This window comes from Bradyrhizobium sp. USDA 3650 (assembly GCF_054057395.1).
This window is the reverse complement of record NZ_JBSRZG010000001.1, coordinates 2433292-2490781: the sequence shown is the minus strand read 5'-3', so window position 1 is coordinate 2490781 and position 57490 is coordinate 2433292. Positions and strand designations below refer to the sequence as shown.

Genomic DNA, 57490 nt, shown 5'->3' with positions numbered 1-57490 from the left:
GATCCGTGATGACCAACGAAGACCGAAGCCGAGCATACGCTCCGAAAACCGCTCGCACGGGCGCGTAGGCAGAAGTCGACGTCTTCGAGATAACCCCTTTCATAGCTTTCAGAAAGTCCAATCACTGCGTCCAGGCAGGCTCTGGTGACGTAGAGGCAAAAGCCGATCCCGCTCGGTACATCGACGACTATGCTCTTGTTGGTTGCCGCGGCTATCCGATCCAGAGCAATGAGTTCGTCATAGCCTGGCATCGGATTTTCTTGGTTCGGTATGGGAAAAGAGAAGATGTCGCCGTTATTCGAAAAGGGAGTAGCAGTTCCGATGTCCGGTGCCGAGTGTGCGGCGGCAGCCAAACGTTCGACGAACCCCGGGGGGACGACCGTATCCGCGTTGAGGAGGACGACGTCGCCATTTTTCACTTCGGATAGCGCACGGTTGATCGCGCCGACGAAGCCAAGGTTAATCGGATTGATCAGCAGGTCGATTTCGTTCGTGGCCGCAAGCTCGAGCAGGTGATCTCGAAGCTCTGGATCCGGGGTCGCGTCGTTTACAACCAGGATCCGATAGGCACTGTCGCGCGATTTTGTCTTCGTGCCGGGGCTGGCAGTCCGCGCTTGAATGAGACTTTGTAGGCAGCTCCTGGTTGCCTGGAGATCGCCATACACCGGCACGATGATCGTGGGCAGAGCATCGGACACATCGGCAACCGACTTGCTTGTCTCGCCCCGCGAGAGCCGTTGTGTGCAGCCGAGGTTCGGCGGAAGCCGCTGAATCTTGAACGCCTCTCCCTCGGAGGTCATGATCAGCTGCTGAGGTCGCTCTGAAGGCGGCCGACGGAGCCGGAAGCCGGTTGCCTTTATCTGACGGCTGGCCAGTGGATGAAACGGGTCTGCGACCAAAACGCTGGTGAGAGTGCCGTCTTCGAAGGATATCGTTGCCTCGATTTCGGCTTCGTCGCCCCAGGCAACCCAGCCGGCCACGTGACTATCAAAGACAGAAACGGCAGCCCATCGACGTTGGCCGGACGCTTGAAGTACCGCAATGGCGCTTCGGACCGTGTTGGGCGCTTCGTCATGAGCGATCAGGTTGGACGCTGCGGCCCGGCGACGCTCATCTTCGCTCCAGAGCAGCATCCGGCGATTTGCGTTGATATCTGTCGGGGCAATGCTGAGAGCTTGTGCGAGATCGCTGAGGGCGGCCTTTTGCCGGCCAAGATGCCAGTTCGCCTCGGCCCGCAGCACAAAACAATGCGCTGCCGGAGGAGGATCTATCCGACACCGCCGGTCCGCATAAGCCAGCGCGAGGTTGAAGTCTTGAGCCGAAAGGGCACGAGCAGCCCGCCGCTCGAGCAAAAAGTGATGTTGCAGACCTAAATATGCGGTCGCGCCATCATCTTGCTCCGATGCCATTCCAGCCGTCCTGCCCTCGCGATGGCGACTATCGGTAGCCGCTGTTGCCGGTTATCTTAGTCGACCGACGTGGTCTGACGGGGCCTGCTGCGAAACACCCGGACTCGACCAGAACCAGAAGGTTTTGAGGTGGTCTTGGCGGGGGTGGCGGCCTTGTTGGAAGCTGCGAGCGCCCTGTCCGCTCTCTCGATGGCGATCCGCAGGCCGATCAACGGCTCACGGCCGGTCGGACCCGATAGCACCACGCGTTGGCCGATCGCCCGAAGGGTTGGCGCGTTCAGGAAGAGAGCTTCAGCAACAAACTCGTATTCGTTGTTTCCTGCCATCTCGAGAACCACGCCCGTAAGCGGCATGGCGCGACCGCGCGTCCCTGCGAACGCACCAAGAGAGACCATCTTTCCGCTGCCCGATTGTCCCTTCAAAAACTGAACCGCGTAGCGGATCTCGACGCCGTCGGGCCGGTCGGCCCAGTCCAACGCAATGCCTTCGATCCGCGATGGGGAGGCTGGACCTGCGATCCAAGTGTTCGGACCCGCCGTCGTATCGCCAACACCTGCGACATGAGCGAGCACCTTCAGTCCGTCCCCCTTCACGGCAGAGCCGGTCCTGCCACTTTCGACCCGGCCGTGTGAAACGGCCGGTATGCGGCCGGGTTGGATCGGCTCGATGCGCACGACTGCCGCGCGGGAACCGCCTGGCCGCATCGGCAACACCTCGATTTGGAGGCGGCCGGGCGATCGAGCCCTAATGACGAAGCCCGAATTTGGCCCCCACAGTGTCGGTTCCGAGGCGTCGGGATGCAGGATGAACTCGAAATGGCCTTCATCGCCTCGTGCGGGCGCAACGATCACCTTCGGCGGAACAGCAGGGTCCTCGGCGCTCCGGTAATTTACAAAAAATAGCCCACGGTCGAGATCAACCGTCTTTCGCTGATCAGCTTCGCTCATAAACCGCCCCTGTTGGGCCATTGCGCTTGGCAAGGTCCGAACGCTTTAACTGTATCCAACTTATCACAGGCCTCAGACCTCGCGGCCGGAAATCTTTGTTATAGTGAAAGTCACAAGGTTTGAGCCGAAGGGCGGCTGGAGATTTTGTTAGGCGATGGCACTGCGGGTGAGCTTCCCATTTGGACGCAAAGTCAATGAAAATATTGTTTGTCCACAATAATTTCCCCGCCCAGTTTCGGAATCTCGCAGTCACCCTTTCACGCGAGCCCGGTCATCAGTTGGTGGCAATTGGAGCGTCGACTTCTCGGGCGATACCTTCAGTTAAGCTTACCAAATACGCGCTTGCCGATGCAGACGTTTCGATGACGCACCCATTCGCGAGGCGCTTCGATCTCGAGTGCCGACGCGCGGAACAAGTACTTTATAGCTTGTCCAGCGTCGCGGCTTCGGGGTTTTCTCCAGATGTAATTCTTGCGCACCCTGGTTGGGGCGAAACGTTGCCGCTGCGAACCGTGTTTCCGCGCTCCAAATTGGCAGTTTATTGCGAGTTCTACTATGGCGCCAAGGATCGCGACCTCGGGTTTGATTCGGAGTTTCCTGAGCCGGGTCTGGACGGCTATGTCGGGCTGCACCTGAAGAATGCCGCGACCCTTTTGGCTTTATCCGAAGCCGATCTCGGTATCTCACCTACCTCATGGCAGCATTCGACGTTTCCCGAGCACTATCAAAGCATGATCGATATCGCTCATGAGGGGGTCGACACCGACGTAATAAAGCCCAATCCCGCGGCGCGCCTTACGCTGCCCGGCGGGCGCGAACTCACTCGCGGGGACGAAGTCATTACATTCGTGGCGCGGAACCTCGAACCGCTCCGTGGCTATCACGTGTTCATGCGGGCGCTTCCGGAGATCCTGGCGCGGCGACCAAATGCGCAAGTCCTGATCGTGGGAAGTGACGGGCTGTCATATGGGCAGTCGCCGCCTGCAGGCACGACCTGGAAATCGATCTTCCTGAACGAAGTCAAAGATCAAATCGATGCTAATCGCGTCCACTTCCTTGGTCGGGTCTCGTATCCTGTCTTTCTGAGCGCTCTGCAGGTCTCATCCGCTCACGTCTATCTAACCTACCCATTTGTGTTGTCTTGGTCGGTGCTTGAGGCGATGAGCAGCGGCTGTGTCGTAATTGGGTCCGACACCGCGCCCGTGCGAGAGGTTATCCGCCCGGGGGAGACTGGCATTCTGGTGCCGTTCTTCGCGGTTGACGAATTGGTGGCAAAGACGGTTGAGGTGCTGGCGAGCCCATCGAAATTTACTGCTATGCGCGAGGCGGCCCGTCGATACGTCGTCGATCATTTCGATGCGAACCGGATCTGCATTCCGCGCGTTCGGCAACTGCTCAGTGAAAATGCGGCGCCGACCGCGGCAGCCAGAAGCGTCTGGCCGGGCAAGGAAGTGCCAACCGAAAAGAGAAGACGCCAGAACGAGGCTGTCAACCATTCGACGAAGGCAGATGTCGCCGACAGGACCAGTCACGTCCCAAAGTCAAGCCGGACAGACCAGCGGCGCAAATCTCGTTGATCGCTTGACGGTCTAGCGCCAGCGCTGGATTGCATCACCCCCAAACCGCCGCGTGAGGTGCTGTCTTGTTGGTGGTCACCCGGTTGCGCTGAAGCATTCGGCTCGAACTCGACCGGATCGAGGAGGTCGATGGTCGCGAATCTGTGGGGCGAGCATAAAGGCTTCGATGTCGCGCACATGCCACCTGGAGCCTCATCCCTCTGCCTGCGACAAGGCGCCCCGCTTGCCGGCCCGTCCGCCAGAAGCCATCCGCGCCGCTTTGACCGCGAGCCCGCCGTCTCCTGCATTGATCGACGGCCCGCGCCGCGCCCCCGGCCTGGCGGAGAACGGCCAGGTTGGCAATCGGCGTCTGGTTCGGCGCTCGAGAAGGGCTTGCTCAGCGGCTGTGCGGGTGGCCATCTTGATCTATTGATCGCCTTCAGCAGGCACGGTGTCGCGGCCCGGTTGGCGATCTTTTCAAGGCCATCGGACCAGACGATCTTGCATAGTCCGCCTCGCCGGCGCCCCTGACACTGTTGCCATGGGTAAGGCTTGTTCGGTAAGCTCCAAAAAGTGCCCGCTCGGTTCGGATAATTGACCGGGGGCGCGTCCGGCGAGCGCGAGCAGCGCGCCAGGGTGGACAACTTCCGCTACCTGGCGCCACGGGCATGTTGAGAGGGATGAATGATGTCGAGTTCGGTCCAGTTGCTGACACGCCTTGTCTTGGTCGCGGCCTGCCTATCCAGTTTGTCTACGTCAGCGGAGGCCGCCAAAGGCCATCGCCACCCGTACGCTCCAAGTGGTTTTGTTGCTGGTGTAAGGGGCGGAAACCCGCTGTCGGTTCCTTTTTTTGGGCGCGGCTGGTATCCCGGGACAGTTCATTATTACGGCCCCCCCGACGGCTGGTGCTGCCGCGCCGCGGTGATCTCCGTCAAATACTAATGTGCGTGCTATCCCACCGATTGGCGTGCGTGGTCGCGCGCCGAAGTGTCCTTGTTTGATTTGCGCAGTCCTGGAGCGAGTTGACGCTCCCGGGGCGTGTTAACTGTGTCACGCAAAAACAAGAGATAGGCTCGACGAAGAGCCTTCCTTTTGACCTGATGGAGACCGAGCCGCTGGCTCGCACCGGGGGTTGACCCAGGAGGCCTTTATGTCCAAGAAGGGCTCAACGTTGCGCGGTATTGTCGACCTCGGAGCCTAGCGCTGGCTCGCTCATGGCCCTCCGTTCTTTGGAGAGCAGTTTTTCGGAAATGGCTAAACCTGTTGCTCTAATTACCGGCGTCACGGGTCAGGATGGCGCTTATCTCGCCGAGCATCTGTTGTCGCTCGGCTATATTGTGCATGGCATCAAACGGCGGGCGTCGTCCTTCAACACCGCGCGCGTTGATCATCTCTATCAGGATCCGCATGTCGGCGACGTGCCGTTTGTGATGCACTACGGCGACATGACTGACTCGACCAACCTGATCCGGCTGGTGCAACAGATCAGGCCGGCCGAAATTTATAATCTTGCCGCACAGAGCCATGTTGGCGTTTCCTTTGAAAGCCCCGAGTACACGGCGAATGCCGACGGCGTGGGCGTATTGCGGCTCCTGGAAGCGATCCGCATTCTTGGTATGGAGAAGGAGACCCGTTTCTACCAGGCGTCGACATCTGAGCTGTATGGTCTCGTTCAGGAGATTCCGCAGAGGGAGACGACCCCATTCTATCCGCGCTCGCCCTATGGCGTTGCCAAGCTCTACGGCTACTGGATCACGGTCAACTACCGCGAGGCCTATGGCATGTTTGCGAGCAATGGGATCCTGTTCAATCACGAGAGTCCACTGCGTGGTGAGACGTTCGTTACTCGAAAGATTACCCGAGGTGTGGCGCGTATCGAAGTGGGAATCGAGGACGTCCTGTATCTCGGCAATCTCGAGGCAAGGCGAGACTGGGGCCATGCCAAGGATTACGTCGAGGGCATGCATCTGATTCTCCAGGCGGATAAGCCCGACGACTTCGTCCTTGCCACAGGCGAGATGCATTCGGTCCGGCACATGGTCGAGCTCGCTTTTTCAGAAGTCGGCCTAAATATCGAATGGCGCGGCAAGGGGATTGACGAGGTTGGCGTCGAAACCAAGAGCGGCAAGACTGTCGTCCGCATCGATCCGACCTATTTTCGGCCCACCGAAGTCGATTTACTCGTCGGCGATGCCAGCAAGGCGCGCGAGCGGCTCGGCTGGAAGCCGAAATACACGTTCCCGCGGCTCGTGCAGGAGATGATGGCAAGCGACCTCAAGGAGGCGATGCGGGAGGCCTCAGGTGGCAAAGCCAGCGTTTGAGCTGAGAGGCAAAAGCGTTTACGTTGCCGGCCATCGCGGTATGGTTGGTAGCGCGCTCGTGCGCCGGCTCGCGCGGGAGGACGTCAGGCTCGTGACGGTCGATCGAAGCGTGGTCGACCTGTGCAATCAGTCTGCGGTGTTCCAGTGGTTCGCCGTGAACCGGCCCCAGGTCGTGTTCTTGGCCGCGGCCAAGGTGGGTGGCATTGTAGCCAACAATACCTTGCGGGCCGAGTTCATCTACGAAAATATCGCGATTGCTACCAACGTGATTCAGGCGGCCCACTTGAACGACGCCGAGAAGCTGATGTTCCTCGGCTCCTCTTGCATATATCCAAAACTTGCGGCTCAGCCCTTGCGCGAGGACGCGGTTCTGACCGGACCGCTCGAACCGACCAACGAGCCTTATGCCATCGCCAAAATCGCCGGCATCAAGATGGCGGAAGCCTATCGTAGCCAGTACGGTCGCGATTTCATCAGCGTCATGCCGACCAATCTGTATGGCCCCGGTGACAACTACGACGCGAAATACAGCCATGTCGTTGCGGCACTGATCCGCCGGTTTCACGAGGCCAAGCTGTCAGGCGCGGCAACGGTCGATGTTTGGGGAACCGGGACGCCCCGGCGCGAGTTCCTCTTCGTTGACGATATGGCAGACGCCTGCGTGCATCTTATGAAAACCTATTCGTCCGGCGAGCTTATCAATGTTGGCAGCGGAGAGGACATTACTATTGCCGAGTTTGCCCGTACTGTCGCAGCGATAGTCGGCTATCGGGGCGAGATCACGTTCGATCCGACCCGGCCGGACGGCACGCCTCGCAAGCTGCTGGATGTCAGCCGTCTTGCCGCGCTCGGTTGGTGCGCCCAGACCTCACTCGAGGACGGTATTCGGCTGGCTTATTTTGCTTATCTGGCGACTACCGCTCCGTCGTAGCCCGAACAGTGGGTCTCGGGCGTGATCTCCCTCTCCATCACGGAGCAGAATCTAAGAAAAACTCGATGCCCAATTTAAGCCATTATTAGAATATCGCCGCTAGAAAAGATGTGATTTGGCGGAGCAATGAACGTGACGACCTTTTATCTGAGCGCGATGCTCGTCGGTATGGTTCTTGGAATCCGTTTCCGGTTCGTTGTGTTATTTCCAGCCATTGCCGCTGGGTGCGTCATCGTAGCTCTGATCGCGATGGGCGCTGGTGAAAGTGTGTCAGATGCGGCACTCTCGATGATCGCGACTGCCTGTCTGCTCCAGCTTGGCTATGTCTGTACGTCACTCGTTGCGGCGCCATTTTTCAGGGGCGAGGAGCCGAGCGAGGGGCGTGAAACCAAGCCTTCCCGATTGAATGGAAGCGCCGATCCGCATCGCTCGACGTCCAGGTTCGCGGGCTGATACGCCAGTCCAGAAGGACGTGGCGGGCAACGGGTCCAGTTCCGCCCTGGGCCCCAAGCGGGCGCGGCGACACAATGAAGTCGCCGCTGCCGAGCGTCGTCGCCGCGACATTCTTGAGCAGGATCGCATCGAGCGAAATTCAGAAGATTCGATGCCGCGAAACGCGCCATCGATTGATCAGTTGCATCGCCTGCCTGCTCAAGCCCGCTTTCCGCGCCATGTTCGGCTAAGGTCGGAGAGCGGTCGAACGCGGGTGGCGTGCCGCGCGGATCTGAACTTTCGCTAGTTGACCAGTCTTGCCGAATGCCGACAAAGATAACTGAAGATCAGAGCTTTCTGCTTTTGCTCCCATTGGATCGCGCCCGGCAGCGAATGGAGGGACCGACGATTGTCGTGATCGCGATGCTCCGTAGAGACATCGGAATAGCTTTGTGAGAAGCTGCGCGTCGCTTCTTGGGGGATGGCACTCCGGATTGAATTGAAATCCAGAGAACAACGCCATGCGTCTCGGCTCAGGTACGAACAATCTTTCAGCACTGGTCAAGATCGAGAACCATGATGTCGACACACTGGTTGCTCTTCATGGGCGTCGCACTCTCCAGGGATGGTCTCAAGGGTTCTGCAATGGCGTCTGCCTCAATCTCCGTGTCGATTTTCTGCGCCGGCGCCTTTTTAGGCTATGCTCTTCGCGCCTGGCGAAACCAGCGGGACATCGAGATTTCATCCGCTCGCTCTTCGCATCGGTCCGTTCGCTCGCTACGGATCTCGACCTTCGGACATGCCCGACGGGCGTTCTAGCCTCGTTCGTTTGCGCGAAACCTTCGCAAGACTGAGCATCGGAAGGGGGTACAAAGGCATGACCGAGGCGAGGAAGGACGCTCCGCGGCGATACATCGTCAACGGAGCTGGGCAGCGCGTGCTCGTGGGCCTCACGACCTCGGAAACCATCGAATTCGAGCGGTTGGACAACCCGCAAGTCGAATTCGAGGCCGGTGCCGTGCCTGACCAGGGGCGGTTGGAGGAGCATTGCCCCGGGCGCACCGCGAGCGCGCAACGCTGGCTGGAGCTTTACGGCAAACATGAACGCGCCTGGAGCGTTTGGATTGCTGAGAGCCGGGCGCACTTGCATCCACACGTGCTCAATTAGCTGGCAAAGGCGGGATCAGCAAGGCTCCCGTCCAATCGTTTATACCGCGAGCATGCTGCTTCCCTGAATGCTCATCAAAGTGAGATTGCCAGTTGCATAGGCTCCCGTATCTATATTGACGCGATTAGCGAGGAACTCGGCGCTGCGGACCGGCGTATGACCGTGTACAATGTATTTGTCGAACTGCTCGTCGCTTCTCAGGAATTCTTCACGAATCCAGAGTAAGTCACGCTCGGTTTGCTCGGCCAACGGAACCCCTGGTCGAACTCCGGCATGAACGAAGAAAAAGTCTCCACAACTGAAGCTCAGCCGCAGATTGTCGAGGAATTCCAGATGCTCAGGCGGCATTGCGCGAATCAGGTCGCGCAGGATCGAGGCCGGTTTGTCGCGGGTCAGGTCCGGCGGCGCGAGCCCGTAGGACACCAATGTCTGGGTGCCGCCGACGGCGATCCAATCCTCGAACAATGAAGGGTCATCGAAGACCCTCACCAGAAATGCCTCGTGATTCCCTTTGAGGAAAACCGCGTTGCCCCGGCGGCTTCGTTCGATCAGGACGTCGAGGGTGGCGCGCGTATCCGGGCCGCGATCGATGTAATCGCCCATGAAGACCTCGATCGCGTAGCGCGGCCGGCTGCACGCAACGTCGGCGTCGATCACGCGCAACATGGGCTGGAGCAGATGCGCGCATCCGTGAATGTCCGAGATCGCGTAGATGCGGACTCCCTCCGGCAATTGCGGTTTGGGAACAGGCGGGCGTGGTCGGGAGAGAGATATCATGGCGCTCAATCGATCGGGTGGTCGAAAAATTTCCCCAAGTCGCCGGCACCGGAGAGCTCCCATCTAACACGAACAACGTGAAGTCGGTGGAGAGCGCCCTTGTTGTCCGGCTCGATCACGCCAAAAGAAGGGCGGCAGCTTTTGCCCACCTTGTCATACGATCGCGGTGCGAACGGTCGGCCCGTAAGAATTGCATCGCTGAAGGCGAGAGCGCGGCAAAATGCATGCCGGAACGCAAATCCGCATCGCACGCCCAGATAGAAAATCATCGAAATTCTCGCAAATGACTCATCGTGCTCCGCCGAAGGATTGCATCGCCTGAAAGATGAGCGAAGAGGTGCTCGCGCGACGGCAAAAGCATCGCGACGGACGCGGGACTTGATTCAAAATGGGGCAGCGCGTTCGCTCATATGTCGGCACTGTGACGACATTTTCAGCGCGTCAAGTTTCGCTTCGCATTTCAACACGGCAACATCATTCGTGCGCCGCAAAAGTTTTGCGTGCAGCGCCACAATGTCGCTGCGATCACGCAACACGTTCTGCGCGGGGAAGTGACGAGTCTTCAGCATCACGATGAGCGTCAGACACTCTCTCGATAGGTAGAGGTTCGAATGGCTGTTGCAACTTACGGTTCTGAAAACGCTCACGCGCTGTCGTCGACGCGAGGTGGCGCTCTTCAGAGGCCATTTCAGATTGTCGTCATGGCTGCTGACTTTCTGCTGATCCTGTTGAGCTATGCCGCCGGGGCTTCGCTGTACGGCGCGGCCGTCGCTTCGCCCACCGACGGCGCTCCGGTGGGAGCGGGATTATTCGTCGGCGTGGTGTTCGTTGCGGTCGCCTATTTCAGGGACGTTTATGCCACGCACCGGCTGCTCAATATCGTCTGGCAGCTTCGAAAGGCGGTGTTTATCTGGCTTACGTCACTAACGATCCTTGCCGTTGCTGCCTTCTTGCTGAAATCGACCGACAATCTGTCCCGCGGCACCGTCATCGTGTTCGCCGTGATCGGCGGACTTGGCTTGGTCAGCCTTCGCTTCGTCTGGCAGGCGGTGTTCGGTACGAGCTTTGCGAGAAGCCGGCTGGTCGATCGCAAGGTGATCCTGCTCAGCCTCAAGCCGCTCGATTTCACCTCCAGCCGCTTCAAGGACCTGCGGAGAAACGGCTTCGACGTCATGCGCCATTTCGTGCTTGGCGACGAGCGGGATGACGGCCATTGGGAGCGGCAGATTCGCGATGTGATCCGTCAGTCGCGCTCGGCCGACGTCGATGAATACCTGCTTGCGATCGACTGGGACGAATTGCCGATGCTCCGCAAGCTCGGGCCCTATCTGCGCGCAGTCCCGCAGCCGATACGCCTGCTGCCGGACGATCCGATCGCCGACCTGGTGGCTCGTCCCTTCCTGCCGGTTAGTGGAACCGTAGCGGTCGAAATCCAGCGGCCGCCGCTCACCATTCTCGAGCGGTTGCAGAAGCGCTGTCTCGATGTCGGCGTGGCTCTGTTCGCGCTCGTGATCCTGACGCCGCTGCTGCTCACCGTTGCCGTGCTGATCAAGCTTGATTCCCCGGGGGCGGTCATATTTCGCCAGTCGCGCCGCGGCTTCAATGGCAGGCCGTTCGAGATCTGGAAGTTCCGCAGCATGACCGTTTGCGAGAACGGCGAGGCGATTGCCCAGGCGACCAAGCAGGATGCCCGCGTCACCAAGATCGGGCGCTTCCTCCGTATGACGAGCATCGACGAATTGCCGCAGCTCTGGAACGTGATGCGCGGGGACATGTCGCTGGTCGGGCCGCGTCCGCACGCACTTGCTCATGACAATTACTACGACGAGCTCATCAGCAAGTACGTTTACCGCCACCACATGAAGCCGGGCCTGACGGGCTGGGCCCAGGTGAACGGCTTCAGGGGGGAAACGCCGACGATCGATCTGATGGAGAAACGGGTCGAGTATGATGTCTGGTACGTCAGCAACTGGAGCATCTGGCTCGACCTGAAGATCATGGTCCGGACAGCGTCCGCCGTGATGTTCCAGGAAGCCTACTAGCCGCTCAGCCCTTCACTGCCGGAACCGGATCGAAGAATCAGGTTCCGTCTCTCGACGACCTGCTGAAGAGCCGCATGATCGCATCGCGCAAGGCGAGCAATGGCGGCACCAGCACGAAGAAAGCCCCCATCGCAACGGAAACGATGACATAGCGGGCCGAGAAGGGTTCGTCCTGCTCGATTTCCCGCTGGCTCCGGTCGATGGGCTCGGGCGAGAGCGTCGTCGCCATCGCCTGCGGGCGCGGTTTGCGCGGGGGAACAACGATCAACACAAACAGGATGTTGAGCATAACCCAAATCATCAGAATTGTCAGGACAATCAGCATTCCGAGCCCACCGGCAAAGAACTAAAAATATAGGCTAAGACTAGCCTCACGGAACCCAGAAAGAAAGATGCTAAAAAGTTTCGGCATTTTGACGCATCGAGGACCCGGATTGCCTCGTCTTGCCGATGAAGGGTTGCCAATTGGCGCATTGTCCTAACCATCGTTGTCTCGCCAATCCTTGCTTTTGGCTATGCCAACAACCGTAGTTTGTGGATTCCGGACGAATACGGGGGCCTCAGCTGTCGCGGTGGGCTCGGCGCAATCGTCGGTCTCGTGCGCCCTAGAGCGTTTCACATTTTGACTGAACCATAACCAGCGTTAGCGAAAAAGTTTGCGCATTCGCGCGGCTGGATGTCTTGGACGAGGTGACCGATGTGGCGCCAAGTCTCCTCGATGGTGCGCTTCTGAGCCTGCCGCATCCAGTGTGTGATCTTGGCGAAAGCCTGTTCGATCGGATTGAGGTCGGGTGAGTATGGCGGCAGGTACCAGAGCCTGGCGCCAGCAGCCTTGATGATCTGCCTGACAGCTTTCGACTTGTGGCTACCGAGATTGTCGAGAATGACGATGTCGCCATCGCGCAGGGTTGGCAGGAGAAGGTGCTCGACATAGGCGCGGAAACATTCGCCGTTGATCGGCCCGTCAAAGACGCAAGGGGCCGTGAGTTGGTCATGGCGGAGCGCGCCGAGGAACGTGAGGGTGCGCCAGTGACCGTGCGGCGCGAAGCCGCGCAGGCGGGCGCCTTTGGGCCCCCAGCCCCGCAAAGGGGCCATGTTGGTCTTGATCCAGGTCTCATCGATGAAGACGAGCCGGCCCGGGTCGAGCCCGGCCTGCCAGGATCGCCAGCGCCTACGAGAGACGTCGGCGCGAGCCTGTTCGAGGGCGAACAGTGTTTTTTTTGAACCGAAGCCCTTCCCGGCGCAGGAACAGCCAGACCGCATTGTGGGAGACCTTGACCCCGCAGGCTGCCAGTTCCGCTTTCAAAGCATGTAGCGTCAGGTGCGGCGTCTGAGTAATCCGCTCGACAATGAAGGCGCGGTGCGGATCAAGCACAGGCTTGCGGTGACCGCCCATCTTGCCGGGCGCAACCGAGCCGGTCGCCCGCTGCCGCTGTGACCACTTCACAACCGACGAGACCGCAACACCAAACCTTTCCGCCACAGACCGGCAGCTCTCGCCCGCCAAAACAGACGCCACCACACGCTCGCGAAGATCCAGGGAAAGAGGTCGGGTCATCCGATGCTGGCCTCCAATCCAGTCAGCATCTTGAATCACAAACCGCCAAAAACCGGAATCCCCTCCGATTCAATTAAGCAATGGAACGCTCTAGGAGCCCTCGATCGCCTTCAAGCGACAGTTCCACGAAACGCAAAAAGGCCCGCTGCCAAATGGCCGCGGGCCCGAGGTCGTTCCAGTTCGGCGCGACGTCGCGCCTCCTAAAAAGGCGATGCGATCAGGATGAATCGTCATCGCGCTTTGGGTCGTGGTCTAAGCAAGATCTTTTCGGATAGCCGCCGTGCACTTTTCCGAACCATGCTTTAGGCATGCTCGACGTAGTAACTGTTGTGGTGCTTGCCCTTGTAAGCCTCGATGCGCTTGAGCATCTTCGGGTTGGCGCGGTTGAGCACGGCGCCGAGCAATTTCTTCTGCAGGACTTCCGATCCCGAAATCGATTCCTGAAGAGCGCTTCGTGTCGTCTGCCCCCATTCGATCACGTAGACCATGGCGTCGATCAGGAAGCTGACGGCCTTTGCATCCGCCACCGGCATCACCGGCGCCAGGTCGATCACGATGTACTCATAGTGCTCTTTCAGCACCTTGAGCAGCTCGGCCATCGCCTTCGATCCAATGACGTCGGCCGAATTGACCATGCGGGAGGCCACCACGGACGGCAGGAAATCAAGCCCCGTCTCCTTGCTTCGCTGCACGTGGTAGCCCAGGCTGGCCGGATCGTTGAGCGCCTCGACCAGTCCGGTCGTGGCGTTCGGCGCGAGCTCGCGCGTGAGTGAGCGCGTGTGCAGGTCGCCGTCGATCAGGACCGTGCGATGTCCGGTGAGCGCGACCAACTGGGCGAAGTTGGCCGCCACCGTCGTTTTTCCCTCCTTGGGGAGAGACGATACGATGCCGATCACCTTGATCTCGCGGGTCAGGCGCGCAACGTCGATCGACACCTTGATGTTGCGCAACGTCTCGGCAAACCGCGAGAATGGATGATCGACGACGTAGCGGGACAGGTTGGGTGGACCGGTCTTCGCGGACGTCGACAACAACGCGCCGGTCTTGGTCGGTGGACGAATGTCGGGCAGGACGCCGAGGCACTTCACGCCGAGCTCATCCTCGACCTCTCCGGGCGTCCGCAAGACATCGCTCAGCATTTCACGCCCGAATGCGACGCCGAAGCCGAGGCAGAGGCCGCCCACCAGGCCGCCAACCAGCGCCAGAACCGTACGCGGCGAGCTCTTGCGATCCGGCCTGTTGGCAGTGCTGATGAGTCGCGACTCGCTGAGCGGAAAGCTCTGATTCTGCGTCGCGCTTTGCAGCTTCTCGAGGAAATTGTTGTAGAGATTGCGATAGGTGTCGGCCGCGCTTTCGAGGTCGCGCAACTGGACCTCGGCCTGGCCGGTGTGGCCGGCCTGGGCGACGAGATCCTTCACGCTATTGTCGAGAGAAGCCTCCCGGCTCTTGGCGATCTCGTAGTCGCTACGATAAGCGTCTCCGATCCGATGCAGTTCGTCCGCCATGTTCTTGCGGATTTCCTCCATCTTATTGGCCACATTGACGGCGGCAAGATGGGCCTTGCCATAACGCTTGGACCAATCGGCATACTGAGCTGCGAGATCGAGGTATTGCGCGCGCAGGCGGGTGATGACCGAATTGTTGAGAGCGTCGGTCACGGTGGATTGTGCGACATCCTGGTCCGAAATCGTGTTGATCCGGTCGAGTTTGGCCTTGGCTTCGGCCGTCGCCGCGCGCGCCTGAACCAGCTGCGTATTGAGGTCAGACAATTGCTGTTCGGACATCAGGCCGCGGCTGGTTCCGACGATGTTGTGCTCGGCCTTGAAGGTCTGCACGGCACGGTCGCTGGTGGTTGCCTGCTCACTCAGCTCGATGCTGCGCTGCTGAAGCCATTCGGTTGCCCGCTTGGTGGACTGATATTTGGCTTCCAGCGCGCCGACCAGATAGGCATTGGCAATGGCGTTGACGATCTTGGCGGCCTTGTCGGGGCTGCGGGAGCGATAGTTTAGCGACAAGACATAGGTCGTCAGGACGCGCTCGGTTCTCAGGTTCTTCTGGACCGCCTCGACCACGGCATGTTCGAGCTGCTCCTGCGACCCCGGTTCGCCGGAACTGAACAGCGACATGACCTTGCCCAGGACAATGGACAGAAGGCCCGGTTTGGAGCCGTTGAACTCCGGATCCTCAGTCAACTTCAGGCGACGGACGACCGAAAGGATCAGGTCGTCCGAATTGATCACCTCGACCTGGCTGTCGACGTAGCCTGTGTCGATCAGGGCGCTGTTGGCGTTGCTGTCCTTGTCCAGCACCTGGGCCTGGCGCGTATCCATCATGATGCGGGCATTCGCCGTGTACATGGGTTGCGCCGTGACCAGATAGACGATCACCAGGGCCAGCGAAGCACCAGTACAGGCTGCGATGATCGGCCATTGCCGGCGCAGGACGTCGGTCACGCGCTCGAAGCTGAGGACGGCCCCGCCGAATTCGATGCCGAATCGGTGTCCCGACTGGAAATGTTCTCTAGGCTGATACATTTGCTAATTCGCTGCCTTTTGACGATCGCTGATCAATTCGGAAGGGGGACGGGCTTGAACGGGTTGGCCAGCTTGGTCTTCCACTCGCCTTCGAGCAGCGCCCCGCCTCGAGGCGGTTGCGCCGGGCCCTTGTCTTGCGATTGCGCCTGGGCGCCGGAGGCGTCGTCTCCCGCGGCGGCATAGCCTGCCTGCACGCTGAGATCGCCGATCCGCTGCACGAAATCTCTGATCTTGCGTGCGGCGTCCGGCTTCTTCGACGTGCATCGCCCTTCGGCAATCCTCAGCGCGGCGCCGATGGACGAGCGATCGGTTGAAGCCGAAGTGGAGATGAGCGTCTGAACGGACGGCAACACCGACGGGCTTGTGGCGATATAGTTGGAGAGCCGATATCTCAGCTTCTCCTTGTCATTGCGCAGCCGCTCCAGGAGCGAGGAGGGCGATTTTACGAATGTGTCGAGTTCGAGCTGTGAGGCACGATCGGAAAATTCGACGCACTGGGCGCGGCAAGCATCGATACTCCCGACCATCAAGGCTGAACCTGCCAAGATGATTGGTAGCCATCGCGATCTCGCAAGACAACGTGTTAGTCTGCAACCCATCCGTGTCCCTTCCTCCCTGTTGCAATAGGAGAACACGCGAAACCTGACAGCTAACTGTGTCAATTTTTGTGCGACGCAAAAGCTGAGTGCATGTGCTCTAAGACAACGCGTGCATTGCCTTTTCCCGATCGGTTGCAAAATGGAGATATGCAATGCCTGCGAGATCGGCATGCCTCCGCCTAGGAATGTTGCAGACTGAAAACATTTGAGGCGTTGCATGTCGAAGTGCCTCGGGCATGCGTCGCAAAACCGACACAAGTCGTTACGCGAGTCATTGTTCCCGGCTGCGAAAAATTATCAGGCGATATGCGGGGCAGCGTGCATGCGAAAGGATCAAAACTCTTTGTGGTCGCGTTGATCGCAGCAGCGTCGAATTTCGCGCACACTTTGCACGTAAATACTCGCAATCATCACGTCCGAAGTGACTTGCGCGCCGGCGCAGGTCGATCTCACGTAAAAAGTGGCGTGAACTTGGCGATCGCATGCCCGAATGATCTGCGAGCCTTGAAATTATCGTCGACCCTCATGCGTCGAATGCGAGCCCGCGATCGCAGAGATTGAACACGCGCAAGACCTGATACACACTGCTGCGGTGCAATAGCTGGGAATGTTGATGTGACGGAGATGGTTCATCGTGAGAAGGCGCATGTCCTGCCGCTCGACAGCATTCGGGGGATCGCCGCGACGTCGGTGGTGATTCACCATCTCCTGCTGATGCCGACCTTCCTCGCGGCGTTCCCGCACAATGCGTGGATCAACTGCTCGTTCTTCAGAAGCTCGTGGCTACTGGTCGATCTGTTCTTCGTTCTCAGCGGGATCGTCATGTCGCTCAGCTACGTCGAGGGCGATTTCGGGCGCTTCTCGCTGCGCGAGTTCATGGTGCGGCGCCTGGCGCGGGTCTATCCGCTGCACATCGTCATGCTGATCGCAAATCTTCTGTTTCGACTTCTGCGGATCGGTTTGGTCATGGCCGGCGTCGTGGTGGCCGCGCCGGCGGCGTTCGAAGTGAACAATGCCTATTCCTTCGGTCTCAACGTCCTGCTGCTGCACTCGATGGGGTTCATCGACTATCTCAGCTGGAATGCGCCAAGCTGGAGCATCAGCGTCGAATTCTATACTTATCTGGTGTTTGGCCTGATCGTGCTGCTTGCCCAGCGCATGCGGTCCCTGCTCTGGTTCTACGTTCTCTGCGGGGCGCTTGCGATCTGCAGTCTGGTCGTCATCATCTTCGTACTGGACAAGAGGAGCCTCGGGCTTCAGACCGATTTCGGCATCCTGCGCTGCTTCGTGAGCTTCTTCCTGGGTGTGCTGACGGTGAGGTTCGTCGACCGCCTGCCGGCCAAGCCGGGTCCTGCCGTGCAGGGCGCGCTGCAATTCGCCGCCATGATCGCCAGCATCGTGCTGGTGTCCCTGTCGGAGACCAATCCTGCGGCAACGTTCCTTGCGCCGGTGACGTTCGCGATCTTCCTCGGCAGCTTGCTGGCCTTTCCGGACGCGCTGCTGGTGCCGCGGATGCTGGTGGTCAAGCCGCTGGTCTGGCTCGGAAAACGGTCCTACTCGATCTACATGGTGCACGCGCTCGTGGTGCTGCTTGCCGAATATTTCGTGCGGGCCGTCGGGGCAGGGCGTATAGCCGCGCTGGATTCGGTCTGGGCGGGCCTGCCGGCGACGTTGAACCTCGTGGTCTCGCTGGCCGCCGTGCTGGCGGTCTCGCACTTCACTTATCTCTACGTCGAAATCCCCGGCGGCAAGCTCATGCGAAATGCGCTCGGAAGCCGTCGGGATTTCGCGCGATCTCCCGCGCAATCGGCGCGGCTGACGAACTGAGCCCGATATGACGATCCTCGCGCTGCATCGGCCGAAAATCACGTTGATCAGCCTCAACATCGAGGCAGTCGCGCTCGGGGCCTATCTGGTCCGCGACGCCTTCGGCGGCGTGATTCGCTATTACACCAGCATCTATCACATGAACGCGCTCTGGTATGTGCCCGACGCCATTGCGCTTCTGTGCCTCATCCAGTTCTTCGTCCATTGCATCTTGCGCAATCGCAGTACCCTGGCGCTCCTGGTCTTGGTGCAGATCATGCTGTCGCTCGTGCTCGGCTATTTCATGCTGGGTACGGTCAACGCAGCAATCTCATCGTTTAAGATGATGCTGCCGGTGTTCGTCGGATTCTGCTTTTGCGATTCGAGCCTCGGCTCGTACAAGAAACTGCTGTCGGTCATCGCCTTGACGTTCTATCTTTCCGTCATCGGAGTGTTGCTGACCAAATTCTATCTCATGCCCTGGGTCGGGTATAAATACGAGTCCTTCGGCGCGGTTCGGGAGGCGGGCCGGCTGTGGTGGGCCTATGGCGGGGACGACCAGCGCCTGATGGGTTTTGCGGCCGACAACACCATGGCCGCCTTCTTCATCCTGGTGTCGTTCGCGATCACGTCTATTCGCATGAGCACCACCTGGTGCCTCCTATTCGGTTCCATTGCGATCTATACCATCAAGCTGACCACGAGCAAGACGACCATGATCGTCCTCGTACTCTATCTGCTTCTGCTCGTGTTCGTGCGGATGCTACCGGAGAGGTCGCGCTTTCCCGCGATCCGGACCATCGCGCTGTGGTCGTATGCCTCGATCTTCGTGCCGTTCTTCATGATCGTGGTTGCTTCCGGGACCGCCGCGGTGCCGCATTCGACCCTTTTCAGCATCCTCGATCGCATCAATAACAGCTGGCAAAAGCCGTTCATCTACATGACGCAGCTCATGCCGATCGGCCTGGTGACCGGCTGCGGTGCAGGCTGCTTCAACTATCCGCAGCAGCTGTTCTCGCCGCTCGCGGCGTTTTGGGTGCCCGTCGACAATTTCTATATCGGGACCTACCTGATGTTCGGTCTGCCGTTCGTCGCGTTCATGGTGATGGTGTTCAGGGCGACCTTCGGCGCGACCGACGTGTACAAGCTGACGCTGATCTTCGTCGTCAATTTGTTCACGATCACGGTGTTGAACTACGGCCCGGCATCCGGCCTCCTGATCATCGCATTGAGCTTCAGCGAGGTGTTTTCGCGCCGCGCTGCCTCCACGCGGGCCGGCGATGCCATACCAATCGTAGTGCGGCCGCCGATGCCGTCATTGGAAGGCTTCCGTCCGGATATGCCGGCGGCAAGCGGAAGCAGGTGAGAACGAATGATGCATAGGCGACTCGCATTCATCGACACGCTGCGCGGCATTGCCGTGTTGTCGGTCCTGGTCCAGCATGTGTTCGAGGTGATCGTCCAGAAGCACCCGACGGGTGCCTATTACTGGCCCATCCACGATGTGTTCGGCTACTACATGAACTTTGGCCGGTTTGGCGTGGTGTTGTTCTTCTTCGTCAGCGGCTTCGTCATTCCGTTCAGCTTCCCGGACAGCGCCACGCCTGTGCGGGATTTTGCCATCAGCCGCTTCTTCCGGCTCTACCCGGCTTACTGGACCTCGCTCATAGTCGGGCTCGTGACGATGCAGCTGCTGGATTCGAAAATCTATCCGTTCGGGCAGATCGCCGCGAACGTGACGATGTTGCAGACCTTCGTGAACGTCCCGAACCTCTGGGTGTTCTATTGGACGCTGGCGATCGAGCTGCTGTTCTATGTCGGATGCACCATTCTGTTTGCGATGGGGCTGCTGAACCGGCGCTTTACGGCGGTGACGATCGTCATTGCGGCCGCGCTGGTCGGAACCACAGCTGCGCTCCTGGTTGAGAACAGGGCCGTTTCCTCGGTGATGGAGGTCGGGCTGAACCTGTCGGCGATGTTCCTGGGCAAGATCATCCGCGACACCGTCATCGGCGGAAAGCTGCGATGGTCCCACGTGGCGGTCTGCACGCTCCTGTATGCGATCTTCGCCATCGCCCTCGCCGATCGGCGGTTCGGAGGCGTCTACCACGAGAATTTCTTCTACAGTTATTCGATCGCAGCGGCCTATGTTTGCGCGGCGCTCGTCTTCATCGGCTTTGCCGTGTTCGGTGAGAGAATGGCGTGGCGCCCGATGGCGTTCGTCGGCGTGATCAGTTATTCGGTCTACCTGATGTCGCCGTTCGTGATCGTCTTCATCCATCGCCTCGTCTGGTTCGGCGACGGGCCGCTCGGATGGGCGATCTTCTTGACCCTGATCCTGGCGTTGTCGATCCTGGTCAGCTGGATGACGTTTACATACGTCGAGAAGCCCAGTATCGCGTTCGGACAAAGGTTTCGCTCGGCACGCAGAAAGAAGGTCGTTCTCGAGCCTGCGCTCAGTACCCAGGGTGCTGCAGAATGAGTAACGCGCCGCACCAGCCGGGCGCCGCCTACGACGGATCGTTCGTTCCGTCGGTCCAGGGGCTGCGCGGCATTGCGGCGCTGAGCGTGCTGATGGATCATTTCTACGACATGCCGAAGGGAGGCATGTACGACATCCCGGATCCCGGCTTCCTCCCGCCACTCTGGCTCTGGCTGCAATCGGTGATCAATGTCGGCGGGCATGGCGTCGAGCTGTTCTTCATGATCAGCGGCTTCCTGATCCCGGCGAGTCTGGTGCGGCACGGCTCGCTGTCGCGCTTCTTCTTCGATCGCGTCCTGCGCATCATGCCGGTGTTCGTCGTCATGCATCTTGCGCTGTTCGCGATAGGTCCGATCGTCGGCTACAAGTTCTTCCGTGGAATCGACCTGACGAGCTATCTCGGGATCTTCGCGGCCAATCTGTTTTTCGTGCAGGACGCGCTTGGTATGCCCATCGCCCAGCAGAATGCCTGGACACTGACCTATGAGTGGGCGTTCTACATCTGGTTTGCAGTGACGTTCTCGATGCTGCGCGTCGGAGGCAAGATGCTGGCAGCCCCCCTGATCCTGCTGGGCATCGCTTGCCTGCTGCATTGGCCGATCACAGCGTTCTTCTGCGTCGGTATGCTCTACAGCGCCACCGGCTTTCGGATTCGTATTCCGGGACGTCTCGGCTTGGCCGTGGGCCTGGCTTGCGGAGCGGCCATGTATGCAAGCCTGGTGCTGTTTCACCCCTTCGTGGCGTTGCTTCCCGGCTTCCTGCTGTTCGGCATGGTGCTTGCCCCGGAGTCGGGCCTCGGCAAGGCTCTGAGCGTCCCGGCCCTGCAATATGTCGGCAAGATTAGCTACAGCCTCTATCTCGTGCACCCGTTCGTGCTCTTCCCGTTGCAGGTGATCGGCCTGAAGCTGGTCGCAGCCGGCGTCGATCGCTGGCTGCTGTGGGCCGCCTTCATCGTGCTCGGGCTCGTGATGTCGCTGGTCGCAAGCGCGGTCAGTTATGAGCTGATCGAGGTCAGGCTGAGGCGCCTGCTGGACGGCGTGATCCGCGGCATGGTCTTTCGGCCGTTGAAGGTCGGGCAATCGGTTTGAGCCGCCGCGTGCCCGTCGCGGTCAGCTCACGGTACGGCCGGCGAGCTTGTGATAGGACCCCAGCAGCTGTTCGGCGATGTGGTCCCAGTTCAAAATACCCGCCGCGGTTTGCCGTGCGCCGTCGGTCAATGTCGCGGCCAGCGGCTTCGAGGTCAGCACGCGTTCGAGTGCATCGGCCAATGCAGTGGCGTCGCCCGGTGGAACCAGCAGCCCGTTGACTCCGTCGGTGACGACGTCGGGAATGCCGCCGGTGGCGCTGGCAACGACGGGACGAGCATTGCCGTAAGCGGAGGCAAGCACGCCGCTCTGCGTTGCATCCTTGTAGGGCAGGGCGACCACGGTCGCCGACTGAAACAGCTGTCCGGTGTCCGCGGGCGAAATGTAGGCGTTGATGGTCTTGACCGTCGGCATCGCTTCCATCCGCGCCCCGAGCCGGGTCATTTCCGGGCCGCGGCCGGCGACGATCGCCTCATGCGCCACGCCGCGCTTGGCCAGTATGTCGATGGCGTCGATGAAGACGTCGAGGCCCTTGTAGGCCCACATCCGTCCAAAGAACAGGATGCGTGCGGCTTCGGGCGCCGCGACCGTACCTCGGGCCGGTGGAACCATGAGCACGCCGTGCATGCTGGAGACCGTTGCGCCCTTGAAGTCGGGCGAGGCGCGACGAAAATCGGCAATGCAACTCTCGCCATGTGTCGTGACGATCGAGGCTGCGGCGCGCATGCGTCCGCGCCAGCCGTCCTCGCGTGGCGAGGTGCCGGAGCCGCCCTCCGAATGCGGGATAGCATCGTGAACCGTCAGCACCAGGGGAATGCCGAGTGGGCGAAGGAACTGGATCAGCCGGGACGTGTAGATCTCCGGAACTTCGTGACAATGAACGACGTCCGGACGAAACGAAATTATGTCGAAGAAAGAGGCCGGGATCCCGAGCACGCCGCCGCGGCGCAGGCTCAAATCGCGAATCCGTGTTTCGAAGGGAGCCGCAACCGCGATATCGGCCAGTTCCCATTGCTGGTTGGCATCCTTGCGGTTGAGCACGAGCCTGACGTCGCAATGGTGAGCCAATCCCGCAGCGAGCCGGTAGGAATATTCTGCAAAATGCGGTGCGTAGATCGCCACACGCAGGCGTCTGGAATTGGGGATAGAACGCGGGGCGGGCGAATTCATCAAGGCATCCATTTTGCATCACATCGCAGAGAGCGATTGGAGTGTAGTCCACGATTTGAACTCACTTCCACTCTAAATCGGAATCGTGATGGCGCTCATCTGATTGCCATCACTCCGTCGTAATGTCGCGAGCAATCAGTCGCCGTTGTGAGCGGCGACAAGCGGTGGCGCGTCATCATCGTTTCGCGTCGTCTGGATCGAAATTGGGTCGAATTGTTGATGAACGTCACTCGAGGCAGGCAACATCAGGTCGTCGTGGCGCTGTTTTGGTCGCTCGCGCAGAATTGGGGCGGCCGCGCATTGTCGTTCGTGCTGTTCCTGGTGTTGGCTCGACTGCTCGATCCCGCGGATTTCGGCCTCGCGGCGCTGGTCGCCTTCGTCCTGCTGCTTTTGAGCTCCATCGCTGAATTCGGCTTCGGCGATGCGTTGATCCAGCGGCGGACGCTCGAGCCCGCCGATGTGACGCTGCCGTTCTTCTGCTCGTTTGCAGCCTCGGTGCTGCTGGCCGTTCTGATTGCACTCCTCGCGACACATATCGAGCGTTGGTTCGACGTGAAGGGGCTCGCGCCGCTGCTGACGGCCGCCAGTCTCTCGCTTCCGATCGGTACCGCGACCCTGTTCCAGGAGGCGCTCTACAAGCGCCAGATGGACTTTCGCGTGCTCGCGGTCAGGACCATGGTGGCGACAGCCGTCTCCGGCGTCGTTGGGATCGCCTGTGCCTATGCCGGGTTTGGCGCCCTCAGCCTCGTGATCCAGGTGGTCGTTCAGAGCGCGATCAGCGGCTTGTGGCTCTGGAGCCAGCCGCGATGGTTGCCGATGCGCGGCTACGATCTGAAGAGCCTCCGCGAGCTCTCCGGCTACAGCATCCACGTCATGCTGAACCGGCTGCTGGACTTCGCCATCGTGCGGACCATCGACATGATCATCCTGTCGCTCTATGGCGTCGCGGCGCTCGGCATCTACACGGTCGGGGCGAGAGTCTACCTGATCCTGATGCAACTTCTCACCCAGGCGGTCATGGACGTCGCGCTGAGCGCCTTGTCCAGGATCGCGCACGAGCGGGATCGCATCGCAGGCGCTTATCTGCGCAGCGTCAGTCTCGGCGCGCTGATCGGATCTCCCGTCTTCGTGCTGCTCGCGGCGATCGCGCCGGAGTTCTCCCTGCTGCTGTTTGGCGCGAAATGGGGCGGCAGCGAAGCCGTGATGCGGCCGCTGATGCTGATCGGCGCGGTCCAGACGGTGCAGTTCGTCAACAGCGCCTATTTCGGCGCGCTGGGGAAGCCGAACTATGTCTTTGGGCTCAACATCCTGAAATTCTGCACGGTCGTGCCGGCCATGTTCCTGCTTCCGTCGCGCGACATTGGTCAACTGGCCACGATCTTCGCGTTCTCGCAGCTCGTGGTGACCCCCGTCACGTTTGCGCTGGCGCTTCGGCTGCTTGGCTTGAACTGGAGCCAGTTTCTACGTCCCATCGCGGGCTGCCTTTGCGCCATCGTTCTGGCCTACGGCGCGGTCGTGCTGTGCCGGGAGGCGACGCTGGGCATGAACCCCTATTTGCGGATCGGGCTGCTGTCGTCCTGTTTTGGCGCGGCCTATCTGACGGGCCTTCTGCTGTTCTGGCGGAAGCAGCTCCTTTCCCTGATTGATTTCGTCGTGAAGCGCGGTGCGACCGCTTGATGAAGACGAGGAGACTGTCGTGAAGCAATTGATCCCGGTGCCCGTACGCAGGCAACTCCGAGGCTGGCTCAACAGCGCCAAGAATACGCCGTTGGCGCTCGATTTGCTCGAGCTGCGCAGATGGCAGAACGCCCGGAGGGACGTCGGCGTCAACGCCGCGCCGCGCAACGACCCGCGCCGGCTCGTCGTGCTCCCTTCCGATCCCTGGAGCGTTCGTCAGTCGCGCGGCGATGAGGCCATGATCGAAGCGGCCACGGGGGAGTTGAGGCGGACCTATCCGGATCTCGAGGTCTACATCGTCACCGCAACCGCAGCGGCCAGCGCGGACGTGCGCGCGATGGGTTTCAAGCCGCTCGAACTCTGGCGGCAGCCCTTTTCGTACGAGACGGTCGCCCAGGAGCTGTCGCTCACGAGGCCGGATTTCGGGCTGGTTCTCGGCGCCGATGTGCTCGACGGCTACTATTCTCCGGTCGATGCCGCGCGCATGCTGCTCGTCGCGGACCTGATGGCGGCATTCGGCGCCAAGGTCAGCGTGCTCGGATTCAGTTTCAATTCCCGCCCGGCCAAGGCGCTGCGCGAGGTGTTCCGGCTGCTAGATCCGGGCGTGGTCCTGAACCTGCGCGATGCGATATCCCTTCAGCGTTTCGACGATTTCGCCCGGAAACGCGCCCATCTGGTCGCCGACGCGGCGTTCATGCTGACGCCGCGGGCGGAGACGGCCGCAGTGAAGCAGATCGCGGCGACGATCGCGCGACAACGCGAGCAAGGTCGCAAGGTCTTCGTCTTCAACATCCATCCGATGTTGTTCAGGAAGCCGGAGCCGGCCAAGCTGCGGCACATGATAGAGCTCGCGGCGGTCGCCATTGAGCGGCTTGCTCGGGAGCACAATGCAAGCTGGCTGTTGCTCGCACATGATTACCGCCCCGAGATCGCCGACGACAATTGCCTGCGGCCGCTGGCCGACCGCCTCAAGCCCACGCTCGGCGATCACGTGCACCATGTCGATCAGGCGCTGTCGGCGGGCGAGATCAAGGCCGTGGTTGGTCGGGTCGACGGCGTGATCACCGGGCGCATGCATCTGGCGATTGCGGCGCTTGGGCAGGGCACGCCTGTCGCAGCGATCACCTATCAGGACAAGTTCCAGGGCCTGTTCGCACACTTTGGCGTCAGCGAATCGCTGTTGCTGTCGCCGACCCAGTTCCTGGTCGACGACAGCTTTGAGAAGTTCGTGCTGCACTTCCTGGGCGCACACGAAGCCGCCGGCGGGAAGGTGCGGCAGATGCTCCCCGAAGTCATGGAACTGTCCCGCGCCAACATCGCACCGCTGCTGGGCGAGAGCGCGATGCGGGCTGTGCCGGAGGCCGACGGGAAGGTCGCTTGAACGGCCTCATGTCATCGGCAGGCGGTCAGTTGACCGCCCGTTCGGTGGTGTTGTCAAAGCGGACGGAGGTGTCGGTTGCGGCCGCCTTGCGCGGGGATGCGGCCCCGATGTCGGCCCAGCGGTTGATGAAGCGCCGCGCCGGATTTTCGAAATAGGCGTAGGTGCGGTCAGCGATGACGGTCAGGACCACACAGCACGCCAGGGCGAACAGGGCGAACTGATCAGGCCGCAGTCCGAGCCAGGTCCACAACGGCTTGAACACGGCAATGAGAACCGCATCATGCAGCATGTAGATCGCATATGAGGTGTTGCCGAGCCGTCCAAGCAGGCGGGCACCCGGAAACTGCCTGAAGGCGCTTTCGCCGACCGCAGTGAGCAGGATCGCGCAGGAGAACAGGACAATGGCCAGATCCGGCTTGGCGAAGACGTTGAGGACGAGCACGGAGAGGCCGAACGTGCCGATGCCGGCGAAGATCATCCGCTTGTGCCGATAGGGATGCGACATCCGAAATAGGATGGCGAGCAGGATGCCATTCAGGAAGCTCGGCAGCGCGCGGAGCATCCCGTAGTCGAAATTGGCTCCATACATCTGCGACCGTTCCTGCCAGATCGGCAGATGGCCGTGGGCAAGAACCAGATAGAGCGCTGCGACGATCGCGCCAAGCACGATCGGCTGGACCTTGCGCGCAAGCAGCATCAGCAGCGGAAACACCAGATAGCAGAAGAATTCCGCGCTGATCGACCAGGACGGCGAGTTGAAGCTGAGATGGTCGGTGACGCCCCAGGCCTGGAGCAGCACAAGGTTGTACAGGAAGTCCAGCGGGGTCGAGCGGGCCGTGCGCTCCAGGCCGACGCCGATGAGCACCACGAAGATGAGCAAGCTCAGCAGGTGCAGCGGATAGATCCGTGCAATGCGACGGATCATGAAACGGGAATAGGCCGCCACGCCACGCGCGTCGGACGGGTAGGAATAGGAGATCACGAAGCCGGACAGGATGAAGAACATGTCCACGAACAGGCCGTAGGACCCGTTCCAGGCCGGCGAAATGCCAGTGTCGATCAGCTTCAGGTGGAAGATGAAGACCCCGAGCGCGGCGACGAAGCGGTAGAAGTCGAGAACGACAAAACGTCTTGCTTCACTGGCTTCCATCGGGCCTCGGAGTCCTTGCGCGGTTCATCTCTCTTCTAGAGTCGAATTGTGACGCAAGTTCGCTGGATGCAGCGGCGGAGGCAGCGTGATCGCGAATCGGTCAGCCTCGAGTTCCTCGAGACCGTCTTGCCAGGGAAGCGAACGTCTTCATCGTCCCAACACTGCCTCTTGATGAGGCAGACGCCAAGTGAGCGGGCCGGGACCTTGATGGGTCCCGGCCCGCTCGACGTTGATGCAGCAATCAGTCCGCCCGGCTCAGACGAACACGAAGTCGTGGCTCGTCAGGCTGGAGACATAGACGTTCTTCAGCAGGATCGAATCACTGTCCGAAAACGTGATCAGCGCATTCGTGCCGGACTGCGTGATCTGCAGGTGACCGTAGTCCGCGGCCAGCAGCTTCGAGATCTGGACCACGTCGTGCGTCGTGCCGTCGCCGGCCTGGAAGTTGAGGATCTGGTCCTGGCCATGATCGTAGGCGATGGTGGTCGAGTTCGGCGCGGCCGAGAACACGTCGTTGCCGGCCCCGCCCTGGATCGTCACGCCGCCGGCGACAGCCGTGACATTGTGGGTGCCGTCGGCCTTGCTCTGATCGAAGAATTGCAGCGCGCTGGCGGAGTTGTAGTTCTCGTGCTGCGTCGTCCCGGTCTGTCCGTTGAAGTTGAAAAGGAAGACGTCCTTGGAGCCGTCGGTGTGGTTGGCGATCTCCTGGGTCTTGGTGCCGGCGCTGTTGTAGATGTCCGTCAGCTTGCTGCCGTCGTCGTGGATGACCTGGGTATAGTCCAGAGTCCCGTCGGCGTGGGTCCGGGTGAGCTCGACCATCTTGCCGGAGGCATCGAGGTGCTGATGCTGGGTCGTGTACGACTGCCCGGTGATATTGTAGTTCCAGTTGTCGGACGTGCCGTCGGCGTTCTTGATGTAGGCAGCGCTTTTCACGCCGCCGCTATAGACGGTCGTGGAGCTGTAACCATCGCTCTTGGTCGTCACCTCGCTGGTGATGACGCCGTGGGCGTCGTACCAGTCGGAGGTCTTGGCTCCGTCGGCGCTTTGCTTCAGCGTGAAGGCCAGGCCGTTGTCCGCGTGGGTGCGAACGATATCGGTGAGGAAGCCGGTCGAATCGTAGCTGTCGTGCTCGTTCGTGTAGGTCTGGCCGGCGACGTTGAACTGAAAGACGTCCTTCGAACCATCGGCGTGGTAGTCGGTTTCCGTCTTCTTGACGCCTGATGCATCGTAGTTGGTGACCACGCTGCTGCCGTCGCTATTGACGATTTGGGTATAGTCGAGCGAGTTGTCCGCATGCCAACGGGTCACCTCGGTGGTCTGGCCGGACGGATCGAGGTGCTGGTACTGCGTGGTGTAGCTCTGACCGATGATGTTGTAGCTGTAATTGTCGTGACTCATGTCGGCGTTGGTGATGTACGCCGCGGTCTTCACGCCGTTGGTGTACACCGTGGTCGCGCTGTAGCCGCTCGGCTTCTGGAGCACCTCGCTGGTGAGGACGCCGCTGGCGTCGTACCAGTCCGTGGTCTTGGTCCCATCGGCGCTCTGCAACAGCTTGAACGCCATGCTGCCGTCGGCGTGCTTGCGTATCAGCGTGGTGAGGAAGCCGGTCGCATCGTAGATGTCGTGCTCGGTCGTGTAGGTCTGGCCGGCGATGTTGAAGAGGAAGACGTCCTTGCTGCCGTCGGCATGGAAGTCGGTTTCCTTGGTCCGCGATCCCGCGGCATCATAATTGGTGACGACGCTGCCGCCGTCGCTGTTGATGACCTGGGTATAGTCGAGCGTGCCGTCGGCATGCTTGCGGGTCACGGCGGTGACCTTGCCCGTGGGATCGACGTGCTGGATCAGCGTGGTGTAGCTCTGGCCTGTGATGCCGTAGGCGGTATTGTCCTGGCTGCCGTCGGCATTCTTCACATAGGCGTTGGTCTTGACGCCGTTGCTGTAGAGCGTGGTCGAGGAGAAGCCGTCGGCCTTCTGGACCACCTCGCTGGTGAGACTGCCGGCGGCATTGTACCAATCGGTCGTCTTGGTGCCGGCGGTCGTCTGCGTGAGCTTGAAGGCAAGGCTGCCGTCGCTGTGCAATCGCGTCAGGCCGGTGAGGAAGCCGGTGGCGTTGTAGACGTCGTGCTCGGTCGCGTAGGTCTGGCCGGTGATGTTGTAGGTCCAGACATCCTTGCTGTGGTCGGCGTGATAGGCGGTCTCGACCAGCTTGACGCCCGTGGCGCTATAGGTGGTGATCACGCTGCTGCCGTCGGGGTTGTAGACTTGCGTCGAGTCCAGCGAGCCGTCGGCGTGGCTGCGGGTCACCGAGGTGATCTTTCCGGATGCATCGAGGTGTTGAACCTGGGTCGTGAAGCTCTTGCCCGTGATGCCGTAGGTGTAATTGTCCTGCGAGCCGTCGGCATTCTTGACATAGGCGGCGGTTTTCACGCCGCTCGTATAGAGCGTGGTGGAGTAATAGCCGTCGGACTTCTGGACCACTTCGCTCAGCAGGGTTCCGGCGGTGTTGTAGGTGTCGGTGGTCCTGGTTGCGTCGGTGCCGACGTGAACGAATTTCGTCTTCACGCCGCCGGTGTAGCTGATCAGGTCCTTGGAACCGTCGGTGTAGGCGACGGTGGTCGAGGTCGGCTGTCCGCTCGAATTCAGGCCGGTGTCCGACTTCGACAGCAGCGTCCCGCCGGAATTGTAGGTGTTCGTGCTCCGCCAGGTCGCGGCCGTATTCGTTACCGAGAACGAGTATCCCCCCTCGATCTTGGAGAGAGCGCCGCCGTAATGGGCGATCATGTAGTCCATGGTCGCCTTCGAGGCGACCGGTAGGACATGCGAGTCGGTCAGCGTGATCGTCTTCAGCGCCGTCGACGTGCTGAGGTCGGACAATTGCGGCACGATCTCGGCAGCGGTGCCGCTGACGCTGGTCCGCGTGTCCGGCGGAGTCGTGGTGGTCGGAGGGGCATCGATCTCGATGATCAGCGGGTGATCGCTGACCGGAATAGTGATCGTGCTGACGTCGGTATAGCTGGCGATCGCAGTGGTTCCCGTCAGCGTGTCGTACACCTTGACCGAATGATGCACGCCGCCGAGGTTCACGGTGACCGTCTGAGCCGGATTGGAGACCTCGGTATCGGTGGGATCGTTCCAGAGCTTCGGCTCCGCCCACACCACGAGCTCGTAAGCGCCGTTGCTCTTGCCGAGCACCATGCTGTTGCCGGTGGCCGGCATGTTGCTCAGGGTGTAGTTCAGTGGATCAGTCGGCTGCAGGTTTCCCTTGCCGTCGTCGGCCAGAATGGTCGTCAAATTGTGAATGGCCGTGGCGGCGAGCTTCGGCGTCCCGTCGGAATTGAACAACCCGAAATTGGCCTCGGGGTTGGTATTGCTGGCGGAGGAGTCGCGGTCGAGCAGCTCGTAGAGATAAGTCGCGCTCACGCCCGCCTTGTAGGCATCGACCAGGGTGTTCAGGATCGATTTGGCCTGCACCGTCTCGTTGACGCCGAGATATTGGGTGTTGGCCTGCGTGGTGTAGCCGGTCTCGGTGATGACGACCGGTTTTCCCGGTGCCGCGGCCATCACGGCGCTCAGCGTGGCCGAAATCGAGCTGCCGGTCGTCAGGCTGGTGCTGACATAGGCGTGGGCGTTGGCGTAGTCGACCGAGCCCGACATGTTGCCGAGCTGGCTGTAGCCCTGCGGATCGTTATAGGCCAGTGACAGATTGTACACGGGGATGCTGCCGAGCGCGGCATTGGCGTTGACCGCCTGATAGAGCGCGCTCTGGAACTGAGCCGCGGCGGTAAGACTCGAGCTGCCATTGTAGCTGAAGGGCTGGTGATTGGCCTCGTTGAGCCCTTCGATGGCGCTGATGCTGCCCGGGTGGCTCGTCGCGAACTTCTGGAGCGAGGCGATGTAGTTCTGCAGCCCGGTTGTGCCGGTCTGGGGCAGGGCGGACGACACCAGGAAGTCGAACTTGTAGCCGGCAGCAGCCAGACCCTCGACGACGGGTTGCGCCGCCGGGCTGGTTCCCATGGCGTCGCGGAGATGGGTGACACCGAGATACTTGAGGTCATCGACCATCAGCGCGAGATTGTTGTAGCCGGTCCAGCCGAAGCCGGCATGCGTGTTCACGCCGATGGAGTTGATGAAGCCGCTGGCGGACAGGATGGTTTGATCGGACATTGCACACTCGATTTCAGCGCGAGCGAAAATGCTCGCAGGGATCGCGTTCAAGCTTCTCTGTCGAGTGTGAATTTCAGATAAAAATCGAAGCTACAAATCGCGAGCGAAACGAGTTCCTTGTGCAGGAACAGAATCGATCTCTGCGCAGCAGAATATGAATGAGATGCCGGGACAGGATGACGTGAGGAGGGCGCTTTCGTGATTTTCACCAATTGCGGTGCTGAATATATGCGCAACTCTCGCGAGTGAATTCGTACGACGGTGCGACGCGGCCCGCTTGTCCACCGTTCGGAGTGTCTTTCGTTTCGTGCCTTCGGCAACCCATGCGTTTTCTTGCATGCGAAGTTCGCACATGCCGCTTCGATTAGATGTTGTAATTTACTCGTTTTGGTTGTGGATGCCCAGCAATGGTGCAGGTGCGTGTTGCTGAAGTTTATCCGCAACCCGACCTGCGTCGCAGACTTGGATGCGACGAACTAGCCGCGGCGGGTCAGCAATAGAAAATCCCCGCGCCATCCGATGACCGCCGTCGCGATCGCGGCGATCACGATCTTGCCGGTGAGCCATGTCGCGGGCCCGGTCGGCATCGCAGCGAGCGATCCGATCAGGATGGCGGCCGCAAGGGCCTGCATGACCAACGACAAGCGCGGGAATGCCTCGAACCGCAGGGTCGGACCAAGCGCGATCAGGATCGTGGCGAGGGTAGCGAGCGCAGCGCAGCCGACGGCCTGCTGCGGCGACAGTCCGGCCCATACCGCCGCCAGCGCGACGGCCGCGACGATCGCGAGCTGACCGGCCGCGACGACCACAAGCCGGGTCGCGAGCTTCTCCAGGTGTGGAACCACTGCGACGGTCGCTTGGAGATGCGTGTGCAGGAAATAGAAGGCGGCCACCGCGGGGGCCGTCGCCAGGAACCCGTCAAGGCTCTCCCGCGGCACCAGGATACGGGCCGCATCCGGAATGAAGCCGACCAGGCCGCCGAGCAGCACGAGGGTCGTGCAGATCATGAATTCGAACATCCGCCGGGCCGATTGAACCGACTTCATGACGGTCCCGTGTTCGAAGTCCTTGACGACATCGGGATAGCTCACGGTGTGGATCGCGGCGTTGAGGACCCAGAACGGACGTTGCAGCAGGTCGAGCGCCATCGAAAATCCGGCACCTGCCCCGGTCGCGCCCAGGCGGCCGATGATGATGACACGGAGCAGCACAGGTACCGACAAATGGATGACGGAGGCGCCTGCCGCGAGCATGCCGTAGCCGGCGAAAGTCTTCCAGTCAGCCAGCATCGCCTGCAAAGAGGCGCGCTCCAGCGGCGTGCGGTATGCGACGAGCCCGGCGACGAGGCCCAGCAAGTGGCCCGACGCAATCCCGAGCAGCGCTGCTTCAGCCGTCCCCGAAATCACGCCTCCCGCCGCTGCCCCCGCCAGAAGTGCGGTGGCACGCAGCGCAAGGAGAGAGGATGCGACGCCGAGCCGGTCGGACAGACGGACCGACAGGAAGTAGAGATCTGCCAGGCCCTGAAGCACGGATATGCCCAGGCCCAACGCGATGATTCCTGCCGGGAGCGCACTCGCCAGGGACGCGCAGCTTCCGACCACAACGAGCGCGGCCGCGCTCGAAAGGCCTGCTGCAAACAGCGACCATCTCAGCCGCGCCGCCTCGTTGTCCCCGGCTGCGGCGAGAAAACGAAGTCCGGCCAGCTGCAGCCACTCGAACATCAGGACGCAGAGCAATTGGCTCGAGGCCAGCGCGAGCGAAAAGTTGGTGTAGTCGGCGGCGGGCAGCAGATGGCTGATCGCGAAGATCAGGATGACCGCCGCGGCGCTTTGATAGACATAGCCCGCCATCGCGAGGAGGCGTGTCATCTCGGAATGAGGCGCTCCTTGCCGACGGACCGCCCTTGTGGCGCGTCGGACGTTACAGCACGCACGCGCGACATTCGCTGCTCGCGCAATTGCTCATACAAGCTCTTGTATGAAGATAGCACGTCGGAGAAGATCCACTTGTTGGTATCGGCGATGAGCCGCCGGCTGATCTCGTCGATCTTGTGCGGATCTGCTGCGACCGCGAGCATGCTTTTGGCGAGGGCTTGCGGATCGGCTTCGGTCAGCCAGCCGGTCACTCCGTGCTCGATTACCTCGGGCATGCCGCCGAAGCGCGTTCCCAGCAGCGGCCTGCCGGCCGCCTTGGCATCTGCGACGACCAGCGGACCGGGATCGTGCCAGATGGAGGGCGCGACCACCACGTCGACCTGCTTGTAGAAATCGTCGGGCGCCACGAAGCCCATGAACTCTATTCGTGCATCCGGCGCGAGCGTCCTGAGGCGCCGTTGCTCCTCGTCACTGACCCGGCCGGCGATCAACATGCGGATGCGATCCCGGGGCAGCAGGGCCAGGGCCCGCATCAGGTTCTCGATGCCCTTTTCTTCCGTGAGGCGGCCGATGAATCCGAACGTCACCTCCGTGGTGCAGATCGGACGCGGATAGGGCTCGCGCGGCGGCTCGGTCGAGGCGTTGCGGATCACGGTGCGGATCGGCGTCTCCGAGAACATGCCCATGTCGGTATGAATCGACAGGACGCGCTCGCTGACGCCGACCACGGCACTGAGCCAGTGCGTGGCCCGCTTGCGATGAAAGCTCAGGATTCCGCAGCTCGTGCAGGTGTGCTCGCAGGACCGTCCGTTCTCGAAGCGCGAGCAGCGCGGACAGGTCAGGTAATAGTCGTGAAGCGTGTGGAGCACGGGAACCCCGAGCTGGGCGGCAACGCGCCAGACCGCGGTGGTGAGACCCGACAGATTGTTGGAGTGCAGCACGTCCGGCTTGAAGGCCCGGATGCGTTCCGCGATCAGGGGGGCCTGCATCTGCCAGTCGTCGACCGCGTGCCAGATGCTGCGCAATGCGACGTTTTTCTGCTCCGTGAAGGGCAGGTACACGTTCCGCACCGGCGCGGAATGGACGTTGATGCCGTCGCAGGTTTCCGGAGCTTGCCCGGGCGTAGATGCGGCCCGGATCACTTCCACCTCGTCACCGCGCTGCACCAGCCCTTCGGCGAAGCGTCGGGCGAAGATCTCGGCGCCGCCGACGATCTTTGGGGCCTGAGGCGTCGGATAAAGCGTGGACGTCAAAAGAACTTTCATCGCGTCAACCTCATGTCTGCAAAATCGCGTCTACCGCGCCGGCCTTATCTCCAGGGCGGGAACGGCACTGTCATTGGCTGCAATCAGGACCGGTGTGCTCGAGACGGGGATCCAGACCCCGGATGCAGGCTTTGCCGCCTGATCGCACGGCATCGCAAAGCTTGCGCCCTGTTGATCGCCCTTGAGCCGGATTTCGTAACGCCGGTCCGGGGCCTCGGACCAGACTGCAATTCTGCTGCCAGAATTCGTCGATGCATTGATCGACACGACGCCATTGGCGAGTTCGCGTCGCTCGGCACTCAGGGTGGGGCGAATGAAAACCCAGGCCCCCTGGACCGCGCAGGCGACGGGCTTGGGCGAAATTGTCGAAACGATAGAGTCCGAAATTATCCTCCAGCTCCGACGGGTTCTTTCCACTGTCCTTGAGCTCGTAGAGCCACATGCCCTTGAACCAGCGCGTCGCAGTGGACGCCCACAGGATCAGCTGCGCGGTATTGTCGGCCTGGGCCTGCTCGCTGACGCCGCATTTGTTGCTGGCCGTGGTCCAGCCCGTCTCCGTGACATAGATCGGGAAGTCGGGGTTTCCGCTGGCCTGGGCGACGAGACGGTGAAACGCCGTGAGCCGGTCGATGATCTCGGCCGAGGTGCGTTTGCTCGGGCCCATGCAGAAATTGTAGAGATGGATCGAAGCGCCGTCGGCATATTGAAGGATGCCGGTCCGCACCATCTTCTCCGTCCATGTCCAGCCCGGATCGTCGCCGAGCGCTCCGACCAGGAAAGGTGCATTCGGTGCAACCCGCTTCACCGCCGGTCGCGCGACTTGCGCGAGCGCCAGGTAGTTCTCCGGCGAGAACGCCGGATCCTTCTTCGCCGCCAGATTCCATTCGTTCCAGAGCTCGAAGACCGGGTGCTGCGCCACGACCGATTGCGCCGCCGCCGCGGCATAGTCTGCGAACCGCTGCCGCGCCTCATCGGTGGTCGGCGGCGAGGAATTCGGAACCAGATGATGACCGAAGGCCAGGATCAGGAGGGGGCGCGCGACGCCGGACCTGACCTGCGCTTCGAGCCTGCCGAGCCTGGGCGTGAAGCCCATCCGGCGTCCCCCGACCTCGAAATCGGACCAGGGAAAATCATCGCGGAAGGCATTGAGGCCGAGTTGCTTGATCTGCGCGACGTTCTCCGAAGGCACGTATCCGCGCGCGCTCACCGGGCCACCCAGCCCCTGATGGGTGCCGACCCCCAGCAGGAATCGGGCATCGAGCGGTTGAGCCTGCTGTGCGCAGACAGAGACCGGTAGAAAAATGGATGCGATGAGGCCCGCGAGGCGCAGGCCGCCGCGAACCAAGGTGCGTGGGAGCGGAGCCATCAGAAATTCTTGGAGAGGTCCGATTGCAGCCCCGCCTTCGCGTCGACCGGTGCCCGATCGTCCTGCAGGAGCTCGGCATAGACCTGCTGCAATTGCCCATGCGTCTTCTGGACGTCGTAAAACTGCTTGAACCGGTCGTAGCCGCGCTGTCCCAGCACCTTGAGATCGAGATCGAGTGCTCGGCGGAAGCCGTCGACGAGCGGCTGGACCGCAACGGGCTCGCAAAGCACGCCGGTCACGCCATCGACGACGATCTCGGGCAATGCTCCGCTGCGGAACGCCAAGATGGGTTTGGCCGCGCGCATCGCCTCGAGCGCAACGAGGCCGAAGGCTTCCCATCGTGACGGGATCACGACGAGGTCGGCGGCCTCGAGCTGAGTCTCGATGGTCGGCCGGTCGAGCCAGCCCAGCAGGGACACGTTGGGCGGGACGCTCGGGCCTTCGTATTTGTTGACGACGGAGGCGCCGATCATGCGGATATCAAGCACATCCTCGAGCGAGCGTGCCGCTTCGATCAGGAGGTCGAAGCCCTTCTGGCGGTCCAGGCGTCCGATGAACAGGACCTTGACCTTCTTGGACGTCCAGTCGGCCGCGACAGGCTGCGGTGTGCGGCTCTTCGAGATGCCATTGTGGACGAGGGTGAGGCGCTCGGCGGGAATCCCGGCGCGGACGGCTTCGTTGAACTCGTCGCCGGAGATGCAGATGATTCGGTCCGACGTGCGCGCAAGGAGGTTCTCCGCCGCCTTCGTCACGAGATGACTGAGGCGGCCGGTCTCGCGTGAAAACGCCCAGCCGTGCGGGCAATAGACGACGCGCGGACCGTCCGAGCGGGCCGCCAGCGCCGGGCGCAGCACGAGGCCGGCAAACGAGGAATGCAGGTGGACGACGTCCGGACGGAAGGCATCCAGCGCTTGCATGCTTGCGCGCAACATCTGGAACAGTCCGGCAACGCCGCGGCCGGAGCGTTCGAACGTCGTAATCTGGTTGTCATCGATCGCTGGAAGATCGCGACGATGATCCGACGGCACGACGTAATGCACGTTCCCGGTGCCGAAGCTCGCCTGTTGCTGTGGGTGCAACTCGTTCAGGTAGCTCGCAATCCCGCCGCGGATCGTCTCGGCGATGTGCAACACTTTCATCGTTTGCCTTCCGTAGGACCGCGTTGGAGAGCCGGACATCGTGAGTCCCTGCTCCGAGTTCGCTAGTGCGAAACACAGTTCCTCGAATCCGTAGCGATATTGGGGCAGCGATGTGGTGATGTTGCGCCAAGCTCTTTGCGCGCACGATTGTCACTCGAAGAACAGAAAGGTTTGGCGGAACCATGCGCATGTGCGCGCGTTGCAGCCAGTTGCAAATTGTTTGTGCGAAAACCGATGCGCGCAATGAGCGAACTGCATCGAACTTCAAGCAGCGCTGGCAATGTTTGCCGGTGGTGCAAGATGATCGAGCAACGACTTCGCCGACTTCTGCCACGAAAAGAACGCAACGCGTTCCTGCTGCCGCTGGCGTTCCTGATCGGAGATGGCGCCGATTGCCAATCTTTCGAGCATGAGTTGCTGCAATGCTTCGGCATCATTGGCGTCAAAATACGCAGCGGCGTCGGCGCACGTCTCGACGACCGCTTCGGCTGTCGAGGCAATGACCGGGCAGCCGAAGATCATGGCTTCGAGCGGCGGCACGCCGAAGCCTTCATAGAGCGAGGGAAATACGAATGCCGATGCATGCGCGTAGAGCGCTGCGATCTCGCTGTCCGTCAGACGCCCGGCCAGCAACAGGCCGGAAACCCCTTCGCTCGAATTGTCTTGGAAGACCTTGCTGTTGTCGCCGCCGACGATGACCAGGGGAACGTCAGTTCTGTTGAGCAGCTCGATCGCCCGGATCGCGACGGAAAGATTCTTGTTCTTGGTCCTGGAGCCGACATAGAGGAAAAATTGCTGCGGCTGAATCCCGAGACGGGCAATGATGCCGGGATCCGGCTTCGTCCTGGCGAGGTGTTCTGCGCTATTGGGGAAGATCGGGATCGCTGTTGCCGACAGATTCAGCACCTCGGTAAGCTCTTTGCGCGAAAAGCCCGAAACGGTTGCGATACTTGCGTGCCGGGCGAGCAGCCGGCCCATGGTTCGGTGAACCGCCAGATAGCGCCAGTTGAAGAAGTCGGGCCTGCGAAAGACCTGTGCGTCGTGGATCACGACAATGTGGTCGTGATGGAACACCGGGCCGGAATTGGCGAGACTGATCAAGCGGCCTCCCGCAGCGGCGCGCGCCAGGTCGATTTGATCCCAGGCGTGCCCGCGCAAGCGGCCGACGGCGCGAATATTGATTCGCTCCAGCTGAAGCTGCTCGCTTGCATCCACGGGCGTCAGCAACTGCCAGTCTGCGTTCCGCAGCGAGGCGGGCGTTTGCTCCGACGCCAAAAGCACGTCGATCGCCTTGACGATCTCGGCAGCATAACGCTGAACGCCGGTGAGCTTTTGCGACAGAAAGCGGCCGTTGATGAAGAATTTCAATTGGCTACCACGATGGTTGATCGGAGTCCGGGCCGACCCGGCGGGGGACGAAACGCAAAGGAGCAACCATTAGGTACGGAAATATGACGCAGCCCTGCACGGTGGAGGAGCTCTACCTGCATGGCTGGCGCTGCCTTGCTGCGTGTGAGGTCGCGGTGTAGATGTCGGCCATGAGTGACGATACCCACTCCCTTCGCAGCGGCTCCCTCACCGCGACGGTCAAAGCGCACGGCGCCGAGCTCTGCTCGCTCAGGGACGATGCCGGCACCGAATTCGTCTGGCAGGCCGGGCCGGAATGGCCGCGCCATGCGCCGCTGCTGTTTCCGATCGTGGGGCGCCTTGCCGGGGACGAATTGCGGCACCGGGGCGAGACATACCGGATGACCCAGCACGGCTTTGCGCGCGACAGCCGCTTTGCATGGGCGGAGCGCGGCGAGAGCCGCTGCAAGCTGGTGCTCGAAGACAGCGAGGCGACCCGCGCGCTCTATCCGTTCGCGTTCCGTCTGACAGCGATCTTCGCGCTTGACGCCGCCGGCCTCGATCTGACGCTCACGATCGCCAACACCGGCAAGGAGACATTGCCGGCTTCGACCGGCGGCCATCCGGCGTTCAACTGGCCGCTCAAACCCGAAAGCGCGAAAGAGGATTACGCGCTGACCTTTGCGAAGGCGGAAGCCTCTCCTGTCCGCCGTCTCGATGGCGCGCTGCTGCGCGCCGCCGCGGAGCCTTGTCCCGTCAAGGGCATGCAGCTCCCCTTGTCCGAATCCCTGTTCGCCGATGACGCCATCATCTTCGACCGGATCGAGAGCGATGCGGTCCGCTATGCTGCGTCCACCGGCCCCTGGCTGAAAATGTCATGGCGCGGCTTTCGCGAGCTCGGGGTCTGGTCGAAGCCGTCGGGCGCGCCGTTCCTCTGCATCGAGCCCTGGCGCGGCTACGCCAGTCCTGCCGGTTTCGACGGCGAGTTCACGGACAAGCCGGGCCTGATGCATGTCGCGCCGGGTGCGGAAGAGCGACTGTCGTTCCGGATCGAGGTCGGATCGTCCCCAGTCGGAGGCGACTGATCGTTGGCGCTTAGACCTCGATGCGCGTGAGATCCTCGCCGAGCACAACCGGCCCCGCATAATCCTGCCTGACATCCGCAAGTACCATGACGCCGCGGCCTGCGTCGAACAGGATGTTCTCGTCGCGGAGCCTGATCAGCGTGGTCGTTGCCATGCGGCGCGGGTCCGGGCGCGGGCCGCCGGTGCCGAGCAGTATGACCTCGATGGTGCCGACTCCAGCGTCAGGAGTCTCCACAGTAGAGATTAAAACGGCAATGAAGCAAGCCGGTCAGCGCATGCCGGCCGCGGTGGCAGTAATGGCCGGCTGAAGGGTCGACCGGTCCGATCCCGCGGATGTCAGGCGGTGCGCCAGGTCCTGTGCGCGCCGTTCGACCAGATGCCATGTCGCGCGTGCGACGAGATAGCTCAGCGCGGCAGTGACGACATAGGCGATGAACAGCGAGACCAGTCCCTCGGCGACCGGCCAGAGCTGACGCAGGCCGTAGATCACCGCGAAGTGACAGGTACATCGAATAGGAATTGCGGCCGAGCGCTTCGAGCGGCTGGAAGCGGATCGCAAGCTTGATGCAGCCGGCAACCAGCGCGCCGAGCACGAGGTTGATCATCAGATAGTTGAATTCGTGCGAGCCGGTGACGCGATTGGCGACAAAGGACAGCGCGATGAAGACCGGATAGATCGCAGCGTCCGACTTGGCAAATCCGTCGCGCAGCGAGAAGAACAGCGCGCATCCGACCAGGAAGACCGGCAACTGATTCAGGAAGCTGATGTGCAGCGTGGTCCAGACAAATGCCGGGGCCGTAATAGGCGGAGAACAGCGCGAAGGCCCACGGCTTGAACAGGCAGACATTGACCAGATGCAGCACGATCGCCAGCGCGACATAGAGATGGCGGCGCGATCCGAACGCGGTGATCAGAAGCGGAAAGACGAGATAGAAGGTCATCTCGGCCGCGATCGACCAGTCGCCGGGCACCACGCTGTTGACGCTGTCCGGCCAGAAGCCGTGCAGGAACGTCGCGGTCAGGATCACTTGAACAGGGCCGATGCCGTTGGGCGCGTTGTCGCTCGGCCCGGCGCCGTTGATGACCAGGTAAACCGGGATCGCGAGCCAGAACAGTGGCGCGATGCGCAAGGCACGGCGGATCTAGAACTTGCGCGTCGGACCGGTTTCGACGCGCTTCGTCCACATCAGGCACATCGTCATGGCGCTGACGAAGTAGAACACGTTGACGCCGGTCCATCCGCACATGAAGGCATAGTCGACGGCGTGGATATGCGACGGAAAAAATTGCGAGACGTGGATCGCCATCACGCCGGCGATGGCGAGGCCGCGCAGGACATCGAGCGTGTGCGAACGGCCGAATGGCGTTGTGCCTTGCTCGCTTCGACCGGGCAACGCGGGCATCATCTTCGTGACGCGCCGCGACACCGACGTCGATCGCATCCTCGGTCTCGAGATCGCCGGCGACCATTACGTCACCAAGCCGATCAATCTGCGCGACCTGCTCGCGCGCGCCCGCAGTGTGCTGCGGCGGCGTTCGCTCGACCGCAAGGCGGCCCGCAACCACAATTCGATCGCCTTCGGCGACTGGATCATCGACCTGACCCGGCGCGAATTGCTCGGCGGCGACGGCAAGCCGGTGGCGCTGACGCGCGCCGAATTCGATCTGCTCGCGGCGCTGGTCGGCGCCGATGGTCGGCCGCTCAGCCGCGACTATCTGATCGAGGTCGTCAGCAACCGCCAGGCCACGAGGTCGACATCCGCACCGTCGATGCGCTGGTAGCGCGGCTGCGGCGCAAGCTCGTCGGCAGCGGCACGCCCGTGATTACGACGGTCACCGGCGTCGGCTACAAGCTCGCGCTCAGCGAACGGCTGTAAAGAATCAACGCGACGCCATGCGCTTCCATCGTGCTTCGATGCGCGCCTTGATCTGGCTGACCCTGGCCTCGTGCGCGGCCCAAAAGGCGCGGCTGGCGGCCGCGGTGCCCTGACGATTGTGGGCATAGACCGTTTTCGGCTGCGCCGACAGCTTCGGGCGGCTCGCCGGTTTGGCCGGAGCTACAGCCGCAACCGCGAGGCGCCGGATCCGGAACAGCCGCCACTTCAGTCCCCACCGAGGTCGAGTTCATCGCGACAAGACGGTTACGGGCGCGGTTGCAATAGACCTGCGACCGCGGGGTCATCGTGTCCTCGCCATGACCCGCCCGGTATTTCATGACGGCGCGGCAGATGTCCCCGCCGCCTATAGGCCGTGGACTCAAACCTAGCCCATAGGCGTGTTGCAGCCAAAAGGACGGCTGCGAGGAAGTTTTGGGCGGTCTTTTCATAGCGGGTGGCGACGCGGCGGAAGTGTTTTAGCTTGTTGAAGAAGCGTTCGACGAGATTGCGTTGTCGATAGATGGCGAGGTCGACCGAACGCTGAACCTTGCGGTCTCTGCTGGTGGGGATGTGGGCCCGGCCGCCACGACGTTCAACCAGATCGACAATAACGCAGGCGTCATAGCCGCGGTCGGCGACGAGGTCGCGATCCGGCTTGAGCCCTTCGATCAGCATCGGCGCGATAGTTTTGTCGGCTGATTGGCCCTGCAACAGCACGATCCGTACCGGTAGTCCCTGGTGGTCAACAACGGCATTGATCTTGGTGCTTAGTCCTCTACGAGAACGGCCAATGGCGTGATCCGGACCCCCTTTTTACCACATGCGGCGAGCTGGTGGGCGCGGATGATGAAACTATCGATCAGTTGCAGCGACTGGGGTGATTTCGCTGCCAAGCCTCGAATATCCGAAGCCAAACTCCAGCCTTCGCCCAGCGATTGAACCGATTATAGACCGTGGTGTAGGGGCCGTAGCGCTCTGGCAAGTCGCGCCACGGCGTGCCGGTACGCAATACAAAGAAGATGCCGTTGAGTACTTTGCGATCGTCCGGCCGCGGCAGGCCGTTCTTTTGCCTTCCGCTCCCGGCAACAGCGGACAGATGATTGACCACTCGGCGTCTGTCAAATCGAAGCGTGCCATCAAAGCCTCCATTTGGGGCCTTGAATCACTCCGCGTCTTCAACCTCAAGGGGTTTGGGCACAGAACCTAGGAGTTTCGGAAACGGCGATAACGCTGCTGGCGTTCTTCTTGCTTCTGCAGGCTCTCATTCCCGAGAATTAGCGGGACTAGTTCGTCCTTGACGACACGCTCCATCAGCAGTCGAACGAGCCTTGTGCGTGACACCCCACGATGTTTGGCGGCCTGTTGGAGATACTCAATTTCCAAAGGTATCACGATGTTCTTAATTGTCATCCGATCGTTTCCGCTCCCTATCCTTTCACTACCTGAGTCGTCTCAAAGTTTGTTGAGAATTAGTTCCGCGCGCGGCTTAGCCCGTCAAAGGTGAGGCGATTTGTGGCCTCTTGGACTTAAAGAATTAAACCGTATTAAATCGCGCCTGCCGGTCTGCTCCAACGGACGTGGAAAAAATGACGCTGGCAAAATGGTGCTGCAATGGCCATCGGAGACCATGACGATTTCCCTGGATCGCATTCGCGTCGAAGCCGATGATCCGTATTCGATCAGCTCGGCCTACCGTATAAACACAGGCGATGCAGTTGCGGATCTTGTGGTGGGCCGCGGGTCGCGTAGCTCCTTGGAGTGAGTCCCTTCACTGCGGTGACTTGCAGCCGGTCTCGACGCTACCCTGGACGTGACGCCTTACACGACCGAATCATCGCGCAAGCGATGGTTCTGGTACTTTGCTCAAACTGGCTTAGCGGAAGAGCTGCGCTAGGCATCCGTATGCCTTGTTGCGCGTCGAGTATCTATCGCGCTGTCCAACTCGGATTCGACACGGATGATCCTCTCGCCTCGTTGTTGGGGTTTTTGCGCCAACACTATTTGAATTTCACGACGCAGGTGCAGAACCTCTCGCAGAGATAGTTTGTCTACATCAATCATCATGGCCCAACCTCTCTTTTTGGCTTTTCGGACACTTCAACGGCGACCGAACATGCCGCCCATCATGTTACCGAAGAAGGCGTCGGGGCCACCCATGCCGCCACCGCCGCCATGAGCACGGCGTCCGCCACCGCCGGAGGAGCGGCGACGTGCGGGCTCGTCCGACTCGTCGGAAGCGACGCGGGTGGAAACGATCTCGGACTGCAGCGCCTTTTGCTGGAGCTTGTTGAGGTAGCCGGCCGCGGGATGGCCGCGGACAGCCTGCCAGCGCATGATGGCCGAGCGGATGTCCTCGTCGAACTTACCGGTCGCCTCAACGTCGAAGCCAAGGCCGGTCAGGCGGCGCTGCACGTCGCGGCGCTGGCTCTTGTCGAGACCGATCTGGTCCTCGGTGGTCTGGTCGGCGGTATCAGTGAAGGACCTGGGATCGACGCCGGCCGTGGAGTTACGGGTCGTCGTGGAGGGACCGTCCTGGATCGCGGCGATTCGGGCCAGCGCCAGCGACTTGAAGGTGCCATTCGGATAGTTGATGAGATAGGCGTTGAGTTCCTCGACCTTGTTGGAGTCCTTGATCGAGCGCCAGAACTCGAGCTCGACCTCGCCAGCCTGGGCAACGACGGGAGTGGAAACAACAGCGTCCGTCCCGGTCGCAGCGGCCGGGTTCAGGTAAACCGGGCCGAGAGATTGGTGTGGCCCCAGGGCAGGTGCGCCGTGTTGGTCTCATCGTTGACCTGGGCGCGAACCCTGGTCATCGCCTGCTGAATCTCGAGGCCCGGCTGCGCAACGTCGGCGACGAGTGCGCGGGTAAACGGGCTGTTGGTCCGGCTTCGCCGTCGAGCGCGGTCAGGCCGGGCCGGTGGCGAACGCGATCAGCGTGCCCTCGCCCGATTTCATCTCGGCAAGACCGCTCGTAACGGTCACCGACCGTATCGCCTTGGCCGAACGGATCCTGGCCACGAGGGATTGTCACGGCAGGCACCGAGGAACACCAGCTTCACCTTGGCGTCGGCCATGGTCTGTTCGAGCGTGAGATCGACATTGATCGCCGCGCCGAGCTTGACGTCCATCTCGGCATCGACAAGCAGCAGGTAATTGGTGCCGTTCACCCCGATGCCGTGGCCGGCATGGAAGAACAGCGCGGCGCCCTCGCTCTTCTTTCCGAACTCGAGCAGCTTCGCCGTCATGGCGTCGCGGGTGAGATTGGCACCCTCGACCATCTCGAAGCCGACATCGCGCAGCACCCGCGTCATCGTATGCGCTCTCAATGTGAACGGGCAGGTGGGAGAAGCGCTGGAAGTCAAATGTGACGCGCGTCACATTTCCATCGATTATCGCGAGCGACCAGCGCCTTGAGCGGCAACCGACGTCTTTTGAACCCAAAAACAAGGCCGGTTTAATGCTCCCCGAGTTAGGTTGGAAAATAAAGTAAATTAAATAAAATCAAAGGGAAGGCGCGCGGGCCCCAGTAGGTAAAACTGTGGCCCTACTGGACTTTGATGCCAGCGACGGGCGACTAGCCAAACCGAACAAAATGGTTAATATATACCCGCTTTCCAACAAAGCCTTAGGTAGGCTGCACCCATTATTTCAGGGAGCGCCGTGGTTGTCGCCAACGCGGTTGAGTGGAGTTCTTTACGGGTTGCGTATGGATTATTCAGATTTCACAACGCCGAGCCTTCTGATGATGTACGAGGCCGCTCGCGGCGCTCTTGCAGCAGAGGAGCAAGGCAAGGAGCCAAAATTCAAAGTGCGTACGACGATGGGCTGGAAACAACATTCACAGAGGGTCGAACTCGAGCTGTCGAGGCGTCGTATCGTGTTTCAGCCGATCAGTCTAAGCGAAAGTCAGTGGTAGCAAAAAGCCGGTCGCGGGACGTTCGGCTCGGCTCCAATGAATGTTCGTCGTTGAATTCTCGCCACCGCGGTGGCGCACGGCACGACCATCTCCGTGTCTTGTTCCAATTCATTCGAGATTTGATTTCGCGCGGGCTACGGCTAACGACCGAGCGTTTGCGAGAAGAACAGTCCCGCTGCATGGCTCGCTCGTCGGCCGTGGCGGTTTGGGGCGAGGCGTCTCAAGACGTAAACTGTTTGATTTGGCCGCTCGATTGCGCCGCCGCTGTCGTCACGAACCGCGCTGTCCATCAATCGCTGGTTTGTCGGTAACCGATATCGAACGCACCAAGCAGATACTCTTCACTTACCGACATCTCGGTTGGCACCCGCGCGACTAAAGTGAAAACAGCGTTCGGCCATTATAGGCTTGAGTGATCGTCACAAAGCCAAATGTGTACGTGTATCAGCCCGGTTTGGTGACATAGCCAATCTTGTCCCAAGTAGCTTTGTTGACGCGCAATTTGATTGCTTTCCATAATAAAGGGAGATTTGCAGTTGCTTTGCGCTAATTTAAACAGAAGCGTGGGGGTGTCACGCTCAAATCCATGGTCGCAGGTCCATTCTGAAGCACTGGAATCCCGTTGGTGCATAGTGGTGAAATATTGATGGTTATCGCCCAGCTCGGCGAACGGAGGTTGCCTTGCCAGAGGTGCGATTCACGAACAGATACGCCAAGACTATTGTTATCTAAGTAAACGCACCAGAGTAATTTTCGCTGCTGGGCAGATCAACTAAAAGTTTATTGAAAGAATAGGCAAGGGGATTTGGGTATGGCCTGCACGAAGTATTCGCGCCTTCCGTCATTGCGAATCCTCCACTACATGCCGACGAATTTCGGGATGACCGGCGTGGAGACATTCATACTCCAACTTTGCGTTGCGCAAAAGAGGTTAGGATTTCTGTCCACTATTGCAATTGATCTTCGCTCCCGGGAGGAAGTGGGCAGGATCGCCAATGAGAATGGAATAGCTGTCTTTGATCTCTCGGAGGGCGAGACATTGACGAGTGGCCGGCAGGGAAAATGGACGCAACTATTGACGCGCCTGCGTCGTGTACGGGCTCTTGGGAAATTGCAGCGGCTCCATGACGTCATGCATATTCACGCTGTCGGGATAGCAGGCCTTGAAGGGTTTCTCGCCAGTTGGTCCTCTCCACTTATAATCACGCATCACGCGACGCTAAGCTGGTATTGGAAATATTGGAATTTGGTGTCCTCCATTACCTTCTGGCTGGAAAGGCGATACGCGGATCGAGTTGTATTCCCTTATTCGACTGCAGCCGAGGAAATGATCGGGCGCGGTATTTCAAGAAGCCAAATGACTGTCATTCCGTTCTGCGTCGATGAAGCTGCGTTCGAGGGCGTCGCACTGAAGCCCCTGCCGGGACAGTTAACGTTGATCATGTCGGCGCGCATGTTTGGAGGCAAAGGCCATATGGAATTGCTGGGCGCCATGGGGCAGCTCCATTCCCAATACCCAATGCTTCGCGCAATCCTGATCGGTGACGGGCCGACGCGGCCAGAAATTGAGGCGGAGATCCTTCGCTTGGATTTGAGCGAGGTGGTCGAGTGTCTAGGACGGGTCGACCATCGGCAAGTTCCGGCGGTTATGCGGTCGGGACACGTGGTGGTATTGCCAAGTTATATGGAGGGAGAAATGTTTCCGCTTTGCCTGTTGGAAGGCATGGCGCTTGGTCTTCCCGCAATCGGCACTCGGATTGCCGGAATTCCGGACATCATCGCTGACGGCGAAACCGGAATTTTGGTCGAGCCACGTGATCTGACGGGCCTCGCACGCGCCATCGAGAAATTTATCGTTGACACCGACTTTCTTGAGCGCGCACGAATGAGTGCCCAAGTTCGATTCCGATCGCGCTATGGTGCGGGTGCAGTGGCTCGTGCCTACGCCGAAGCATACAAGTTGGCGCAAATGGGCTCAAAACGGATCTAACAAGATCCATTTGTTGCACGCGGTGAAGCGAAGCGAACTCTCCGGGTGATCGGCAGCGGTGCCAGCCTTAGTGCAAACTTCTAATTTCTTGGACCAGGTGAACGTCTAGCTTTTCGGCCACGGAAGATATTGATGGTTCTCTCATCATGTCGACGTGTCTTCCTGGAACGAGGTGAATAGCGACGCCAGCTGTCGCGCACGTACCCCATCCCATGGTCGGATCAAGATCGTGTTCCGGGCCACGATCTTGGGCGCGAAAGCAGACGACGCTCATCGGATGGGGCTTCGGAACGTAAGCGTGCCAAGCATTTATAAAGCCAGGATCGTCGCCTCTCAGCTTGGTGGGCAGCGGCCTTCCGATAGTCCGAAATGCTTTCTTGATCCAGGGTGTTAGCAATCCTCTGCTGCGGGAGCTAAGAAAGACGAGCCCGCGGTTGAGGAAGGTCTTGATATTGCCCTTTATCAAGTCACGGCCGTACTTTGTGAGCCGGTCATTTACATAGGTTTTTCGATAAGCCGTCGCATCCGTTTCCGGTAAGGCGGCAAGTTGGGCGGGATTCGGCGCGTCGAGCAGAGCCACCAGGCTCGCTCTGTCGCCCTCTATTGCTAATTGCGAGGCCATTTCATAGGCGACTAGCCCACCAAACGAGTACCCGCAGAACTGGTATGGACCGCTCGGTTGAACGGCTTTGACAGCACGAAGGTAGAAGGAAGCGATCTGCTCTACGGAGAAATGTTCCGTAAGATCGCATAACCATTCCATGTCGAGCCCGTAAACGGGCTGCGCTTGCGGTAACGCTGCAGCCAGGTCCCGGAAAATTCTCACATCGCCGCCTGAACCAGGAAGGCAGAACAAGGGCGGCCTGGCGCCGGAAGCTCGCAGCGATATAAGATATTGGCGGGGATTTTCGGCGCCGTCGAACATTCCGTAGCCTTACCTAGCGTCGCTTAAGACGACTTTCAGCGCTGCACGCGAAGAATATCATCAAGTGAAAAAATTGCTCTCGTTGCCGGAATACTGCGCCTTCACGTATTGGAGCGCGCTGTAGGGCATCCGGCTGCGCCGGACGACGAGACGCGTTTTCAGCTTGCCACCAAAGTTGGCCAAGAAGCGAGCGGTTCCGCTTGAGTAGATGCCGTCGAGGTCGAGAAAGAGCCCTAGCTCGTGTGCCCTCTTGATTGCTGACCATAACAACAGACTGATTGCGCCGGAGTCATGGGAATGACGGGAGCGCGTAGAGAGCAGGTAGTACATGGTGCCGTGGCCCCACACCAAAAAAGTCATTGCGATGGGCTCATCGTTTTCATTGAACAGCGACAGAATAATTCCACACTCGCGGGCGCGGCACTCTGAGAAAAGGACCGGAAAATTGTCAAAACCTATCCGGCTGGTCCGGCCGAAGGCGGTGAGATTCTTCAAGTAGAAATCGATAAAGACTTCCGGTTGGTCCAGTGAACGAACGTGATAGGCCTTTTCGGCGCGGCGTATGTGCTGCCGGGTCTTCAGATCCAGAGCGGTCAGGAGATCGTCCAGGCTTCGCCGGCAGTCGATTTCGAAGGTAAACTGAGGCGCAACCGAACACTTGCGGTCCTGGAAGGCAAGACCGTCAATCTTCGCCAAACCATCATCCAAAGATGGATCCAAGCAGAATTTGAGCTCTGATGTTGACGGCAATTGGTCGATTAGCTGCTGGGTAATTGCCAGTCGTCTGGTGAGACGCGTTTGCGGCTTTCCGTCTCCGGAATCGACGACGGGGCCAAGCACATGTGTGAATGCTGGCATGCGAAGCAGACGAAAGGGGCCCTTGCGCGCGAAGACGTAAGGCAATCGGCCAACCACATCGTTCCCGCGTTTGACAACGGATTCGTGAACGAGGCCGCCACTCACAGCGGACAACCACCACGGTTCGTGAAATACTGTGATCTTCAAAGTGAGTTCTTATTTGTTGCTGAAAAAAGTACGTGCCGACATCTGCCAATAATGCAGGAAGATTATAGCATCCCCGGTGTTTTTTTGACGCGTAGCGACGTTGCGCGACTTTTCGACGCAGGAATATCCTGTTTGGGCTGTTAACCAAACGATTGTCTATTTAGTTGCTCGCGCGCTTGTGAGGTCGACGTCCAGCCTAAAATGGGGGCGCAAGTTGCATGTTCTTCCCGTCACGCGTTGGGCCGGGCAATTTGGCGGGATAGATATTGGCTTTTCGCTGTGTTATGGCTCGTTTTCGCCGTGGTGTGGCTCGTTGGCAAGTCTAAGGTGAATGCGAGGTAAATCATGTCGGCGCTCAACTTTGCTAGATGGCTTGTGAGGGGAGCATTCGTGGGAGCGGTTGCCGCCGCATCTATCCCTGAACCGATACGGGCTGCGGACGCAGCTCTCCCAATTCGGACGTCGAGGGTCGATCGTGTTGCTGGATACGAAGTACGGTATCCGGCCGGTAGGCACCGTCACGGGTGTCCTGACGGATACTCTTGCTACGCCCTTTATGGCGCCTATGGACCTTATGGCGGGCCGGCATTCTGGGGTGCGTACTCAGGCTCATTTCGCTAACGCCCCAGTGCGACCGGCATCTGAGCGGTTCGATAAGCTTCCATGTTGCTGAGGACTTTTTTTTCTCGTTTCGATAGGCGCGCGCGCCTGCCAAAAGGGGTCCGCATCTACGCAGTGGGCGATCTTCACGGCTGCGCTGATCTGCTGGCCGGTGCATTTGATCTCATCGATGCTGACTTGGCTCGTTCCAGGCCAGAACAGGCAATCCAAGTCTTTCTCGGAGACTATATCGATCGAGGCCCCGATGCGAAGCGCACAATCGACCTTCTCATTGACCGAGGGCAGCGGCACGAGACCGTTTTTGTTAGAGGCAATCACGAGGCCCTATTGTTAAGGCTGCTGGACGACCCAAAGATGCTTCCTAACTGGATTAAACTGGGGGGCATGACGACGCTGATGTCCTACGGAATAACGATCTCCGCCAGAGACGTGCTGCAGAGAGGACGGGAAGTTAGCGTCGCCTTGGCCGCCGCAATTCCTTCCGCTCACACTGACTTCCTGGCGAACCTCGTTCCTTTTTTCAGCTGCGGAGATTACTTCTTTGTTCATGCTGGCGTGCGGCCTGGCGTTCCGCTCGATAAGCAAAGCGAAGAGGATCTGATGTGGATTCGCGAGCCGTTTCTCAGTAGCGACCGAGATTTCGGCAAGGTAGTGGTTCATGGCCATACTCCAAGCCTGGAACCCGAGATTAGAAGCCATCGCATCAACATCGACACAGGAGCGTACGCAACAGGGTTACTCACGGTGTTGTCGATCCAAGATGATAAAGTCGAATTCCATTCGAGCAGTCGGTCGCGCCCGCCAAGATCTTAATAGTACGATTATTTTGCGATTGTACGCTCTGCCTGCCGGCCTCTCGGCATCGTGCAACAACCGTTGCAACGTGCACATTTTGTCAGCTGGCCAACTGATGCCGCCTGAACGATTCAGCTATCAGACTTCTCGGCGGCTTCGATCCTGAAGTCCTCAAGTTTCCGGCCGGCTTGAAGCGCGGCGACCAACCATCGAGGCATTTTGCCTCTGCCCGACCATTTCTCGTTAGGAGCTGACGGATTGTAGTATTTCGGCAAGACCTTGGGATACTTCCGCCGCCGCGGTTGCGTCTCCTGGCTCTCGCCAAGATCCGCACCATTGAGCTGCGCCAATCTTTTGTCCAGTTCCAGCTTTTCTGAAGTGATCTTGTCCGAGAGGATCTTTGTGAGCCGCTCGTGCAAGATCCAGAGCTCGTCAAAATTCATCGCTTCCAAAAAAGCCAGCTTGGTCATGCGATCTGAATCCAGCAAAGATGCGCCCTGTGTCAAAAAATTTGCTTTCCCGAAGAAACCGAGGTTTGGGCGACTTTTAAAACAGAACCAAAATCAAAGAGATTTTACTTAATTTTTTGCACATTAAAAGGTCTTAGTTTTATTTAATCGGCAATTTTTGCGCGCGATTTCAATTAGGATAAGGATTAAACGTCCGGCCATCCGCACGTAAAGGTAGTCCTTTGATTGATTCTAGCGCAACTTAAGGGCGGCCCAGATAATATCCTCCCGAACCTGGGGCACCGATGACGTCGCTCGGGCCACATCTGACTTTCGACAAGCGCGATGCTGTCGGGCCGGCACCGGCCGAAAGCGGCGCGCTTGCGTAACTTAAGTTCTGGGAGTGCGGCGGAAGCCGCATAATGCGCCCTGGTCTTCGGCCCGGCGAGATAAGGATAGGGAACTCGCGGGGGGTTATTTGGTCCTTAACCACGCGACCGACTTTGTTTTTCAAAGGTCAATAGGCCGGAGTAGCTTCATTACCGATGCATATCGGGAAATTGCTATGAGCCAGGATTGGGAACGCATCGAGCGAGAGTTGGCCGAGGCGATGCCGGGCGTCGCCCCTTCGATCGATCAGTTGAATTTTCTCACCGACAAAAACTCAATGAGAGACGCGCGTTGCCCGTCTCTGCAGGCTAGAGAAGCAGTGCTAGAGCACATCGCACAGGCTCTTGAGGATGGAAGGATCGAGGCGCGGGTCGATTAGTAGGCGTTCCGGCCACGTAACACTTCGTACGGAGTTCGAAGAAGGATCCAGATATCCAACTTGAAACTCCAATTCTCTATATACCAAAGATCACATTCCACCCTGCGCTCGATCAACTCGGTTGTGGGCGTTGGTCCGCGGTAACCGTGTATCTGAGCCCAGCCGGTCAACCCAGGTTTGACGCACTGGCGAAAGCCATAGTTCCTTACGAGCTTGTCAAATTGATTGTCGTGCGCGACCGCGTGCGGCCGGGGACCAATAAGCGACATGCTACCATGCAGCACGTTGAAGAGCTGCGGTAGCTCGTCAAGACTTGTGCGGCGAAGCCACTTTCCAACACCTGTAACTCTGTTATCGACGGCGCGCGCCTGGATCACCGCGGGTCCGTCTTCGAGCACTGTCATCGTTCGGAATTTGCAGATCTGGAAGGTTCGGCCGTTGAATCCCATCCTGTGCTGTCTGAACAGAATTGGGCCCCGCGAGGTAAGCTTGATCGCCACCGCGATGAAGACAAGCATCGGCGCTATGAGGATCAGCATCAATCCCGCACCAAAGAGGTCAACGCACCGCTTTGCGGTACATTCGGCGGCACTGAGGGGGCCTCGTTGCAGCTCAATGCTCACCAAGTTGCCAAGATCCCTGGAGGGACGCTTGAAAGCCTCAGCGGCCGGGCCGGTTGGAACGAATGTTACGGGAAAGGGCAGTACCCTGAGCTCAGCCGCGAAGTCGCGGAGTTCGGGCCATTGGTTCGTATCGGCCGCAACGACCACCGCTTCGATGTCAGAGCCCCTGATACGCTCAATCACGTTGGCAGCAAGCCTTCGGCGAATGTTCGAGTTCACGCCTGGTCGAGGCAGCGCAAAGCTTTCCTTGATGTCGAGACCAACCGCGGCCAAGGTATCGAAAAAATCAGGACCAGAAGCTTCGTGCCCGGAGATCAACACAACCTTGAGCCCGGAGAAACGTCGCTCGGCGAGCCCCTTTGTAAGGAGGCCTTTTGCGAGCATTCGATTGGCCAGCAGTGCCACAAGGCCTAGTCCCGCGAAAAGCATGCTTGTGCCGCGCGACAGCTCACTACCAATTTTCAGCGCGAAAACTATGCCGGACAGAAGCAGAAAAACGCCCGCCCACGTGGCAAAAATCATTCGGGCCTGGCGACGCCAGGCGAGAAGCGCTGTGGGCTCGTAGAGGCCCTGCGATTTCAGGCACAACGTAAAAAGCGTTGCGACAAGAATGGCAGAACCGATCGGCTGCCCCAGGTCGACGCGCATGCCTTCATGGACATGATGTGCACAGGTCGCCAAGACGCTCGCCAAGGCAATCGTTGCGACATCGAACAGGATCGTTGCTGCCTCGATGGAATGATAGCGAATGGGCCATTTCCGAATCGGAACCGGGGGAACGTCGCGGCCCTGAAAGGCCGAGCTCCGTAGTTCGGCATGGAGGCGTTGGTCAATGAAATTCATTGGATTAAAGCCTTCCAACTAGATTAATTAACCAAAAATTAATGAATGAAGGAAATAACTCATACTGGCGCGGCAGTCAAATTAATTAAACTGGGAACGAAGACCCGAGCTAGGCTAATCAACCAGCTTTGGGGATTTCGAATCCGCGAGAATACTCTGAAATTGCCCGAGCAGAGATGCAATTATAAGTTGCTCATGTCCTCATCGGATTGGTAGCAAGGTAAGCATTCGGTGAGAACCACGGCAGGACCACTCAGGCGGCCTGATCGACGCGCCGGATCGTGTCGCACCAATTCCACGGCAGGAGTTCGTCGAGCCGGTGGCGGGATGCTCTGCGATGCGGTCCAGAACGAAACCCAACCAGGTTTGCGGGCCGATGTCATTCATCTTGGCGGTGACGATCAGGCTGTACATCAGCGCGGCGCGATCGCCGCCGCGGTCGAGCCGCAGAAAAGCCAGGACTTCCTGCCGAGCGCGATGCCGCGGAGTGCCCGTTCTGCTGCGTTGTTGGATAGACAGATACGGCCGTCGTCGAGGAAGCGGGTGAACGCGCTCCAACGCTTGAGCATGGAGTCCATCGCCTTGGCGACGTCGTTGCCGCGCGACAGCTTGGCACGTTGCTCACGCATCCAGCGTTCCAGATCGGCAACAAGCGGTGCGCTCAGCTCCTGCCGCACGGCCCGGCGCCGTTCCTGCGTCTCGCCATTCTTCCGCGCTCGATCTCGAACAGAGCATCGATCCGGCGCACGGCTTCAAGCGCCAGGGGAGAGATCACCGCCGGCTTCTTGCCGCCTTGCGCCTTGCGGCGTGCGTTCTCGGCCAGGTCGGCCAGCACGAACAACGGCCGCCGAGCGTGGACCCAGCAGGCGGCTTCCAGTATTGGACCCGCATTGCGGCAGCCTGCCATAGCCGCCATAGGCGTCGGCCTGGAAGATCCCGCTGTAGCTCGCCAGATGCGCCTGCGGATGCTCGCCGGCGCGATCGCGTGAGTAGTAAAACACAGCCCCTGGCGGGGCCTGTCCGCCGAACGGCTTGTCGTCCCGGACATAGACCCAGATCCGGCCAGTCGAGGTCTTGCCCTTGGCCAGAACCGGCACCGTGGTGTCGTCGCCGTGCAAGCGCTCGGCGGCGAGCACATGGGCTTCGAGGCGATTGAACAGCGGCATCAGCGCGAGCGTGCAGCCGCCGGCCTGGTCGGCAAGCGTCGAAGGCTGACTGGCACGTCTTCCCGGGCGCAGCGCTCGGCCTGCCGGTTCAGCGGCTGGTGCTGGCCAAACTTCTCGAACAGCACCATCGCCAGGAAGCTCGGGCCGGCCCAGCCGCGGGCGATGACGTGGAACGGCGCCGGCGCCTGGCTGATCTTCTCGCAGTCCCGGCAGCGGAACTTCTCCCGGACGTGCTGGATCCCCTTCCAGGATTTCGGAACCACCTCCAGCGTCTCGGTAATGTCTTCGCCGAGCTTCGACAGCCGCATCCCGCCGCAGCAGGCGCACGCCATGGGTCCCGGTACGACCACGCGTTCGCGAGGCAGATGATCGGGGAACGGCTTGCGCGATGGCGCTTGCGGCTGAACGACGCCACAGTCGTCGTCCCGTTCGCAGTCTTTGTCGCGGCCATTTCGTCTGTCAGTTCGTCCTCGGTCGCAGAGGTCTCGAGTTCCTCCAGCGTCAGCTCAAACTGATCCAGCAGACGTGCGGTGCGCTCCGAGCGTGAACCATGCCGATCGCGGTTCAGCCTTTCGATCTGCAGCTTCAGATGCGCGATCAGCGCCAGGTCGTCCGCGCGCACGATGGCGAGTTCGGCGCGCGCCGCAAAGCAACGCCGCGTGCAGCGCTTCGATGTCGTCCGGCAGCTTTTCGAGGCCGTCTTCCATGCCTCAATGGAATCATAAAAGCTGCTTGGCGCCGGCTTTTTACAATCTCAGAGGATTTTTGCGCAGCCTATCCAGCGCTCTGCGGACGCCAGCTGTGTTGCGGATTGGGCCAGTCGATCGCTTCCAACAGATAGCCCAGCTGGGCCGCGGTCAACGCCACCACGCCGTCCACCGCCGATGGCCAGATGAAGCGACCTCGGTCCGGCCGCTTGGCGCAAAGCGACAAACCGATCCCGTCGTGCCACAACGCCTTAATCAAAGTGCAGGCGCGACCGAACACGAAGACGTCCCCGGCAAACGGATCACGCCCGAAGCCTTCCTGCACCAGGAGCGCCAGCCCTGCATACCTTTGCACATGTCGGTATGCCCGGTCGCGATCCAGATCCGCGCGCCTGCTGCGACCGGGATCATCGGCGCTCCAAAATGCCGAGCACCCGCGACAACGCGGCCGCGTCGACGTCAACATCGACGATGATCCGGCGATCATTGCCCAGCTCGATCACCATCCGGCCGCTCGCCCGCGTGGCAACTTGTATCGGCAGCGCATTCGGCGATGCTGCCGCGCTCACCACGACCGCTGGCACAAACGCCGGCTTGGGCTGCTCGGTAGCCACACCACTACCCCAGCGAACAGCCGACGCCACGTCAGCAGCAACGACCGCGATATCCCGCGCCGCCGCGCCGTCGACGAAATCGCCCGCGGCGCGTGCATGCTCTCAAGCAATCTTCAGCTTCTCGTCGTCCGTCCAATGACGGCGACGGCCGGTCTCGACCATCTCGAGACGCTCAACCTGAGTACTGAACTTATGGCTGTCCATAAATGCTGTTACAAAGCAATCCGCTCAGCCCCACAAGACCGCCCCCACCGGAGGCAGACGTAGCAGGGCTATGTTTCCGCGTTGAGACGCTCCTGCTTTTGGCGTTGTTCACGTTCGCAGAAGCGCTTTGTTGGGGCGCGTCGAACGGCGTCTATGCTGCTTTTCTCTGGGGATTAGCCGCGGAGGCCTTCCTTCAAATTGGCTATGTCACCGGGATGTGTGTTCGAGCCAAACTCCAGCGCGCAGGGCTCGTGCACGTTGAGCCCTCGAGGAGAGAGGCATAACGTTCACCGCGGCCGCATTTCCTTCAGAAAGACCGGGTCAGTCTCGGCGATTTGTCGTTCGGCAAGGCGCCGTCCGTCAACACTTGCCGAAGCATAAGCTTCGACGAGTGTCGGCCTCAGAGCCGGCAGTCGGCTTACAATGAGACTGACGTCCCGCTTGATCATGTCCTGAAGCTCGAGATCGGCAACCGCGCCGCTCAAGCGCAGCGCAAGCTTAATCCTCGCTGGTACGAGTTCAACGTCGTTGGGAGCCGTGTAGTACGCCATCTTAAGCAGTGCGCCTGGATCATAGGCGCCCCACTTATGCTGGTCCGCCAGCAACGCGAATGTCAGCCAAACATCACTTCGGTATGGAGAAAATCTCAAGGCTTTGAGAAGATCATGACGCACAGCTTCATCAGAAGTTCGTGTCGGCGTCCCTTGCAACAGCGCCGCGCCTGCAAAACCGTATTCTGCCCACAGATCGCCACGAGCGATGGCAATCGATGCAGCATTCGCAAGGCTATTCTTTTCACGGACCGAGACCGGCGGATACGTCGCTCCAAAGGCGACCGTCTTGGTTCCCAACAGGAAGTACGTTGGAAGCAATACCCAGGTTGCCTGCGCTGCCAGCAATAGTCCGAACAGGGCGCAGCATGACCGCATCAAGGGTCTATCAACGGTCAGCCCGGCAACAACTGGATGCGTTCTGTCGACGTCGCGAGTTCGCAGCGATGAAACGACGTTCTCAATTGCGCTTCGGCTTTGGGCATACGACAGGCCGATGCATGCGCTGATGATCAGCAGCGCTGAAAAGCTCAAGGCGTCGCTGTTAATGAACGCCGTCATCGCGGTCGTCACTAAGACGCCAGCGCCCGCAGCGGCGTAAACGTAATCCCTGCTGCGAGCCAACGACCCCTTCGCAAGAACAATGGCCGCTGCAGCCATAACGAGGATCGCAGCGAGCAGGAAGGTCCGGCCCATCTCTACCGCGACGATCGTCGCCGCGGTTTCGGAGACGTGGCGAGTAACGTCGCCAACGTCACGGTAGACCGGAAGTATGTCCTCGAAGGCGCCCGCTCCATAGCCAAATGGCCTTGCATCTGACAGCAGCAGGTCTGTCGCACTCCAGCTTTTTTGGGGGGACATCAATTTTGTGATGTCCACGTCCGTTTTGAGCGGCGCGATGGCCACGAAACCAAGAAGAGCAACCACGCCGGTGGTCAAAACCCCCGCCTTGCCCCATCTTCCCCAGCGCCATTTTCGAACGATATAGATGCTGACCGGGGCGCTCATCCCAAAAATCGCTGCGAAAGCCAGCGTCAGCTCTCCCAGCATCATCATTGAAAATGTCCCCAGGGCGAATGCTGCGGTCGCTACCCCAAGGCCCACGACCGCGTGCAACCTGGATTTTGGCTGGCGACGTTTGCTGGAATATTGTTCCCGGACGTTAAGTA

At 60.2% G+C, this 57490-nt stretch carries 47 protein-coding genes and 5 pseudogenes (2 of these 52 running past the window's edge); 18 read left to right on the top strand and 34 right to left on the bottom strand.

All coding sequences use genetic code 11. The features are described 5' to 3' along the window. Both ACVIN2_RS11730 and ACVIN2_RS11725 read right to left on the bottom strand, forming a co-directional pair. Positions 1 to 1409 carry the 5' portion of a glycosyltransferase gene (locus ACVIN2_RS11730; RefSeq protein ID WP_456765714.1) on the bottom strand. It extends 1060 nt beyond the left edge of the window, so only the first 1409 of its 2469 coding nucleotides appear in the window; the start codon lies at positions 1407 to 1409; its stop codon lies off the left edge, out of view. A gap of 56 nt (positions 1410 to 1465) precedes the next feature. Then, entirely contained in the window at positions 1466 to 2356 is an 891-nt protein-coding gene (locus ACVIN2_RS11725) for a hypothetical protein (RefSeq protein WP_456765713.1), read from the bottom strand. Positions 2357 to 2550: 194 nt separating this feature from the next. Here ACVIN2_RS11725 and ACVIN2_RS11720 point away from each other — a divergent pair, with 194 nt between their 5' ends. The 5 genes from ACVIN2_RS11720 (at position 2551) to ACVIN2_RS11700 (ending at position 8764) form a co-directional block, all read left to right on the top strand. Continuing rightward, positions 2551 to 3933 carry a glycosyltransferase gene (locus tag ACVIN2_RS11720; RefSeq protein WP_456765712.1) on the top strand — a complete coding sequence of 461 codons (1383 nt, stop codon included), beginning with the start codon at positions 2551 to 2553 and terminating at the stop codon, positions 3931 to 3933. Positions 3934 to 5162: 1229 nt separating this feature from the next. Continuing rightward, positions 5163 to 6233 (top strand): GDP-mannose 4,6-dehydratase, encoded by a 1071-nt coding sequence (gene gmd / locus ACVIN2_RS11715; RefSeq protein WP_007606768.1) that lies wholly within the window; start codon positions 5163 to 5165, stop codon positions 6231 to 6233. Beyond that, on the top strand, positions 6214 to 7164 hold the full coding sequence (locus ACVIN2_RS11710; RefSeq protein ID WP_007606770.1) for a GDP-L-fucose synthase family protein: 951 nt from the start codon (positions 6214 to 6216) through the stop codon (positions 7162 to 7164). Before gmd ends, ACVIN2_RS11710 begins: the two co-directional genes overlap by 20 nt. A gap of 126 nt (positions 7165 to 7290) precedes the next feature. Further along, positions 7291 to 7617 (top strand): hypothetical protein, encoded by a 327-nt coding sequence (locus tag ACVIN2_RS11705; protein ID WP_007606772.1) that lies wholly within the window; start codon positions 7291 to 7293, stop codon positions 7615 to 7617. Positions 7618 to 8473: 856 nt separating this feature from the next. Then, positions 8474 to 8764, top strand: a complete 291-nt coding sequence (locus ACVIN2_RS11700; protein ID WP_007606774.1) for a hypothetical protein — start codon at positions 8474 to 8476, stop codon at positions 8762 to 8764. 39 nt (positions 8765 to 8803) lie between these two features. Here the strand turns inward: ACVIN2_RS11700 and ACVIN2_RS11695 are convergent, their stop codons facing one another. The 3 genes from ACVIN2_RS11695 to ACVIN2_RS11685 form a co-directional block, all read right to left on the bottom strand. Then, complete coding sequence (locus ACVIN2_RS11695) at positions 8804 to 9541, bottom strand: metallophosphoesterase family protein (protein ID WP_456765711.1); 738 nt, start codon at positions 9539 to 9541, stop codon at positions 8804 to 8806. Between the two features lie 5 nt (positions 9542 to 9546). Then, complete coding sequence (locus tag ACVIN2_RS11690; protein WP_157234063.1) at positions 9547 to 9810, bottom strand: hypothetical protein; 264 nt, start codon at positions 9808 to 9810, stop codon at positions 9547 to 9549. 114 nt (positions 9811 to 9924) lie between these two features. Next, complete coding sequence (locus ACVIN2_RS11685) at positions 9925 to 10113, bottom strand: hypothetical protein (RefSeq protein ID WP_157234064.1); 189 nt, start codon at positions 10111 to 10113, stop codon at positions 9925 to 9927. Positions 10114 to 10152: 39 nt separating this feature from the next. On the opposite strand from ACVIN2_RS11685, the gene ACVIN2_RS11680 reads away from it, so the two are divergent. After that, complete coding sequence (locus tag ACVIN2_RS11680) at positions 10153 to 11583, top strand: undecaprenyl-phosphate glucose phosphotransferase (protein WP_007606776.1); 1431 nt, start codon at positions 10153 to 10155, stop codon at positions 11581 to 11583. A gap of 37 nt (positions 11584 to 11620) precedes the next feature. Here the strand turns inward: ACVIN2_RS11680 and ACVIN2_RS11675 are convergent, their stop codons facing one another. The 4 genes from ACVIN2_RS11675 to ACVIN2_RS11660 all read right to left on the bottom strand — a co-directional run bounded on the left by ACVIN2_RS11675 (position 11621) and on the right by ACVIN2_RS11660 (position 16445). Further along, complete coding sequence (locus ACVIN2_RS11675; protein WP_007606777.1) at positions 11621 to 11908, bottom strand: hypothetical protein; 288 nt, start codon at positions 11906 to 11908, stop codon at positions 11621 to 11623. A gap of 290 nt (positions 11909 to 12198) precedes the next feature. Beyond that, positions 12199 to 13141 (bottom strand): IS630 family transposase gene (locus ACVIN2_RS11670; protein WP_456765710.1). Its coding sequence is split into 2 segments (ribosomal slippage): positions 12199 to 12804 and positions 12806 to 13141, totalling 942 coding nucleotides; the frame shifts between segments, so codons are not numbered across the junction. 302 nt (positions 13142 to 13443) lie between these two features. Beyond that, complete coding sequence (locus ACVIN2_RS11665) at positions 13444 to 15675, bottom strand: Wzz/FepE/Etk N-terminal domain-containing protein (RefSeq protein ID WP_007606780.1); 2232 nt, start codon at positions 15673 to 15675, stop codon at positions 13444 to 13446. 32 nt (positions 15676 to 15707) lie between these two features. Next, entirely contained in the window at positions 15708 to 16445 is a 738-nt protein-coding gene (locus tag ACVIN2_RS11660) for a hypothetical protein (RefSeq protein WP_456765709.1), read from the bottom strand. A gap of 453 nt (positions 16446 to 16898) precedes the next feature. On the opposite strand from ACVIN2_RS11660, the gene ACVIN2_RS11655 reads away from it, so the two are divergent. From ACVIN2_RS11655 to ACVIN2_RS11640, 4 genes are read left to right on the top strand one after another with little or no spacing between them, the layout of a single operon-like run. Next, entirely contained in the window at positions 16899 to 18101 is a 1203-nt protein-coding gene (locus ACVIN2_RS11655; RefSeq protein WP_456769695.1) for an acyltransferase family protein, read from the top strand. Positions 18102 to 18108: 7 nt separating this feature from the next. Then, positions 18109 to 19446: a hypothetical protein gene (locus ACVIN2_RS11650; RefSeq protein WP_007606786.1), complete on the top strand. Its 1338-nt coding sequence runs from the start codon at positions 18109 to 18111 to the stop codon at positions 19444 to 19446. Positions 19447 to 19452: 6 nt separating this feature from the next. Beyond that, positions 19453 to 20562 (top strand): acyltransferase family protein, encoded by a 1110-nt coding sequence (locus ACVIN2_RS11645; RefSeq protein ID WP_007606788.1) that lies wholly within the window; start codon positions 19453 to 19455, stop codon positions 20560 to 20562. Further along, positions 20559 to 21650 carry an acyltransferase family protein gene (locus ACVIN2_RS11640; RefSeq protein ID WP_456765708.1) on the top strand — a complete coding sequence of 364 codons (1092 nt, stop codon included), beginning with the start codon at positions 20559 to 20561 and terminating at the stop codon, positions 21648 to 21650. The genes ACVIN2_RS11645 and ACVIN2_RS11640 overlap by 4 nt, the downstream gene beginning before the upstream one ends. 21 nt (positions 21651 to 21671) lie before the next feature. Here ACVIN2_RS11640 and ACVIN2_RS11635 read toward each other — a convergent pair whose 3' ends face one another. Beyond that, complete coding sequence (locus ACVIN2_RS11635) at positions 21672 to 22817, bottom strand: glycosyltransferase family 4 protein (protein WP_007606790.1); 1146 nt, start codon at positions 22815 to 22817, stop codon at positions 21672 to 21674. Positions 22818 to 23036: 219 nt separating this feature from the next. Between ACVIN2_RS11635 and ACVIN2_RS11630 the strand changes: the two genes are divergently transcribed. Both ACVIN2_RS11630 and ACVIN2_RS11625 read left to right on the top strand, forming a co-directional pair. Continuing rightward, the gene (locus tag ACVIN2_RS11630) at positions 23037 to 24494 is read left to right on the top strand and encodes a lipopolysaccharide biosynthesis protein (protein ID WP_007606791.1); all 1458 of its coding nucleotides are present in this window, start codon (positions 23037 to 23039) and stop codon (positions 24492 to 24494) included. Between the two features lie 19 nt (positions 24495 to 24513). Then, on the top strand, positions 24514 to 25875 hold the full coding sequence (locus ACVIN2_RS11625; protein ID WP_007606792.1) for a polysaccharide pyruvyl transferase family protein: 1362 nt from the start codon (positions 24514 to 24516) through the stop codon (positions 25873 to 25875). Positions 25876 to 25900: 25 nt separating this feature from the next. On the opposite strand, the gene ACVIN2_RS11620 is transcribed toward ACVIN2_RS11625, so the two are convergent. The 7 genes from ACVIN2_RS11620 to ACVIN2_RS11590 all read right to left on the bottom strand — a co-directional run bounded on the left by ACVIN2_RS11620 (position 25901) and on the right by ACVIN2_RS11590 (position 38201). Beyond that, positions 25901 to 27025, bottom strand: coding sequence for an acyltransferase family protein (locus ACVIN2_RS11620; RefSeq protein WP_007606793.1), 1125 nt, complete (start codon positions 27023 to 27025; stop codon positions 25901 to 25903). Positions 27026 to 27280: 255 nt separating this feature from the next. Then, positions 27281 to 31189 (bottom strand): RHS repeat protein, encoded by a 3909-nt coding sequence (locus ACVIN2_RS11615; protein ID WP_456765707.1) that lies wholly within the window; start codon positions 31187 to 31189, stop codon positions 27281 to 27283. A gap of 476 nt (positions 31190 to 31665) precedes the next feature. Then, the gene (locus ACVIN2_RS11610) at positions 31666 to 33057 is read right to left on the bottom strand and encodes a hypothetical protein (protein ID WP_007606797.1); all 1392 of its coding nucleotides are present in this window, start codon (positions 33055 to 33057) and stop codon (positions 31666 to 31668) included. Continuing rightward, entirely contained in the window at positions 33054 to 34328 is a 1275-nt protein-coding gene (locus ACVIN2_RS11605) for a glycosyltransferase family 4 protein (protein WP_007606799.1), read from the bottom strand. Before ACVIN2_RS11605 ends, ACVIN2_RS11610 begins: the two co-directional genes overlap by 4 nt. 70 nt (positions 34329 to 34398) lie before the next feature. After that, a complete protein-coding gene (locus ACVIN2_RS11600) occupies positions 34399 to 35694 on the bottom strand; it encodes a hypothetical protein (RefSeq protein ID WP_456765706.1) in 1296 nt (431 codons plus the stop codon). Further along, positions 35694 to 36833 carry a glycosyltransferase gene (locus ACVIN2_RS11595; protein ID WP_456765705.1) on the bottom strand — a complete coding sequence of 380 codons (1140 nt, stop codon included), beginning with the start codon at positions 36831 to 36833 and terminating at the stop codon, positions 35694 to 35696. The genes ACVIN2_RS11600 and ACVIN2_RS11595 overlap by 1 nt, the downstream gene beginning before the upstream one ends. Positions 36834 to 37097: 264 nt before the next feature. Continuing rightward, on the bottom strand, positions 37098 to 38201 hold the full coding sequence (locus ACVIN2_RS11590; protein WP_456765704.1) for a glycosyltransferase family 4 protein: 1104 nt from the start codon (positions 38199 to 38201) through the stop codon (positions 37098 to 37100). Between the two features lie 170 nt (positions 38202 to 38371). Here ACVIN2_RS11590 and ACVIN2_RS11585 point away from each other — a divergent pair, with 170 nt between their 5' ends. Then, on the top strand, positions 38372 to 39265 hold the full coding sequence (locus ACVIN2_RS11585) for an aldose 1-epimerase family protein (protein ID WP_456765703.1): 894 nt from the start codon (positions 38372 to 38374) through the stop codon (positions 39263 to 39265). A gap of 10 nt (positions 39266 to 39275) precedes the next feature. On the opposite strand, the gene ACVIN2_RS11580 is transcribed toward ACVIN2_RS11585, so the two are convergent. Genes ACVIN2_RS11580 through ACVIN2_RS11565 form a run of 4 tightly spaced genes read right to left on the bottom strand, consistent with a single transcriptional unit; the run spans position 39276 to position 40672 of the window. Beyond that, complete coding sequence (locus ACVIN2_RS11580; RefSeq protein ID WP_007606806.1) at positions 39276 to 39500, bottom strand: MBL fold metallo-hydrolase; 225 nt, start codon at positions 39498 to 39500, stop codon at positions 39276 to 39278. 33 nt (positions 39501 to 39533) lie between these two features. Beyond that, positions 39534 to 39755, bottom strand: a complete 222-nt coding sequence (locus ACVIN2_RS11575; RefSeq protein WP_007606807.1) for a hypothetical protein — start codon at positions 39753 to 39755, stop codon at positions 39534 to 39536. Next, complete coding sequence (locus ACVIN2_RS11570; protein WP_456765702.1) at positions 39752 to 40396, bottom strand: hypothetical protein; 645 nt, start codon at positions 40394 to 40396, stop codon at positions 39752 to 39754. Before ACVIN2_RS11570 ends, ACVIN2_RS11575 begins: the two co-directional genes overlap by 4 nt. A gap of 12 nt (positions 40397 to 40408) precedes the next feature. Then, positions 40409 to 40672 carry a hypothetical protein gene (locus ACVIN2_RS11565; protein WP_456769885.1) on the bottom strand — a complete coding sequence of 88 codons (264 nt, stop codon included), beginning with the start codon at positions 40670 to 40672 and terminating at the stop codon, positions 40409 to 40411. Here ACVIN2_RS11565 and ACVIN2_RS11560 point away from each other — a divergent pair. Beyond that, positions 40659 to 41143: pseudogene (locus ACVIN2_RS11560) on the top strand (winged helix-turn-helix domain-containing protein); the annotation flags it as partial. The gene ACVIN2_RS11565 and the pseudogene ACVIN2_RS11560 sit on opposite strands and share 14 nt — an antisense overlap. A gap of 4 nt (positions 41144 to 41147) precedes the next feature. Here ACVIN2_RS11560 and ACVIN2_RS11555 read toward each other — a convergent pair. The 5 genes and pseudogenes from ACVIN2_RS11555 to ACVIN2_RS11535 all read right to left on the bottom strand — a co-directional run. Continuing rightward, positions 41148 to 41511, bottom strand: a pseudogene (locus tag ACVIN2_RS11555) (transglycosylase SLT domain-containing protein); the annotation flags it as partial. Between the two features lie 16 nt (positions 41512 to 41527). Continuing rightward, positions 41528 to 42280: pseudogene (locus tag ACVIN2_RS11550) on the bottom strand (IS5 family transposase); the annotation flags it as partial. Between the two features lie 66 nt (positions 42281 to 42346). Then, on the bottom strand, positions 42347 to 42553 hold the full coding sequence (locus ACVIN2_RS11545) for a hypothetical protein (RefSeq protein WP_007606809.1): 207 nt from the start codon (positions 42551 to 42553) through the stop codon (positions 42347 to 42349). Between the two features lie 687 nt (positions 42554 to 43240). Continuing rightward, positions 43241 to 43555 carry a peptidoglycan-binding domain-containing protein gene (locus ACVIN2_RS11540; RefSeq protein WP_456765701.1) on the bottom strand — a complete coding sequence of 105 codons (315 nt, stop codon included), beginning with the start codon at positions 43553 to 43555 and terminating at the stop codon, positions 43241 to 43243. Between the two features lie 311 nt (positions 43556 to 43866). Next, a pseudogene (locus tag ACVIN2_RS11535) lies at positions 43867 to 44421 on the bottom strand (caspase family protein). A 428-nt stretch (positions 44422 to 44849) separates the two neighbouring features. Between ACVIN2_RS11535 and ACVIN2_RS11530 the strand changes: the two are divergent. Together ACVIN2_RS11530 and ACVIN2_RS11525 are read left to right on the top strand one after the other, a co-directional pair. Continuing rightward, complete coding sequence (locus ACVIN2_RS11530; protein ID WP_050992598.1) at positions 44850 to 45059, top strand: hypothetical protein; 210 nt, start codon at positions 44850 to 44852, stop codon at positions 45057 to 45059. Positions 45060 to 45870: 811 nt separating this feature from the next. Continuing rightward, positions 45871 to 47049, top strand: coding sequence for a glycosyltransferase family 4 protein (locus ACVIN2_RS11525; RefSeq protein WP_456765700.1), 1179 nt, complete (start codon positions 45871 to 45873; stop codon positions 47047 to 47049). Between the two features lie 67 nt (positions 47050 to 47116). Here ACVIN2_RS11525 and ACVIN2_RS11520 read toward each other — a convergent pair whose 3' ends face one another. Together ACVIN2_RS11520 and ACVIN2_RS11515 are read right to left on the bottom strand one after the other, a co-directional pair. Beyond that, complete coding sequence (locus tag ACVIN2_RS11520) at positions 47117 to 47974, bottom strand: thioesterase domain-containing protein (RefSeq protein ID WP_456765699.1); 858 nt, start codon at positions 47972 to 47974, stop codon at positions 47117 to 47119. Between the two features lie 60 nt (positions 47975 to 48034). Further along, complete coding sequence (locus tag ACVIN2_RS11515; protein ID WP_456765698.1) at positions 48035 to 48979, bottom strand: GNAT family N-acetyltransferase; 945 nt, start codon at positions 48977 to 48979, stop codon at positions 48035 to 48037. Between the two features lie 663 nt (positions 48980 to 49642). Between ACVIN2_RS11515 and ACVIN2_RS11510 the strand changes: the two genes are divergently transcribed. Then, a complete protein-coding gene (locus ACVIN2_RS11510; protein ID WP_007606825.1) occupies positions 49643 to 50413 on the top strand; it encodes a metallophosphoesterase family protein in 771 nt (256 codons plus the stop codon). Between the two features lie 113 nt (positions 50414 to 50526). Here the strand turns inward: ACVIN2_RS11510 and ACVIN2_RS11505 are convergent, their stop codons facing one another. Continuing rightward, a complete protein-coding gene (locus ACVIN2_RS11505; RefSeq protein ID WP_007606826.1) occupies positions 50527 to 50865 on the bottom strand; it encodes an H-NS histone family protein in 339 nt (112 codons plus the stop codon). Between the two features lie 544 nt (positions 50866 to 51409). Here ACVIN2_RS11505 and ACVIN2_RS11500 point away from each other — a divergent pair. Next, positions 51410 to 51613 carry a hypothetical protein gene (locus tag ACVIN2_RS11500; RefSeq protein ID WP_007606827.1) on the top strand — a complete coding sequence of 68 codons (204 nt, stop codon included), beginning with the start codon at positions 51410 to 51412 and terminating at the stop codon, positions 51611 to 51613. On the opposite strand, the gene ACVIN2_RS11495 is transcribed toward ACVIN2_RS11500, so the two are convergent. The 5 genes and pseudogenes from ACVIN2_RS11495 to ACVIN2_RS11475 form a co-directional block, all read right to left on the bottom strand. Beyond that, positions 51610 to 53079, bottom strand: coding sequence for an undecaprenyl-phosphate glucose phosphotransferase (locus ACVIN2_RS11495; RefSeq protein WP_456765697.1), 1470 nt, complete (start codon positions 53077 to 53079; stop codon positions 51610 to 51612). The genes ACVIN2_RS11500 and ACVIN2_RS11495 overlap by 4 nt on opposite strands. Before the next feature lie 253 nt (positions 53080 to 53332). Beyond that, positions 53333 to 54952: pseudogene (gene tnpC / locus ACVIN2_RS11490) on the bottom strand (IS66 family transposase). A gap of 67 nt (positions 54953 to 55019) precedes the next feature. After that, entirely contained in the window at positions 55020 to 55418 is a 399-nt protein-coding gene (gene tnpB / locus ACVIN2_RS11485; RefSeq protein ID WP_007606829.1) for an IS66 family insertion sequence element accessory protein TnpB, read from the bottom strand. Further along, the gene (locus tag ACVIN2_RS11480; RefSeq protein WP_231171088.1) at positions 55360 to 55566 is read right to left on the bottom strand and encodes an IS66 family insertion sequence element accessory protein TnpB; all 207 of its coding nucleotides are present in this window, start codon (positions 55564 to 55566) and stop codon (positions 55360 to 55362) included. The genes tnpB and ACVIN2_RS11480 overlap by 59 nt, the downstream gene beginning before the upstream one ends. Positions 55567 to 56057: 491 nt before the next feature. After that, positions 56058 to 57490: the 3' portion of a hypothetical protein gene (locus ACVIN2_RS11475; RefSeq protein ID WP_456765696.1), read on the bottom strand. Its footprint extends 565 nt past the window's final position; 1433 of the gene's 1998 nt are visible here — the last part of the coding sequence; its start codon lies off the right edge, out of view — the gene reads right to left on this strand; its stop codon occupies positions 56058 to 56060.

What these genes read in the sequence shown, in the direction of transcription:
- ACVIN2_RS11725 (WP_456765713.1), bottom strand. Translation starts at nt 2,356, where the DNA reads ATGAGCGAAGCTGATCAGCGAAAGACGGTTGATCTCGACCGTGGGCTA.
- ACVIN2_RS11720 (WP_456765712.1), top strand. Translation starts at nt 2,551, where the DNA reads ATGAAAATATTGTTTGTCCACAATAATTTCCCCGCCCAGTTTCGGAAT.
- gmd (WP_007606768.1), top strand. Translation starts at nt 5,163, where the DNA reads ATGGCTAAACCTGTTGCTCTAATTACCGGCGTCACGGGTCAGGATGGC.
- ACVIN2_RS11705 (WP_007606772.1), top strand. Translation starts at nt 7,291, where the DNA reads ATGAACGTGACGACCTTTTATCTGAGCGCGATGCTCGTCGGTATGGTT.
- ACVIN2_RS11700 (WP_007606774.1), top strand. Translation starts at nt 8,474, where the DNA reads ATGACCGAGGCGAGGAAGGACGCTCCGCGGCGATACATCGTCAACGGA.
- ACVIN2_RS11695 (WP_456765711.1), bottom strand. Translation starts at nt 9,541, where the DNA reads ATGATATCTCTCTCCCGACCACGCCCGCCTGTTCCCAAACCGCAATTG.
- ACVIN2_RS11690 (WP_157234063.1), bottom strand. Translation starts at nt 9,810, where the DNA reads ATGATTTTCTATCTGGGCGTGCGATGCGGATTTGCGTTCCGGCATGCA.
- ACVIN2_RS11680 (WP_007606776.1), top strand. Translation starts at nt 10,153, where the DNA reads ATGGCTGTTGCAACTTACGGTTCTGAAAACGCTCACGCGCTGTCGTCG.
- ACVIN2_RS11675 (WP_007606777.1), bottom strand. Translation starts at nt 11,908, where the DNA reads ATGCTGATTGTCCTGACAATTCTGATGATTTGGGTTATGCTCAACATC.
- ACVIN2_RS11665 (WP_007606780.1), bottom strand. Translation starts at nt 15,675, where the DNA reads ATGTATCAGCCTAGAGAACATTTCCAGTCGGGACACCGATTCGGCATC.
- ACVIN2_RS11660 (WP_456765709.1), bottom strand. Translation starts at nt 16,445, where the DNA reads ATGCCGATCTCGCAGGCATTGCATATCTCCATTTTGCAACCGATCGGG.
- ACVIN2_RS11655 (WP_456769695.1), top strand. Translation starts at nt 16,899, where the DNA reads ATGGTTCATCGTGAGAAGGCGCATGTCCTGCCGCTCGACAGCATTCGG.
- ACVIN2_RS11650 (WP_007606786.1), top strand. Translation starts at nt 18,109, where the DNA reads ATGACGATCCTCGCGCTGCATCGGCCGAAAATCACGTTGATCAGCCTC.
- ACVIN2_RS11645 (WP_007606788.1), top strand. Translation starts at nt 19,453, where the DNA reads ATGATGCATAGGCGACTCGCATTCATCGACACGCTGCGCGGCATTGCC.
- ACVIN2_RS11640 (WP_456765708.1), top strand. Translation starts at nt 20,559, where the DNA reads ATGAGTAACGCGCCGCACCAGCCGGGCGCCGCCTACGACGGATCGTTC.
- ACVIN2_RS11635 (WP_007606790.1), bottom strand. Translation starts at nt 22,817, where the DNA reads ATGAATTCGCCCGCCCCGCGTTCTATCCCCAATTCCAGACGCCTGCGT.
- ACVIN2_RS11630 (WP_007606791.1), top strand. Translation starts at nt 23,037, where the DNA reads ATGAACGTCACTCGAGGCAGGCAACATCAGGTCGTCGTGGCGCTGTTT.
- ACVIN2_RS11620 (WP_007606793.1), bottom strand. Translation starts at nt 27,025, where the DNA reads ATGGAAGCCAGTGAAGCAAGACGTTTTGTCGTTCTCGACTTCTACCGC.
- ACVIN2_RS11615 (WP_456765707.1), bottom strand. Translation starts at nt 31,189, where the DNA reads ATGTCCGATCAAACCATCCTGTCCGCCAGCGGCTTCATCAACTCCATC.
- ACVIN2_RS11610 (WP_007606797.1), bottom strand. Translation starts at nt 33,057, where the DNA reads ATGACACGCCTCCTCGCGATGGCGGGCTATGTCTATCAAAGCGCCGCG.
- ACVIN2_RS11605 (WP_007606799.1), bottom strand. Translation starts at nt 34,328, where the DNA reads ATGAAAGTTCTTTTGACGTCCACGCTTTATCCGACGCCTCAGGCCCCA.
- ACVIN2_RS11600 (WP_456765706.1), bottom strand. Translation starts at nt 35,694, where the DNA reads ATGGCTCCGCTCCCACGCACCTTGGTTCGCGGCGGCCTGCGCCTCGCG.
- ACVIN2_RS11595 (WP_456765705.1), bottom strand. Translation starts at nt 36,833, where the DNA reads ATGAAAGTGTTGCACATCGCCGAGACGATCCGCGGCGGGATTGCGAGC.
- ACVIN2_RS11585 (WP_456765703.1), top strand. Translation starts at nt 38,372, where the DNA reads ATGAGTGACGATACCCACTCCCTTCGCAGCGGCTCCCTCACCGCGACG.
- ACVIN2_RS11565 (WP_456769885.1), bottom strand. Translation starts at nt 40,672, where the DNA reads ATGATGCCCGCGTTGCCCGGTCGAAGCGAGCAAGGCACAACGCCATTC.
- ACVIN2_RS11545 (WP_007606809.1), bottom strand. Translation starts at nt 42,553, where the DNA reads ATGACAATTAAGAACATCGTGATACCTTTGGAAATTGAGTATCTCCAA.
- ACVIN2_RS11530 (WP_050992598.1), top strand. Translation starts at nt 44,850, where the DNA reads ATGGATTATTCAGATTTCACAACGCCGAGCCTTCTGATGATGTACGAG.
- ACVIN2_RS11525 (WP_456765700.1), top strand. Translation starts at nt 45,871, where the DNA reads ATGGCCTGCACGAAGTATTCGCGCCTTCCGTCATTGCGAATCCTCCAC.
- ACVIN2_RS11520 (WP_456765699.1), bottom strand. Translation starts at nt 47,974, where the DNA reads ATGTTCGACGGCGCCGAAAATCCCCGCCAATATCTTATATCGCTGCGA.
- ACVIN2_RS11510 (WP_007606825.1), top strand. Translation starts at nt 49,643, where the DNA reads ATGTTGCTGAGGACTTTTTTTTCTCGTTTCGATAGGCGCGCGCGCCTG.
- ACVIN2_RS11505 (WP_007606826.1), bottom strand. Translation starts at nt 50,865, where the DNA reads ATGACCAAGCTGGCTTTTTTGGAAGCGATGAATTTTGACGAGCTCTGG.
- ACVIN2_RS11500 (WP_007606827.1), top strand. Translation starts at nt 51,410, where the DNA reads ATGAGCCAGGATTGGGAACGCATCGAGCGAGAGTTGGCCGAGGCGATG.
- ACVIN2_RS11495 (WP_456765697.1), bottom strand. Translation starts at nt 53,079, where the DNA reads ATGAATTTCATTGACCAACGCCTCCATGCCGAACTACGGAGCTCGGCC.
- tnpB (WP_007606829.1), bottom strand. Translation starts at nt 55,418, where the DNA reads ATGTTGACGTCGACGCGGCCGCGTTGTCGCGGGTGCTCGGCATTTTGG.